General features: G+C 68.6%; 47 protein-coding genes, 1 other RNA gene and 2 pseudogenes (1 of these 50 running past the window's edge). 20 read left to right on the top strand and 30 right to left on the bottom strand.

Annotation, left to right across the window (positions count from 1 at the left end):
- A protein-coding gene (locus ON21_RS08395) for a cysteine hydrolase family protein (protein ID WP_039796930.1) crosses the window boundary here: on the bottom strand, positions 1–317 show its start. The gene continues 331 nt to the left of window position 1, outside the view; the window shows 317 of its 648 coding nt (coding positions 1–317); it begins with the start codon at positions 315–317; the stop codon falls past the left edge of the window.
- Positions 318–319: 2 nt separating this feature from the next.
- Complete coding sequence (locus tag ON21_RS08390; protein ID WP_039796958.1) at positions 320–646, bottom strand: YciI family protein; 327 nt, start codon at positions 644–646, stop codon at positions 320–322.
- A gap of 106 nt (positions 647–752) precedes the next feature.
- On the opposite strand from ON21_RS08390, the gene ON21_RS08385 reads away from it, so the two are divergent.
- Entirely contained in the window at positions 753–1088 is a 336-nt protein-coding gene (locus ON21_RS08385) for a winged helix-turn-helix transcriptional regulator (protein ID WP_039796928.1), read from the top strand.
- Positions 1089–1142: 54 nt separating this feature from the next.
- Here the strand turns inward: ON21_RS08385 and ON21_RS08380 are convergent, their stop codons facing one another.
- The 3 genes from ON21_RS08380 to ON21_RS08370 all read right to left on the bottom strand — a co-directional run bounded on the left by ON21_RS08380 (position 1143) and on the right by ON21_RS08370 (position 7247).
- Positions 1143–4154 (bottom strand): bifunctional [glutamine synthetase] adenylyltransferase/[glutamine synthetase]-adenylyl-L-tyrosine phosphorylase, encoded by a 3012-nt coding sequence (locus tag ON21_RS08380; RefSeq protein ID WP_039796927.1) that lies wholly within the window; start codon positions 4152–4154, stop codon positions 1143–1145.
- A gap of 57 nt (positions 4155–4211) precedes the next feature.
- Positions 4212–5549, bottom strand: a complete 1338-nt coding sequence (locus ON21_RS08375) for a glutamine synthetase family protein (RefSeq protein WP_039796925.1) — start codon at positions 5547–5549, stop codon at positions 4212–4214.
- A 159-nt stretch (positions 5550–5708) separates the two neighbouring features.
- A complete protein-coding gene (locus ON21_RS08370) occupies positions 5709–7247 on the bottom strand; it encodes an alpha/beta hydrolase (RefSeq protein WP_039796957.1) in 1539 nt (512 codons plus the stop codon).
- 186 nt (positions 7248–7433) lie between these two features.
- Between ON21_RS08370 and panB the strand changes: the two genes are divergently transcribed.
- From panB to ON21_RS08355, 3 genes are read left to right on the top strand one after another with little or no spacing between them, the layout of a single operon-like run.
- Positions 7434–8288: a 3-methyl-2-oxobutanoate hydroxymethyltransferase gene (gene panB, locus ON21_RS08365; RefSeq protein ID WP_039796956.1), complete on the top strand. Its 855-nt coding sequence runs from the start codon at positions 7434–7436 to the stop codon at positions 8286–8288.
- Positions 8289–8345: 57 nt separating this feature from the next.
- Entirely contained in the window at positions 8346–8564 is a 219-nt protein-coding gene (locus ON21_RS08360) for a hypothetical protein (protein WP_039796923.1), read from the top strand.
- Entirely contained in the window at positions 8561–8968 is a 408-nt protein-coding gene (locus ON21_RS08355) for a PIN domain nuclease (RefSeq protein ID WP_039796921.1), read from the top strand. Before ON21_RS08360 ends, ON21_RS08355 begins: the two co-directional genes overlap by 4 nt.
- Before the next feature lie 48 nt (positions 8969–9016).
- On the opposite strand, the gene ON21_RS39940 is transcribed toward ON21_RS08355, so the two are convergent.
- The gene (locus ON21_RS39940; RefSeq protein WP_245562510.1) at positions 9017–9265 is read right to left on the bottom strand and encodes a hypothetical protein; all 249 of its coding nucleotides are present in this window, start codon (positions 9263–9265) and stop codon (positions 9017–9019) included.
- On the opposite strand from ON21_RS39940, the gene ON21_RS08350 reads away from it, so the two are divergent.
- The 3 genes and pseudogenes from ON21_RS08350 (at position 9255) to ON21_RS39930 (ending at position 11445) form a co-directional block, all read left to right on the top strand.
- Positions 9255–9578: a hypothetical protein gene (locus ON21_RS08350; protein ID WP_245562509.1), complete on the top strand. Its 324-nt coding sequence runs from the start codon at positions 9255–9257 to the stop codon at positions 9576–9578. The two genes, ON21_RS39940 and ON21_RS08350, sit on opposite strands and share 11 nt — an antisense overlap.
- A 13-nt stretch (positions 9579–9591) precedes the next feature.
- Positions 9592–10539, top strand: a pseudogene (pip, locus tag ON21_RS39935) (prolyl aminopeptidase); the annotation flags it as partial.
- 45 nt (positions 10540–10584) lie between these two features.
- Positions 10585–11445 (top strand): CHAD domain-containing protein, encoded by an 861-nt coding sequence (locus ON21_RS39930; RefSeq protein WP_245562511.1) that lies wholly within the window; start codon positions 10585–10587, stop codon positions 11443–11445.
- 297 nt (positions 11446–11742) lie between these two features.
- On the opposite strand, the gene ON21_RS08340 is transcribed toward ON21_RS39930, so the two are convergent.
- Both ON21_RS08340 and ON21_RS08335 read right to left on the bottom strand, forming a co-directional pair.
- Positions 11743–13194 (bottom strand): RNB domain-containing ribonuclease, encoded by a 1452-nt coding sequence (locus ON21_RS08340; RefSeq protein ID WP_083880473.1) that lies wholly within the window; start codon positions 13192–13194, stop codon positions 11743–11745.
- A 16-nt stretch (positions 13195–13210) separates the two neighbouring features.
- A complete protein-coding gene (locus ON21_RS08335) occupies positions 13211–13525 on the bottom strand; it encodes a hypothetical protein (RefSeq protein ID WP_245562508.1) in 315 nt (104 codons plus the stop codon).
- A gap of 451 nt (positions 13526–13976) precedes the next feature.
- On the opposite strand from ON21_RS08335, the gene ON21_RS08330 reads away from it, so the two are divergent.
- Positions 13977–14348, top strand: coding sequence for a hypothetical protein (locus ON21_RS08330; RefSeq protein WP_039796916.1), 372 nt, complete (start codon positions 13977–13979; stop codon positions 14346–14348).
- A gap of 93 nt (positions 14349–14441) precedes the next feature.
- On the opposite strand, the gene rnpB is transcribed toward ON21_RS08330, so the two are convergent.
- Positions 14442–14856: RNase P RNA component class A (rnpB, locus tag ON21_RS35680), an RNA gene on the bottom strand.
- A 36-nt stretch (positions 14857–14892) separates the two neighbouring features.
- Here rnpB and ON21_RS08325 point away from each other — a divergent pair.
- The 3 genes from ON21_RS08325 (at position 14893) to ON21_RS08315 (ending at position 17013) form a co-directional block, all read left to right on the top strand.
- Positions 14893–15780: an alpha/beta hydrolase gene (locus ON21_RS08325; protein WP_039796953.1), complete on the top strand. Its 888-nt coding sequence runs from the start codon at positions 14893–14895 to the stop codon at positions 15778–15780.
- Positions 15781–15929: 149 nt separating this feature from the next.
- Positions 15930–16502 carry an NUDIX hydrolase gene (locus ON21_RS08320; RefSeq protein ID WP_039796914.1) on the top strand — a complete coding sequence of 191 codons (573 nt, stop codon included), beginning with the start codon at positions 15930–15932 and terminating at the stop codon, positions 16500–16502.
- Between the two features lie 49 nt (positions 16503–16551).
- Positions 16552–17013, top strand: coding sequence for a GNAT family N-acetyltransferase (locus ON21_RS08315; RefSeq protein WP_039796952.1), 462 nt, complete (start codon positions 16552–16554; stop codon positions 17011–17013).
- Between the two features lie 6 nt (positions 17014–17019).
- Here the strand turns inward: ON21_RS08315 and ON21_RS08310 are convergent, their stop codons facing one another.
- From ON21_RS08310 to ON21_RS08300, 3 genes are all read right to left on the bottom strand, one after another.
- Complete coding sequence (locus tag ON21_RS08310; RefSeq protein WP_039796913.1) at positions 17020–17802, bottom strand: RodZ family helix-turn-helix domain-containing protein; 783 nt, start codon at positions 17800–17802, stop codon at positions 17020–17022.
- The gene (locus ON21_RS08305) at positions 17799–18386 is read right to left on the bottom strand and encodes a GNAT family N-acetyltransferase (RefSeq protein ID WP_051020480.1); all 588 of its coding nucleotides are present in this window, start codon (positions 18384–18386) and stop codon (positions 17799–17801) included. Before ON21_RS08305 ends, ON21_RS08310 begins: the two co-directional genes overlap by 4 nt.
- Before the next feature lie 117 nt (positions 18387–18503).
- Positions 18504–18926: a hypothetical protein gene (locus tag ON21_RS08300; RefSeq protein ID WP_039796912.1), complete on the bottom strand. Its 423-nt coding sequence runs from the start codon at positions 18924–18926 to the stop codon at positions 18504–18506.
- Positions 18927–19066: 140 nt separating this feature from the next.
- Here ON21_RS08300 and ON21_RS08295 point away from each other — a divergent pair, with 140 nt between their 5' ends.
- Positions 19067–19876: a helix-turn-helix domain-containing protein gene (locus ON21_RS08295; protein ID WP_373281114.1), complete on the top strand. Its 810-nt coding sequence runs from the start codon at positions 19067–19069 to the stop codon at positions 19874–19876.
- Between the two features lie 7 nt (positions 19877–19883).
- Here the strand turns inward: ON21_RS08295 and ON21_RS08290 are convergent, their stop codons facing one another.
- The 7 genes from ON21_RS08290 to cobC form a co-directional block, all read right to left on the bottom strand.
- The gene (locus tag ON21_RS08290; protein ID WP_063821032.1) at positions 19884–27119 is read right to left on the bottom strand and encodes a non-ribosomal peptide synthetase; all 7236 of its coding nucleotides are present in this window, start codon (positions 27117–27119) and stop codon (positions 19884–19886) included.
- A 178-nt stretch (positions 27120–27297) separates the two neighbouring features.
- Complete coding sequence (locus ON21_RS39220; protein ID WP_039796910.1) at positions 27298–29769, bottom strand: FAD-dependent monooxygenase; 2472 nt, start codon at positions 29767–29769, stop codon at positions 27298–27300.
- A 314-nt stretch (positions 29770–30083) separates the two neighbouring features.
- Complete coding sequence (locus tag ON21_RS08280; RefSeq protein ID WP_039796909.1) at positions 30084–31277, bottom strand: bifunctional RNase H/acid phosphatase; 1194 nt, start codon at positions 31275–31277, stop codon at positions 30084–30086.
- Positions 31278–31308: 31 nt separating this feature from the next.
- Complete coding sequence (locus tag ON21_RS08275; RefSeq protein ID WP_039796949.1) at positions 31309–32046, bottom strand: zinc ribbon domain-containing protein; 738 nt, start codon at positions 32044–32046, stop codon at positions 31309–31311.
- 72 nt (positions 32047–32118) lie between these two features.
- Positions 32119–32763 (bottom strand): hypothetical protein, encoded by a 645-nt coding sequence (locus ON21_RS08270; protein ID WP_039796908.1) that lies wholly within the window; start codon positions 32761–32763, stop codon positions 32119–32121.
- 123 nt (positions 32764–32886) lie between these two features.
- Positions 32887–34008, bottom strand: a complete 1122-nt coding sequence (locus ON21_RS08265) for a Nif3-like dinuclear metal center hexameric protein (protein ID WP_039796906.1) — start codon at positions 34006–34008, stop codon at positions 32887–32889.
- A 343-nt stretch (positions 34009–34351) separates the two neighbouring features.
- Positions 34352–35392: an Rv2231c family histidinol phosphate aminotransferase CobC gene (gene cobC / locus ON21_RS08260; protein WP_039796905.1), complete on the bottom strand. Its 1041-nt coding sequence runs from the start codon at positions 35390–35392 to the stop codon at positions 34352–34354.
- Positions 35393–35436: 44 nt separating this feature from the next.
- Here cobC and ON21_RS08255 point away from each other — a divergent pair, with 44 nt between their 5' ends.
- Both ON21_RS08255 and ON21_RS08250 read left to right on the top strand, forming a co-directional pair.
- A complete protein-coding gene (locus ON21_RS08255; protein WP_051020475.1) occupies positions 35437–35958 on the top strand; it encodes a low molecular weight protein-tyrosine-phosphatase in 522 nt (173 codons plus the stop codon).
- Complete coding sequence (locus tag ON21_RS08250; RefSeq protein WP_039796904.1) at positions 35958–36839, top strand: SURF1 family cytochrome oxidase biogenesis protein; 882 nt, start codon at positions 35958–35960, stop codon at positions 36837–36839. The genes ON21_RS08255 and ON21_RS08250 overlap by 1 nt, the downstream gene beginning before the upstream one ends.
- A gap of 49 nt (positions 36840–36888) precedes the next feature.
- Here the strand turns inward: ON21_RS08250 and ON21_RS08245 are convergent, their stop codons facing one another.
- The 6 genes from ON21_RS08245 to ON21_RS08215 form a co-directional block, all read right to left on the bottom strand.
- On the bottom strand, positions 36889–37179 hold the full coding sequence (locus ON21_RS08245; RefSeq protein WP_039796903.1) for a hypothetical protein: 291 nt from the start codon (positions 37177–37179) through the stop codon (positions 36889–36891).
- A gap of 854 nt (positions 37180–38033) precedes the next feature.
- On the bottom strand, positions 38034–39533 hold the full coding sequence (locus ON21_RS36485; protein WP_063821031.1) for an aromatic amino acid lyase: 1500 nt from the start codon (positions 39531–39533) through the stop codon (positions 38034–38036).
- A gap of 148 nt (positions 39534–39681) precedes the next feature.
- Entirely contained in the window at positions 39682–41565 is a 1884-nt protein-coding gene (locus ON21_RS08235; RefSeq protein WP_039796902.1) for a hypothetical protein, read from the bottom strand.
- Positions 41566–42052: 487 nt separating this feature from the next.
- Positions 42053–42400 (bottom strand): hypothetical protein, encoded by a 348-nt coding sequence (locus tag ON21_RS08230; protein WP_039796901.1) that lies wholly within the window; start codon positions 42398–42400, stop codon positions 42053–42055.
- Between the two features lie 176 nt (positions 42401–42576).
- Positions 42577–44256 carry a hypothetical protein gene (locus ON21_RS38270; RefSeq protein WP_157170758.1) on the bottom strand — a complete coding sequence of 560 codons (1680 nt, stop codon included), beginning with the start codon at positions 44254–44256 and terminating at the stop codon, positions 42577–42579.
- Between the two features lie 835 nt (positions 44257–45091).
- On the bottom strand, positions 45092–46042 hold the full coding sequence (locus ON21_RS08215) for a helix-turn-helix transcriptional regulator (RefSeq protein WP_063821030.1): 951 nt from the start codon (positions 46040–46042) through the stop codon (positions 45092–45094).
- A gap of 183 nt (positions 46043–46225) precedes the next feature.
- Between ON21_RS08215 and ON21_RS38265 the strand changes: the two genes are divergently transcribed.
- From ON21_RS38265 to ON21_RS08200, 3 genes are all read left to right on the top strand, one after another.
- Positions 46226–46489: a hypothetical protein gene (locus tag ON21_RS38265; RefSeq protein ID WP_157170757.1), complete on the top strand. Its 264-nt coding sequence runs from the start codon at positions 46226–46228 to the stop codon at positions 46487–46489.
- Positions 46490–47369: 880 nt separating this feature from the next.
- Positions 47370–48365 carry a polyprenyl synthetase family protein gene (locus ON21_RS08205; protein ID WP_051020468.1) on the top strand — a complete coding sequence of 332 codons (996 nt, stop codon included), beginning with the start codon at positions 47370–47372 and terminating at the stop codon, positions 48363–48365.
- Positions 48365–49561, top strand: coding sequence for a lycopene cyclase family protein (locus tag ON21_RS08200; RefSeq protein WP_039796897.1), 1197 nt, complete (start codon positions 48365–48367; stop codon positions 49559–49561). The genes ON21_RS08205 and ON21_RS08200 overlap by 1 nt, the downstream gene beginning before the upstream one ends.
- 228 nt (positions 49562–49789) lie before the next feature.
- Here the strand turns inward: ON21_RS08200 and ON21_RS08195 are convergent, their stop codons facing one another.
- From ON21_RS08195 to ON21_RS08185, 3 genes and pseudogenes are all read right to left on the bottom strand, one after another.
- Positions 49790–50749, bottom strand: a complete 960-nt coding sequence (locus ON21_RS08195) for a helix-turn-helix transcriptional regulator (RefSeq protein WP_039796895.1) — start codon at positions 50747–50749, stop codon at positions 49790–49792.
- 476 nt (positions 50750–51225) lie between these two features.
- Positions 51226–51814, bottom strand: a pseudogene (locus ON21_RS39925) (MmyB family transcriptional regulator).
- Between the two features lie 234 nt (positions 51815–52048).
- Entirely contained in the window at positions 52049–53014 is a 966-nt protein-coding gene (locus ON21_RS08185) for a cobalamin biosynthesis protein (RefSeq protein WP_051020465.1), read from the bottom strand.
- Positions 53015–53151: 137 nt separating this feature from the next.
- Here ON21_RS08185 and sigJ point away from each other — a divergent pair, with 137 nt between their 5' ends.
- Positions 53152–54102 carry an RNA polymerase sigma factor SigJ gene (gene sigJ, locus ON21_RS08180; protein WP_039796894.1) on the top strand — a complete coding sequence of 317 codons (951 nt, stop codon included), beginning with the start codon at positions 53152–53154 and terminating at the stop codon, positions 54100–54102.
- On the opposite strand, the gene ald is transcribed toward sigJ, so the two are convergent.
- Complete coding sequence (ald, locus tag ON21_RS08175) at positions 54103–55212, bottom strand: alanine dehydrogenase (RefSeq protein ID WP_039796939.1); 1110 nt, start codon at positions 55210–55212, stop codon at positions 54103–54105.
- Between the two features lie 130 nt (positions 55213–55342).
- Positions 55343–56110 carry an MBL fold metallo-hydrolase gene (locus ON21_RS08170; RefSeq protein WP_083880470.1) on the bottom strand — a complete coding sequence of 256 codons (768 nt, stop codon included), beginning with the start codon at positions 56108–56110 and terminating at the stop codon, positions 55343–55345.
- 71 nt (positions 56111–56181) lie between these two features.
- Here ON21_RS08170 and ON21_RS08165 point away from each other — a divergent pair, with 71 nt between their 5' ends.
- Together ON21_RS08165 and ON21_RS08160 are read left to right on the top strand one after the other, a co-directional pair.
- Positions 56182–57129: a GlxA family transcriptional regulator gene (locus ON21_RS08165; protein WP_039796893.1), complete on the top strand. Its 948-nt coding sequence runs from the start codon at positions 56182–56184 to the stop codon at positions 57127–57129.
- Positions 57130–57181: 52 nt separating this feature from the next.
- Positions 57182–57671 (top strand): gamma carbonic anhydrase family protein (locus ON21_RS08160; RefSeq protein ID WP_039796892.1); only part of this gene is annotated, 490 nt, incomplete at its 3' end.

Here is a 57671-nt window from a genome sequence, read left to right as displayed (position 1 = left end):
TGGAATTGCGGCGAACCCTGCGGGAAGCTCGAGCGCACGTCCACCGGGTCGTCCACGCGCTGCCAGGACATGGCGGTGCGCAACTGGGCCACGCCCGACGCCGCGACCGGCAGGGACATGTGCCGGGTGTAGAACACCCGGAAGCCCGCCGCTCGCGCGGCGTCGCGCAGCCGCACGCACGCTCGCACGATCTCCTCGCCGCCGGGTATCTGCCGCACGATGCCGACCTGCATGTCGTAGATGAGCAGCGCCATCCGCGCGGGATCGCAGGCGTCCGAGAGGGTCTGCGGGATGCTCAGGCCGAAGGCGTGCCGCATGCTCACGCGGTCCGGTCGTAGGGCTCGGCGACGTCGACGGCCGGATCCATCAGCGCCTCCAGCGGCAAGGGCGCCTGGACCGGCACGAAGGTCCATTCCAGGTACCCGGCCTTGGTCAGCGGGAAATCCGCGACGTACTTGCGCGCGTCCTCCACGCTGTCGACCTCGAATACGATCACCACGCCCGGCTCGTCGGCGCGGGCGTAGTTCTCCCGCACGATGCCCGCCTTCCACAGCCGCCACACATTGGCGACCTCCTCGGGCAGGTACGGGTTGATCGTCTCCAGCGTGACGCCTGGCTTGAAGCGGTCGAAAACGATGACCTTCACGATGTTTCGCTCCATGTCTGCGGTGGTCGATACGAACGGCATTCATGGAATCGCGATGATTACAGTGTTACAAGAACGCACTTTTCAGTGAGTACCCGGAGGACATGTGCCCGGTAAGGCCTACAACTGCGCCGTGGAGGTGACCGTCGACCTGATCGGCGGTAAGTGGAAGCCGGTGATCCTGGCCCACTTGAAGGAGGGCGTGCACCGGTATGGCGAGTTGCGCAGGCGGATGCCGACCACCAGCGAGAAGATGCTCGTCCAGCAACTGCGCGAGCTGGAGTCCGACGGACTGGTCCGGCGCACCATCTTCGACACGGTGCCGCCGCAGGTCGAATACACCCTCACCGACGAGGGCCGCACTCTGGTCCCGGTCCTCACCGCGCTCTACGACTGGGGTGCACAGCGCGCGGCCCGCACCGGCCTCACCGTCGGTCCCTGAGTCCGGGCCGAGCACGCTCGGGTCCTCCGTAGGGCTTGCGCGCGAGCAGCGGCTTCACGCGCCGAAGACTCGTTCGACGACCGCTTTGGCGCGCCGGGTGACGCGCATGTAGTGGTCGAGGAATTCGCTGCCGTCGTCGTTGGGCCACCCCGCGACGCGGGCGACGGCGGAAAGGAGCCGCCCCGGGCCCGGTAGCTGATCGCTCGGTTTGCCGCGCACCAGGACCAAGGCGTTGCGGGCGTTGGTGGCGGTCAGCCACGCGTCGCGCAGCAGCGCCACGTCCTGCGCGTCCAGTAGCTCGGTCCGCTCGATCACATCCAGCGCCTCGAGCGTGGAGGTGTTGTGCAAGCCGGGCACCTCGTGGGCGTGCCGCAGCTGCACCAGCTGAACCGTCCACTCGATGTCGGCCAGGCCCCCGCGGCCCAGCTTCGTGTGCGTGGCCGGATCGGCGCCGCGGGGCAGCCGCTCCGCGTCCACCCTGGCCTTGATCCGCCGGATCTCGCGTACCGCCTCGGCCGACACGCCGCCCGCCGGGTACCGCACCTTGTCGATGACGTGCAGGAAACGCACCCCCAGTTCCTCGTCGCCCGCCACTTGGTGTGCGCGCAGCAGCGCCTGCACCTCCCAGGGTTGCGCCCACTGCTGGTAGTACGCCGCGTAGGCGGCCAGCGTGCGCACCAGCGCGCCGTTGCGCCCCTCCGGACGCAGCCCGGCGTCCACGTGCAGCGGCGGGTCGGTGCTCGGCGCGCCGAGCAGTCGCTGCACCCGATCGGCCACCCCGATCGCCCACTTCACGGCCTTGGTCTCGTCCTCGCCCGGCCGCGGGTCGCACACGAACAGCACGTCCGCGTCCGAGCCGTAGCCGAGCTCCATGCCGCCGAGCCTGCCCATGCCGATCACCGCGATGTCGGCGGGCGCGCGGCAGCCCATCTCCGCTTCGCTCCCCCGGATCACCGCGCGCAACGATGCCTCGAGCACCGCGACCCACACCGACGACAACGCCCGGCACACCTGCGGCACTTCGAGCATGCCGAGCAGATCGGCCGACGCCACCCGCGCGAGTTCGTGTCTGCGCAGCGAACGAGCCGCGGCCACAGCACGTTTCGGGTCGTCGTACCGAGCGGCGGCGGTGAGGATGCCGCGGGCCACCTCGTCGGGCTGCGGGCCGAGCAGCAGCGGGCCGCTCGGGCCGTCGGCGTACATCCGGATCGTCTCCGGCGCGTTGATCAGCAGATCGGGCAGGTATTCCGAGGATCCGAGCACGATCATCAGCCGTTGTGCGATCGCCCCCTCGTCGCGCAGTTCGCGCAGGAACCAGATCTGGTCGGCGAGCCCCTCCGACACCCGGCGATAGGCCAGCAGGCCCGCGTCGGGATTCGGTGTCTCACCGAGCCATTCGAGCAGCGTCGGCAGCAGCAGGGCTTGGATGCGCCCTTTGCGGGATACACCACCGGTGAGGGCCTTCAGGTGACCGAGAGCGTGTTCCGGCGCCGCGTAGCCGAGCGCGGCCAGCTGCCGGATGGCGGCCTCGGGACTCAGGCGCAGCGCGTCGGGCTCCAGCCGCACCACCGAATCCAGCAGCGGCCGGTAGAACAACTTGGCGTGCAAGCGCCGCACGCGCACCGCGTTCCGGCGGATCTCACTGGCCAGCACACCCACCGCGTCCTGTCTGCCGTCCGGCCGGATGTGCGCCGCGCGGGCCAGCCAGCGCATGCCCTCCTCGTCGTCGGCGGCGGGCAGGGTATGGGTGCGACGCAGCCGCTGCAACTGGAGCCGGTGTTCCAGCAGCCGCAGGAACTCGTAGGAGGCCGTGAGGTTGGCCGCGTCGTCGCGACCGACGTAGCCGCCCGCGGCCAGCGCGGTCAGCGCCTCGACGGTGCCCTGCACGTGCAGCGTCTCGTCCACGCGCCCGTGCACCAATTGCAGCAACTGCACCGCGAATTCGACGTCCCGCAGGCTGCCGCGGCCCAGCTTGAGTTCGCGTTCGCGCAGATCGGCGGGCACCAGATCCTCCACCCGGCGGCGCATCGCCTGCACGTCGGCGACGAAATCGGGACGCTCCGACGCCGACCACACCATCGGCATCAGCGCGGCGCGGTACTGCTCGCCGAGCGCGATGTCACCGGTCGCCGGTCGATTCTTCAACAGCGCCTGGAACTCCCAGGTGCGTGCCCAGCGTTTGTAGTAGGCGACGTGCGAATCCAGCGTCCGCACCAGCGCACCGGCTTTGCCCTCCGGCCGCAGCGCGGCGTCGACCTCGAAGAACGCCTGGCTCGCCACGCTCATCATCTCCGCGGCCAAGCGCGTCGCGGTGGCGTCGGCGGGCTCGGCGACGAACACCACGTCGACGTCGCTGACATAGTTCAGCTCGCGCGCGCCGCACTTGCCCATCGCGATCACGCCCAGCCGCACCGGAACCGGCTCGTCCTTGCAGACCCGCGCCACCGCGACCGCCAGCGCCGCGGTCAGTGCGGCGTCGGCCAGGTCGGTGAGCTGCCTGCCGACCACCTGGTAGGGCAGCACGGGCTCGTTCTCCACGGTGGCCGCCAGATCCAGCGCGGCCAGCAGCATCAGATGATCGCGGTAGCGCTTGCGCAGCGACGCCACCACTTCGGGTCCGCAGATGCCCGCGCGAAACAGCATCGGCGTCGCGTTCGGCCCTTCCTCGGGCACCGCGTCGACCACGGCGAGCAGATCGGCGATCAGATCGTCGCGTCCGGGCAACTCCTTGCGGCGCAACCCTTCCCATGCCTCCGGCGCCGCGACGAGATGATCGCCGAAGGCGCTGGACGAACCGAGCAGCGCGAACAGCCTGCCGCGCAGCGACGTATCGGTACGGACCGCCGAATCGATGGCATCCCAACCGTCCCCGATGCTCTCGCGCAGCCGCATGAGCGTGCTCAACGCGAGATCGGCGTCGGGCGCGCGGGACAGCGACCACAGCACGGGGATACTCTCGACGTTGTCCCAGCCCAGTTCGCGCAGCGACGCGGCGGCGGACGGCTCGAGCAATCCGAGCCGACCGACACCGGGGACAGCGGAACGGGCAGACGGTGGCCGGACCATGGCTCTCAAATTACAGGGCCGGCACCGCGCGCACGCCGCCCCCGCACATCGCCCGGGTTACAACCCCAGATATTCACGGAGTTCGAACGGCGTGACCTGACTGCGGTAGTCCGCCCACTCCCGGCGCTTGTTGCGCAGGAAGAAGTCGAACACGTGCTCGCCCAGGGTCTCTGCGACCAGCTCCGAGCGCTCCATCGCCGCCAGCGCCTCGTCCAGCGTGCCGGGCAGCTCACGGAAGCCCATCGCGCGCCGCTCGGCGACGGTCAGCGACCACACGTCGTCCTCGGCCTCCGGCGGCAGCGTGTAGCCCTTCTCGATGCCCCGCAGACCGGCCGCGAGCAGCACGGCGAACGCCAGGTAGGGGTTGCACGCCGAATCTGGGCTGCGGATCTCGACGCGGCGCGAGGACGACTTGTTCGGCGTGTACATCGGGACGCGCACCAGGGCGGAGCGGTTGGACCGGCCCCACGAGGCCGCGGTCGGTGCCTCGCCGCCGTGGATGAGGCGCTTGTAGGAGTTCACCCACTGGTTGGTGACCGCGCTGATCTCCGGGGCGTGCTCGAGGATGCCCGCGATGAACGCGCGCGCCGTCTCCGACAGGTTGATCGGGTCGTCGGGGTCGTGGAAAGCGTTGGTCTCGCCCTCGAACAGGCTCATGTGCGTGTGCATCGCCGAGCCCGGGTACTCGGCGAAGGGCTTGGGCATGAAGGTGGCGCGCACGCCCTCGTCGATGGCCACTTCCTTGATCAGGTAGCGGAAGGTCATCACGTTGTCGGCCATCGACAGCGCGTCGGCGTAGCGCAGGTCGATCTCCTGCTGGCCGGGAGCGCCCTCGTGGTGGCTGAACTCGACGGAGATGCCCATGGACTCCAGCGCGTCGATGGCGTGGCGGCGGAAGTTCGGCGCCGAGTCGTGCACGGCCTGGTCGAAGAAGCCGCCGGTGTCGGCGGGAACCGGGGCGCCGTCTCTCGCGCCGTTCTCCAGCAGGAAGAACTCGATCTCCGGGTGCACGTAGCAGCTGAAGCCGACATCGCCCGCCTTGTTCAGCTGGCGGCGCAGCACGTGGCGCGGGTCGGCCCAGGACGGGGAGCCGTCCGGCATGGTGATGTCGCAGAACATGCGCGCGGAGTGCTGGTGACCCTTGCTCGTTGCCCACGGCAGCACCTGGAAGGTCGACGGATCCGGCCGGGCGACCATGTCGGCCTCGGAGACACGGGCGAAGCCCTCGATGGCCGAGCCGTCGAAACCGATACCCTCTTCGAACGCGCCCTCGAGCTCGGCGGGCGCGATCGCGACGGATTTCAGGTAACCCAAGACGTCGGTGAACCAGAGACGTACGAAGCGGATGTCCCGCTCTTCGAGCGTCCGCAGCACGAATTCCTTCTGGCGATCCATGCCCGCGAGCGTAAGCATCCGGCGTTAAATCTGTGTTACATACACGCTTAAGATTGCTGACCTGGATTTTTTCGGAAGACTCCGCACAGTCGGATCGTCCGGTTTGTGAGATTTTTCCGGAACGGGCCGGGTCGCGTGACCCATCAGCAACCGAAGGGCTCAGCAGGTGAGACCGGAAGCGGGTTCGGTCAGGTCGACCAGATAGGCGATGACCGCGTCGTCGACGCAGGGGACGCCGCCCGCGAGCGCCACCGTGTGCCGGTTGCCCTGATAGGTGATCAGCGCGGCGCCCAGCTGGTCGGCCAAGTCGACTCCGGCCTGGTACGGGGTCGCCGGGTCCTCGGTGGTCGACACCACCACCGTCTTCGGCAGGCCGGTCACCGAGATGCGATGCGGCGTACTCGAGTTCGGCACCGGCCAGGCGGTGCACAGCTCCAGCGGCGCCGCGCCGGTGCCGCGCCCGTCGTCCAGGAACGGGGCCGCCTTCCGGTATTCCGCGTCCTGACGTGCGGCCACCGCGCGATCGGTGATGCGGGGATCGTCCACGCAGCGGATCGCGTTGAACGCGTCGGTGGTGTTGGCGTAGGTGCCGTCGTCGCGGCGGCCGTCGTACAGGTCGGCCAGCGTGAGCAGCGTGTCGCCGCGCCCGTCGCGCAGTTCGGACAGCCCCAGCGTGAGCACCTGCCAGAACTCGTCGGTGTAGAGGGCTTGACGCACGCCGGTGACCGCGTCGCCGTAGGTCAGCCCGCGCGGATCGGTGGTCGCCGCGGGCTTGTCCCACAGCGGGTTCACCAACGCGCGGAACCGCGGCACCGCCTGCGCCGGATCGGTGCCCAGCGGGCAGTCCGGCTGGCGCGCGCAGTCGGCGGCGTAGGCGTCGAACACCTTCTGGAAGCCCGCCGCCTGGCGCAACGATTCCTGCACCGGATCCTGCGAGGAATCGATGGCGCCGTCGAGCACCATGGCGCGCACGTGGTCGGGGAACCGCTCCGCGTACGCCGAACCGATCTTGGTGCCGTAGGAGTAGCCGACGTAGGTCAGCTTCGCGTCGCCGAACGCGGCGCGCATGATGTCGAGGTCCTGCACCACCTCGCGGGTGCCGACATGGGCGAGGAATTCCTTTCCGGTCCGCTCGGCGCAGCGGCCCGCGTACCGGGTGTTGTCGCCCTCGGCGTCGGCGATGCCCGCGGGCGTGTAGTCCTCCTCCGGCTCCGCGCGCTCGGCGTCCTGCTCCTGGGGCGTCTGGCAGACGATCGAGGGGGTGGAGGAACCGACGCCGCGCGGGTCGAAGCCGATCCGGTCGAAGCGCTCGGCCAACGCCGTCTTGTTGCCGAGCGACGACAGGCCGAGGCCGGACTCCCCCGGCCCGCCGGGGTTCATCACCAGCGAACCGACCCGCCGCCCGGTCGCCCGCATCCGGGACACCGCGATCTGCGCGGTCGGGCCGTCGGGCGCCGCGTAGTCCACCGGCACGGTGATCCGCGCGCACTCGGCGCTCGGCGGCAGCCGGTCGTCGGGCCCGCCGAATCCGGTGCAGTCACCCCACTGCACCACCTGTCCGTAGAACTTCTCCAGCCCGGTGGGCGGCGCGGGCAGCGGCTGTCCCGTTTCGGTGCGCGTGGCGGCACACCCCGACACCAGCACAGCGAGCGACGCCAGCACCGCCACCGGGAGCGCACCGCGCCCACTCCGCACCATCGACATGCTGTCGATCCTGCCATCGGGCAAACGCGGCGACCGCCCCGGGCGAACCCTTCCGGCGCTGTGACCAATCGCACCGGTCATCGGCCTTAATCCGCCTCGGTGGCGGGTGGCACACTGAAATCGTCAGAACTCCCGGGGACCCGGACGGGCCCCGAGGCGACACAGACGAAAGGGACGATGATGTCCGTATCCGATTCGGAAACCCCTGCCTACGGTGCGGCGCCCGCCGAGCCCAAGAAATTGCGCAAGACCCGGGTGCACCACCTGCAGCAGATGAAGGCCGACGGTGAACGGTGGGCGATGCTGACCGCCTACGACTATTCCTCGGCGCGGCTGTTCGAAGAAGCGGGCATTCCCGTGCTGCTGGTCGGCGATTCCGCGGCCAATGTGGTCTACGGCTACGACACCACCGTGCCGATCACCGTCGACGAGCTCATCCCGCTGGTGCGCGGGGTGGTGCGCGGCGCTCCGCACGCGCTGGTGGTGGCCGACCTGCCGTTCGGCACCTACGAGTCCTCCCCGCAGCAGGCGCTGGCGACGGCGACGCGGTTCATGAAGGAGGGCGGGGCACACGCGGTGAAGTTGGAGGGCGGCGAGCGGGTCGCCGATCAGATCGCGCTGATCACCGCGGCGGGCATCCCGGTCATGGCGCACATCGGCTTCACCCCGCAGAGCGTGAACACCCTCGGTGGATTCCGGGTGCAAGGCCGCGGCGACGGCGCCGAGCAACTGATCGCCGACGCCATCGCGGTCCAGGAGGCGGGCGCGTTCTCCGTGGTGATGGAGATGGTCCCGGCCGAACTGGCCGGACAGGTCACCCGCAAACTCACCATTCCGACCGTCGGCATCGGCGCAGGCGCCGACACCGACGCGCAGGTGCTGGTCTGGCAGGACATGGCGGGCTACACCAGCGGCAAGACCGCGAAGTTCGTCAAGCGTTTCGGCCACGTCGGCGACGAACTGCGCACCGCCGCAGCGGCTTACGCCGACGAAGTGCGCCGGGGCACCTTCCCCGGGCCGGAGCACAGCTTCTGATACCGGACCTCCCTTGATATATTGGTGTATATCCGTATATCAAGGGAGGTGCGGAGTATGACGCGGACCATAGTCGATCTCGATGACGCGGCACTGGCGTTCGCTCAGCAGCAACTGGGCACGCGAACCAAACGCGACACGATCAATCGCGCGCTGGCCATCGCGGCGGGCCTGACCGCGGACGATCGCGCGCGCGGTCTGTCCTGGTTGCAGGCCAATGCCGAGGAAATCCTGGACATCGACGCCCTGGCGAGCGGGGAGCAGTCCCAGCGGTGACCTACCTCGCCGACACCTCAGCCGTGTGGCGACTGCTCCGCGGCCAGGTACAGGAGCCCTGGCCGGGCCAGGTTGCGCAAGGACTCGTCGCGCTCTGCCCGCCGGTGGAAGCCGAACTCATGGTTTCCGTTCGATCGGGCAAGGACTTCGAACCGTTCTTCGCGGTTCTCGGTCGCACCTTCGGCTGGTACCCCGCGCTCGACGCTCCCTGGCGCCACGTGTTGGCGGTGCAGCGTGATCTGATCCGCATCGGCCATCATCGCGGGCCGTCGCCGATGGACATCGTCATCGCGCTCACCGCGCTCGAGCACCGTCTGACGCTCTTGCACGCGGACGCGGACTTCGACGCGATCGCGAAGGTAAGACCGGAGCTCCCGATGATCCGCGTCGACCAGTCGACCTGAGGCCCGACGAATTCCGGTTGCGGAGGGTGGAGCCGTGCCGGTCGATCGCTACGCGCGCACTTCGGTTGAACTCTTCCCACCGAAAACGGCCGGTTCGGGCCGGTCGGCGGAATCAATGGCAGACTCGATGCCGACAATCCCGACACGACCAGAGGTATCCATGCCGTACAGCCGTTGGATTTCACGCAGCACCCTGCTGGTGGCGGGCGCTCTCGCCGCCGCGGCGTTGACCGCTTGCGGCAGCGACTCGGGCCCGGCACCCACCGGCAGCTCGAGTTCCACCACCGTGTCGGCCACCGCCGCTCCCGGCACCACCTCCGGCCGCGTCACGCCGACGAGTCCGGAGATCTCCGACGCCGCCGCGACCCAGCTGTGCGACATGATCCGGCCGGAACTGTCCAATTGGCGGATCCAGGGCGGGACCCTGGGCAAGATCGGGCTGAACGCCTTGGTGCACGAGTGGGCGTTGCGCAACGGCGGCATCAACGGCGCGGTGCTGGCCGACAAGCCGATCGTCGACCGCGCCACCGTCAAGGCCTGCCCGGACGTGCGCCAGCAGGCCGTGGAGGCGCTGGGCATCCCCGACCTGGCCTCTGGCCTGGCGTTCTGAGCCGGGCGGCCGGATGCGCACCCTCTACCCCGAGATCGAGCCGCACGACTCCGGCATGCTGGCGGTCGGTGACGGCCAATCGGTCTACTGGGAGGTCAGCGGCAACCCGGCCGGCAAGCCGGTGGTCTTCCTGCACGGTGGGCCCGGCGGCGGCACCGCGCCGTTCCATCGGCGCTTCTTCGATCCGGCCGCCTACCGGATCGTGCTGTTCGACCAGCGTGGTTGCGGTCGCTCCATCCCGCACCTTGCCGACGGCGCGAGCCTGGAGCACAACACCACCGACCACCTGATCTCCGACATCGAGGCGCTGCGCGAACATCTCGGCATCGATCGCTGGCAGGTGTTCGGCGGTTCGTGGGGTTCCACCCTCGCGCTGGCCTACGCGCAGCGGCACCCCGGCCGGGTGACCGAACTGGTGTTGCGCGGCATCTTCCTGTTGCGCCGCAAGGAAATCGACTGGTACTACAACGGCGCCGCGGGCTACGTCTACCCGGACGAGTGGGAGAAGTTCCTCGCGCCGGTGCCCGAGGACGAACGCGATCAGGATCTGGTCGAGGTCTACCACCGCCTGCTGCACTCGCCCGACGAAGAACTCGCCCGCACGGCCGCGATCGCGTGGTCCAGCTGGGAGGCCGCGACGAGTTCGCTGCTGCCTCATCCGGATCGGGTGGCCGAGACCTCCGAGCCGCGATTCGCGCTGGCGTTCGCCAGGATCGAGAACCACTACTTCCGGCACGGCGGGTTCTTCGAAGAGGGTCGGCTGCTACGTGACATCGGCGCCATAGCGCACATCCCGGTGGTGATCGTGCAGGGCCGCCACGACATCGTCTGCCCGGCGGTCAGCGCGTGGGAATTGCACCGAGCATGGCCCGGCTCGGTCCTGCACATCGTGGACGACGCGGGCCACGCGGCGAACGAGCCCGGCATCACACATCACTTGGTCGAGGCCACCGACCGATTCGCGAAGGCGGGAGCGAGCACAGCGATCACGGCGGGGACCGCTTTGGTGGATGCGTTGCGCGAGGACATCGACCGGCTCTTGACCGCCGAGCCCGAGGTCCGCGCGGACGCGGAGGACTCGGTCCACCAAATGCGGGTGGCCACCCGCAGGCTGCGCAGCGTGCTGCGGTCCTACGGCGAACTGCTCGCCAAGAAGCCCGTCGCCACGATGGGCGCGGAACTCAAGTGGCTGGCCGGATTGCTCGGCGAAGCGCGGGACGCGGAGGTGCGCGCCGATCGGTTCGCCACGCTGCTGGCCGATCAGGCCGAGCGGGCCGACCCGGCCGCGCTGGACGCCGTCACCGCGCGTCTGGTGGACGCCGAGCGGGAGCGCTATCGCGCCGCGCACGACGAGGTGCTGACCGCGTTGGACGGCGCACGCTACCGCGAGTTGCGCGACGAACTGTCCGGCTGGCGCACCGATCCCCCGCTGCGCCACGCCCGCGCCGCGGCCGCGGCGGCGGACGTCTTCCGGGAGGTGCTGCGGCGCGACCTCGATCGGGTGGAATCCCTGATCCGCGCCGAACCCACCGTCGATCCGCTCGAACGGGTGGAACTGCTGCACGACATCCGCAAGAGCGCCAAGCGGCTGCGGTACTCGTGCGAGGCGGCACAGCAGATCCTCGGCGACGACGCCGCCGATCGCGGAGTCCGGGCGAAGAAGCTGCAGACCGTGCTCGGCGACCATCGCGACGCGGTGGAGTCGCACGACGCGATCCTGCACCGAGCGGGCGAGGCCGCGGCGGCGGGCGAAGATGCAGGCCTGTACGAGATGCTCGCGGCCGCGGAGGACGCCGCGGCCGGTCGTGAGCTGAGCCGCTATCCGGCGACCGCGGCGGCACTGTTCGGAGCGGCCGTCTCCCGGTGACCGAGCGTCCGCCCGCGCACGGTCGGGACGAGCCACCGCGTTCGGCGACGGGCGAAGACCCGGTCTGCACGAGATGCTCGCGGCCACGGAGCACGCCGCGGCCGTGCGCGAGCTGAGCCGCTATCCGGCGACCGCGACGGCGCTGTTCGCAGCGGCCGTCTCCCCGTGACCCGGCGTCTCCCCGTGACCCGGCGTCCCGCCGTGACCGGGCGTCCCGCCGTGACCCGGCGTCCCGCCGTGAACGGCGAGCTGATGCGACTCAACTGCCGATGGCGGGTCCTCGCGCACCGCACGCGTTCACGCCGGGTAGGTGAAGGACACTTTCCGCTCCTTCGGGTCGGCCGACAGCAGCCGCACCCGCACGGTCTCGCCTTCCGGCGGGCTCCCCGCGCACGGGCCGAGCACCGGCGGGTCGGCGACGAAGACCACGGCAGGCCGGTTGCCGTTGGCCTCGCGCACCACGACGGCGTCGAACGCCGCGCCGGTGCGCCGCGCGAGCAGGGTCGATTCGGTCAGGTCGATGCAGGCGCGTTCGATCTTGCCCGCGACGCTGTCGCTGCGCCGCATGGCGTCGGCGGCGCTCGCCAGCCCCTCCCGCACCCAGCGCGGCACTTCGGCCCCCGCGCACCTGGCCAGGCAGATCTCGGTCGCGAACCGGTCCGACAACCGCCGCAGCGGGGCGGTGACATGCGCGTAGGGCGCGCCGATCGCACTGTGGCGCAGCGCTTCCGGTGCCTGCGGTGCTTCCGCCGCACCGTCGACGACGGTGTAGGAGGCGCCGCGCAGCAAGGTGGTCGCCTCGGACATCAGCACCAATGCCGCGGGACTGCCGATGTCGAGCCGGGCCAGCATCCGCCCGACCGTTTCGCCATCGGGCCAGGCCACGCCCAGCGCCTGCGCGGTCCGGCGCATCGAATCGATCGCGGATTCCTGCGGCGGGGGCATGCTGCGCAACAGCGCCACCCGATGCCCCGCGGGCCCGTCCGCGTCCAGCATGATCCGCGCGGCGCACATGCCGGTCAGCAGCGAGACCTGCTCGTTCCAGTCGTCGGCGGCGGTGCGCGGTTCCACCACCAGTCGCCAGTGCCCGTCGGCGTGCTCGTCCTGGACCACACTTTGCGCGGGCAACCGCAGCCCGACCGCACCGCGCGCCAGCCCCGCCTCGATACGCCGCGTGCCGAACTCCGGCAGGGCGGCGATCGAGGGATGCAGCCGACCGGCGTCCGCGTCGGCCTGCACGCTGAAGTAGTCGAGCCGGGCACGGGAGCGCACCAGGGCGCGGACCACCGAGAATCGCACCGGCTCGGCGTGCTCGTCGAGTTCGATCGTCCACAGCGCGGCCGGACGCGTGCGGTCCGGAAGGAGGCTGGCGGACCCCTCCGACAACGCGGGCGGGTGCAGCGGCACGGCGCCGTCGGGAAGGTAGAAGGTCTGGCCCCTGGCGCCGGACTCCTTGGCGAGCGCGCCGTCGGGGGAGATCACGGCGCCCACGTCGGCGATGGCGTAGTGCACGGTGAAGCCGCCGGGGGTTCGTTCGATATGCAGGGCCTGGTCCAGATCCATGGCCCCGGGTGGGTCGATCGTCACGAACGGGATGTCCGTGCGATCGACCCGGTCGCCCGCGAACGCGTCCACCGCGTCGCGGGCCTCGGCACTGGCCTCGGCAGGGTATGCCGAGGCCAGGCCGAACTCGGACCGGATGGCGCCGAAATCGACCGGTGCCGACACGATCCGCTGGTGAAGTTCCACGCTTCGGCGCCGGGTCCTACTGCAGCGCCAGCATGGTGCCGTTCAACTGGTCGAACGGCCCGTAGACGGTGAACGTGACCCGGCCGTTCGGCACCGAGGACGACACCTGAGCCGCCGCGTCCAGCGCCTCACCGAAAGAGGCGGCGGACGGGTGCGGCAGCCCGGCGATAGCCAGACCGACATGATTCTGGTGCACCCACACCGTGTCGGCGGGACTCAGGTCGACCTGAACCCCACCTGGCAGCGGGGTCACCGCGACAGCGCCGGCCGAACCCGCACCCAGCACCGCGAAAACCGAAGCGGCGCCTGCGACCAATGCGCCGGCGACCATGGAGCGAACTACTCGCATATGTGTTGAGACCTGCTTTCCCGCGATCGAAGTATGAATAGCCCGATGCTGCCCCGCACCGGGCCTTGCCAACGGCGACTACTTTATGACGTCGATCACGATCAGGGCCAGTTCCGCACGAATCGGACAGCGGAAAATCTCACCCCGCGACACGACGGCGGCGGCGCTGCTAACGTGGCCCGCCGTGACGGGCTGGTTCGCCCGCGCGTTTGGAAAATGTCCCGCACGTCGACAATTTGGGAGCTCCATACCTATGTCATCGATTTTGTTCGACTACCTGCTGCCGCTGCTGGGCCCCGAGCAGGCCGCGTACTGGGCGCAGGTTTTCGTGATCAATCCGATCTGACCCGCGCGATTCTTTTCCCGCTACTCGTCGCCTCCCGTTAACCTGACGGGAGGCGGCGGTGGTTGTGGACGGCTAGCATGCCGCTCCGTGACAAGAACTACCGCCGCGATCGCGGCCAGCGCCACCCTCTTGGCCCTGCTCCTCACCGGTTGCGGGGACGACAAGACCAGCACCGCCACCTCGTCCGCCACCACCACCGCGGCACAGGCCACCGCCCAGGTCGACAGCGTGAAGGCGGGCGCGTTCCTCGTCAGCTTCCGCGGGGCATTCCCCAAGCTGGCCGAGGGCAAGGACGACGCGAAGGTCGCCAGCATCCTGACCGAGACCTGCGGCGACATCAAAGCGGGTAAATCCGAGGACGACGTCGTCAAGAACATCACCAAGCGCGCGGGCGGCGCCACCCAGCCCAGCGCCGAGGAAGCCAAGGCGATCTACCAAATGGCCAAACTCATGTGCTGACCCGCTCGCAATCCGGCCGTGCTTCGCACACCCGCCGATTTCGCGCGCGCAACGCGTGTGCGGAATCGAGCCGGTGTGCGAAGCACCCCCGGGCGGACGAGTTGGTCTGTAAGCCGGATCCTGTCCCCGGCACGGGGCCGGGAGGCGGCCATCCATCTGGGCACTCCGTCGCCGGGTGCCTCGAGCGGTCCACCCGCAGGCTCGGGCGAGCAGCCCTCGAGCGCCTGCGCAGCCGCACCGCGTACGGTGCGGCCTTCGACCTTGCTCCGGGCGGGGTTTACCGAGCCGCCCCGGTCACCCGGGGCGCTGGTGCGCTCTTACCGCACCGTTTCACCCTCACCACACGACCGCTGGGCCGTGGGCGGTCTGTTTTCTGTGGCACTTTCCCGCGGGTCACCCCGGGTTGCCGTTAGCAACCGCCCTGCTCTGTGGAGTCCGGACTTTCCTCGGCGCCGGGCGGCGGCACATCCGTGCCCGTTCCCTACGCCGCGGCCGCCCGACCAACTCGTCCGCCAGGACAGGATACTCGGTACGGTTTATGGCCATGGAACGTGTCGAGGTCGGCTTCCCATCCGGAAGCGAACAGTGCGCGGCGTGGCTATACCGCCCGGACGGCGCACCCAAACCCCGCCCGCTAGTGGTGATGGGACACGGCCTGGGGGCCAATCGGGAAATGGGACTGGATCGGTACGCGCGGCGTTTCGCCGCCGCGGGAATGGCGGTCCTGGTATTCGACTATCGGCATTTCGGCGCCAGTCAGGGCATGCCGCGCCAGTTGCTGAACATCGCGCGTCAGCGCGCGGACTGGCACGCCGCCATCGCGTACGCGCGCACGCTGCGCGGCATCGACGCGACCCGGATCGCGTTGTGGGGCACGTCGTTCGGCGGCGGGCACGTGCTCTCGGTCGCACCGGACGATGCCTATATCGCCGCCGTGGTCGCGCAGGTGCCGTTCACCAGCGGCCTGTCCTCGGCGTTGGCCAAGGGGCCGGTCAGCCTGGTCAAGGTCACCGCCATCGCGGCCACCGACCTGCTGCTGGGAACGCTGCGGCGCAAGCCGATCGGCATCCGGCTGGCCGGACGCCGCGGCGCCGCGGCGCTGATGAGCGCGCCCGACGTGCCGGACGGCTTCCGCAGGCTGACCGACGAGAGCGAGACCTACGAGCCGAAAGTAGCCGCGCGAGTGGCGTTCTCGGCGCTGTTGGACGCACCGGGGCGGCGCGCGAAGGCGCTGAAGATGCCGGTGCTGTACGCGCTGTGCGACGACGATTCCGTCGCGCCGGTGAAATCGGCGCTGCGCGCCGCCGAACGCACCAAGCACGCGGTGGTGAAACGTTATCCCGCAGGACATTTCGACATCTATTTCGACGAGTTCTTCGAGAAGACCGTGTACGACCAGACCGAATTCCTGGTGTCGGTGCTGCGGCCATAGGACGTTCACGGCCCGGCCCACGGCCGGGCCACACATCGGTGCCGCACTCGGTAGATTGCGGGACAGCACGCGTCGGCGTACACGGCCCGCCTGAAACCCGTTGTGCTGGACGGCTGAACCTGTCGGCGCCCGGCGCTACCGTCCGTGCCATGGATCCCGCCACCACCGCGGTCGCCGAGACCGTCCGCCGGATCGCGCCGCTCGACGAGCTCGAGCGGCAGCACATCGATACGACGCTGGCCTGGCTGGCGTCGACCGACGACATCTTCCGGCGGGCCAGACCTGCGACGCCGCCACGGCACCTGGTCTCCTATGTCGTGCTGGTCGATCCGGCGGCTCGGGCGGTGCTGCTCGGCAAGCATCGCCTCGCCGGGCTGTGGTTGCCGACCGGAGGGCATGTCGACCCGGGCGAGCATCCGTTCGACACCGCGCGGCGCGAAGCGGCCGAGGAGATCGGCGTGCAGGCCCGTTTCGACTTCGTCGGGCCCGACCCGCTGTTCCTCACCGTCACCACCACCGTCGGTTCGGGCGCCGGTCACGAAGACGTCAGCCTCTGGTATGTCATCCGCGGTGACCGCGCCGACGACCATGCCCTCGATCCGCGCGAGTTCGACGGTGAACGGTGGTGGGGGCTGGACGGATTCGCATGCCACGATACCGATCCGCACTTCGGACGTTTCCGCAGCAAACTCGACATCGCGCTGCGATCCGCCGCCGGCTGAGGGTTCCCTCGAGTCGACGGAGGCGGCCGATGCTGTCACGATGGCCCGGATGATTGTCAGGCTTGCGCGAGAAGACGACCTCGCCGGTTTTCTCGAACTGGCGGGGCAGGTCGAGCACTGGTTCGGCGCGGGCGCCGACGATGCCGGATTTCGTGCCTCGGTGCTGCGGCACGTTCGGCGTGGTACGGCGCTCGTCGCGCGGTCGGCGGGGGCGGAGGTGCTCGGCGGCATCCTGTTCGGCTCGAACCCGCCGATCTACCGGGTGCACTGGCTGGTCGTCGCGGAACAGGCCCGCGGGCACGGGATCGGCCGGGCATTGACCACCGACGCGATCCGCCGGTACGTGCCCGCCCCCGGCACGCTCGAGGTGGTCACCTTCGGGCACGACCATCCCGGCGCGGTCGCCAGCGGTGCGCGCGCGTTCTACGAGAACCTCGGCTTCCATGCCGCGGAGGAGACGGATCCCGGGCCGGAAGGCGGATCTCGGCAGATCTACCGGCGTCGCGTCTGAGGCGCGTCAGCCTCGGCGGAACGCGCGCCAGAAGATGAAAGCCAGGACCGAGGCGGGAATCGCGGCGAGGACGGGCTTGTCGCGCAGCGTCTCCAGGAGCGTGCGGCCCGGACGGGCCACCTGTTCGGGGATTCCCGCTGCGCCGCGTTCGGCGGCGGTGGCGGCGTCCGCCTGAACCTGCTCGGCGCGCTCGGCGGCGCGTCGAACCGACTCCGCTATCGGCGTTTCGCGCCGACTCCCGGCTTCGGCCGCATGCTTCCCGGTCGAAGCCGGCTCCGTGTCCGCGCCCGCCATGTTCTCGATCTGCGCCGAGGTCACCGTCTCCTCCGCCTCAGCCTCACCGCCAGCCTGCGGGACCGCGCCGATCGGAGTCTCCGTCGACGACACCGTGTCTCCCGTACCGGGCGCACTGCCCGCCTGCGGAGCCGTACCGGTGTTCACCGCCTCCGCCGCACCGGGCTCGCTGCTCTCCTGCGGACCCGTACCGGTATTCACGGTCGCCGCCGCATCGGGCGTGCTGCCCGCCTGCGGGGCTGTACCGGTCGGAACCTCCCCCGAAGTCACCGTCTCCGCCGCATCAGCGGTGCCGCCGGCCTGCACAGACGCGTCTTCCGAGACCTGCACCCCGCTTCGCGTGTCCGCCGCGCGCTCGGTGGCGCCCTGCTTCCCGGCGGCCCCGTGCGCCGCGCCCTCGGCCGGTCGCCCGGTTCCGGCCGACCGGCCGCCGGAGATCTCGGCGGTGCCCGGTACGTCGTCGGTCCCCTTGTCCGTGGGTTTGCGCTCGTTCATGGCTGTCTCCTGTGCTGGGCCTCGCGGTGCGGAACGGGTGTCTCGGATGCCGTCGCGGCCCGGATACCCGGCGGATCGGCGGACAAACCGGGCCCCGTCGGCCGCCACTCCATCTCGAATTCCCGTCGCGGGTCGCCCGGAGCCATCGGCCCGCTCACCCCGGTCCGCACGAAGCCGTTGCGCAGATACAGCCGCTCCGCGAAGGCATTGTGTTCGGCGAACTCCAAACGGACGACGTCGTGTCCGCCCTCGACCGCCCAGTCGAGCACGGCGCGGACCAGCCGGTCCGACACGCCGGTCCCCCGCGCCCGCGCCGCCACCCACATCGAGATCAAGTGCACGCCACCGCGTTCCGGGTCGGGCATGCCCGCGACGGTACCCACTTCGGTCCCGCCCCACTCGGCCACGAACTGAGCCCGATCCGACAACGCGCGCCGCCAGTCTCTTTCGGTGCGGCCCTGCGCCTCGGCCAGTGTCGTACCGAAGAATTGCGGCGCGTCGGTCAGCGCGGCGAGCCGGACCCGCCGGAATACCGCCCAGTCGGCGGGCACGAGCAGTCTGATCGCGGGTATCGAGGCGTCCACCCGGTCTTCTCTACTCGATCTCCGGCATCGCGCACAGTGAATATCGGTGGTCGCTGGAACGCGAGGGCGCTGACCACTCGGCAGCCTCTGTCCCGCTGCCGCACGGCGGACCGGTGGTCATCGTGCACGATAGTCACCGAACCTGCGCAGCCCGGCGAACTCCAGTCCGGCGAAGGCCGCGACCGCCGCGGCGCCGGAGAGCAGGAAGGCGACGCCCGGCCCGGTCAACGCGAACACACCCGAACCGGCCAGCCCGATCATCCCGGCCGCCGAGAGCGCGTTGGCGACGACCACCACACCCGCGTACCGCGCGGCGACCGCGGCACGCCGGGCGATCGACAGCAACACGAGCGCGCCTCCGAGCATGACGACGCCGAACGCGACGCTCCAACCCGCCGGCAGCCCCAGCGGCTCGCGCAGCGATCGGGCTCCGGCGAGCAGCACCGCGCCGAAGACGCCGGTACTCCAACCGTCCACGCGCAACGCGGCACGCAGAAACGCGGCGTTGGCCTCACGACGGTCCGGCGTGGTGGATCTCATGTCGTACTCCCAGTGGTCGATCCGGCGGAGCCGATCGGCTCCCTGGCACCAACCCTCCTGGCCGGAGGTGGGCGTCTCAATAACCTCGGAAGTCATGGCCGTACCGCGCGGCCGGGTGCTTAGCTGATCGCGTGACATCGGTGCGGACACAGTCGAGAGCGGGCATCCTGCTGCGGGAATGGCGGCAACGGCGCAGGCTCAGCCAGCTCGACCTGGCGCTGGCCGCGGACACCTCGGCGCGGCACCTGTCCTATGTGGAGACCGGCCGCGCCGCGCCCAGCCGGGCGATGGTGCTGCGGCTGTGCGACACGCTCGAGGTGCCGCTGCGCGACCGCAACACTCTGCTGGTCGCCGCGGGTTTCGCGCCCGCCTACCGGGAGAGCGGCCTCGACGACGCCCATCTCGCGTCGGTCCGCACCGCGTTGGACACCATGCTGACCGCGCACGAACCGTACCCGGCGGTGGTCATCGATCGGCTGTGGAACGTGGTGGTGGGCAACGCGGCGATGACCGTGCTGATGGACGGCGTCCCCGAGCACGTGCGCGCGCCTCGGCCCAATGTCTACCGGCTGGTGCTGCACCCGGAAGGGCTCTCGGCCAGGTTGGCCAACCGCACTCAGGTGCGCGACCTGTTCCTGGAGCGACTGGCCAGGCAGGTCGGTGCGACCGGCGACGCGGAACTGGCCGCGCTGTACGACGAGGTCTCCGGCTACCCCGAGCCAGCGGAGGCGCGCGGCGCGGAGGCGGAAACCGGCACGCCGGCGAGCCCCTTCGAGGTGCCGATCCGGATCCGCACCCCGGTGGGCGAACTGTCGATGTTCAGCACGATGGCCACCTTCGGCGCACCGGCCGACGTGACGCTGTCGGAGCTGGCCATCGAATTGTTCTATCCCCTCGACGAGTTCACCGCGGCCGCGCTGCGCGGGGCGGCGGCCGCGGCGAAGGCGTGAGCGGATCTCAGGCGTCCAGCATGGATTCGTCCCATTCCCGGTCCAGGTCGGGGTCGGCGGCCGACAGCACCTCGTCCAGCCGCAGCCCCAGCTCGCCGATGTTCGGCTCGGTCATCATGTTCAGGTGATCGCCCGGCACGTCGATCACCGTGAACCGGCGCGCCGCGTACTGCTTCCAGCCGTTGTCGGCGCTGTCGAACATGCTGCCCACGGTCTGGTGCGCCAGGTCGACGCCCGGCGGCAGGCCCTCGGTGGCCCGCAGCAGCGTGATGTCGCGCTCGTACGGCTCGAGCTTGTAGTCCAGCATGGCCGAGTAGTTGGCGAAGAACACCTCGTAGAGCCGCCGGATCGCCTGCGGCGAACTATCGGCGGGCAGGATGCCCGACCGCACCGACTCCGCCAGCATCGCCGCGAACAAGTCCTCGGAACTGTGCACGTCGGGCTCGAAATCGACCAGGGCCGCGCGGCTTCCTCGCGCGTACCACAGCAACTCGAGGAAGAACCACCGGATGAGTTTCTCCTCCGGAATCGGCGTCCGGGTCCGCGCGCGCAGCGCCATCGTGTCCAGCAGCGTCACACTGCAGACCTCGTGCTCGGGCAGCTGACGGGCCATCTCCAAGGCGACGTAGCCGCCGAACGACCACCCCGCCAAGTGATACGGCCCCTTCGGATGCACCCGCCGCACCGCCTGCAGATACGACTCCGTCATCGCGGGAATGGTCTTCTCCGGAGCGCTGCCGGAATCCGCGCCCGCCGCCTGCAACCCGTAGATCGGGCGATCCGGATCCAGATGACGCCCGAGGGCCAAGTAGCAGAGCACGTTTCCGCCGATCGGGTGCACCAGGAACAACGGCGGCTTGCCGCCGCCGACGCTGATCGGCACCAGCGGATCGAACGTGCGCTGCACCTCACCCGAGCGCACCAGCGTGGCGATCCCGGCGGCGGTCGGCGCGCCGATGAACGCGTCCAGCGGCACCTCGACACCCCATCGGCGCGACAGCGCCATCACCACGCGCATCGCCCCGATGGACGTGCCGCCCGCCGCGAAGAAGTCGTCGTCCACGCCGATCGTGCGCAGTCCCGCGTACTCGGCCAGCAGTTCGACCGCCGACCGCTCGTACTCGTCGGCGGGCTCCCGCCGAGCCGACACCGATTCGGTGGCATCCTCCCCGTAGGCGCGCAGCGTCGCGTCGTCGCGCTTGCCGCTGGGCGTGCGGGGCAGTTCGTCGAGCCAGGCGAACCGCGACGGCACCATGTGCGCGGGCAGCATCGAGCGCAGGTCGTGCCGCAGCGCGGCGAGGTCGGTCTGCTCGGGCGCTCCGACCAGGAACGCGATCAGCGAGCCGTCGATGCCGCCGAATCCCCGGGCCACCACGGCGGCCTCGGTGATGCCGGGGAACTTCTCGACCAGGCTCAGGATGCACAGTTCGACTTCGGCGGGCTCCACCCGGAACCCCCGGATCTTGACCTGGCTGTCGCTGCGACCCAGGCAGACGATGTCGCCGGAGAACAGCCGGACACCGAGGTCGCCGGTGCGGTACCGGATTCCGCCCGCATGCGTGGCGACGAACCGCTGGGCGGTGAGCGCGGGCCTGCCCTCGTAGCCGCGGGCGATGCTGCGGCCGCCGAGATAGATTTCGCCGATCACGCCGTCCGGCACCGGCCGCAGGGCGCTGTCGAGCAGCTCGACGGTGTCACCGTCGACGGCGCGGCCGATGGGCGGCAGCGCGGGGAACTCGTCGGCCGGACCCGTGAGCGTGAACTTGGTCGCGACGTGGGACTCGGTGGGACCGTACTGGTTCTCCAGCACCAAGCCGGGAACCACCTTGCACAGGGCGCGAATTTCGTCGGTGATGCGCAGCTGCTCGCCGGAGGAGATCAGCACCTTCAACTCGGTCGGGAACATCCGGTGCCCTACGGCCGCCTCGGCGAACGCCTGCAACGCGACGTATGGCAGGAAGAGCCGCTCGATGCCCTCCTCCACCACCGTGTTGAGCAGTTGCTCGACGTTCGATCGCAGATCGGCCGAACTCACCCGCAGCGTGGAACCGGCCGCGAGGGTGGTGAAGATCTCCTGGAACGACACGTCGAAACTCAACGGCGCCAACTGCAGGGTGCTCCGCAGGCCGATGCCGGTGGCCGCGCGGTTCTGCCAGTCCACCAGGGAGGTCAGGCCGCGGTGCGGCATTGCGACACCCTTGGGCTCACCGGTCGACCCCGAGGTGAACAGCACGTAGGCCACCGCGTCGGGCGAGACGTGATCGGGCAGTGCGACTTCCGCGTCGGGCGCGGAGTCGTCGAAGAGCGTGGCGGTGTCCAGCACCAAGGCGGCGTCGTCGACGATGTCGCGATAGGCGGCGTCGGCGATCACCCGGTGCGGGCGGGCGCGGTCGATCATCAGATTCAGCCTGGCCCGCGGGTAACTGACATCCAGCGGAACACACGCGGCCCCGATCCTGGTCAGGGCGAGCACGAGCAGCACCAGTCGCGGACGGCGACCCATCAGGATGCCGACCCGGTCGCCCGGCGACACCCCGAGTCCGACCAGGCGCCGGGCCAGCCGGTCGGAGCGTTCGATCAGCTGGTCGTAGGTGACGGATTCGTCGTCACCCGCCAGGGCGATACCGGCGGGGTTGAGCGCGGCCGCCTCGGCCACCAGCGTGCCCACGTCGCGTGCGGTCGCGGGGCCGACGCCACGGTCGATCGCCGCGTCGGGCTCGGCGACGATACCGGCCAGCATGCGCAACTGGGTGAGCGCCACGGTCTCGCACTGCTCGGCGGTCAGCGTGTGGTCGCCGTCCACCCGCAACCACATCCGGCCGTCGCGCGGATCGGTGGCCGCGGTGACCAGCAGTTGGAAGTTGGTCTCCTCGCGGGCGTCGAAGTCCAGCAGGCGCACGCCGTCCAGCACGAGCATGGGCTGGAAGACGTGGTAGTTGACGAAGTTGAACGCCGTCTCGAAGACCGGCCCGCCGTCGGCGAGGATCGACCGCAGCGGGTAGCGGCGGAACGGGTAGGCCTCGCGTTCGCGTCGCGCGAGCTGCTCCACCGCGGCGCGCCACGTGGTCGCGGTGGCGTCCAACCGGATCGGCAGCGTGTTGAGGAACAGCCCCGCCACTCGTTCGGCGCCGGCCCGGTCCGGGCGACCGTGGCTCACCACGCCGGTGGTGACGTCCGTGCGGCCGGTGAGCGCCCGCAACGCCAGGCAGTGCGCGGCCAGATACACCGATTTCTCGGGCACCTGGTGGCGCGTGGCGAACGCCGAGACCCGTTCGGCCAGCCTGCGGGGCACCAGCGCCCGCGCTCGCGGCACACCCGCTACCACCGGCTGGTGCGCCCCGAGCGCGGTGAGCGCGGTGGGTTCGGCGCCTTCCAGAGCGGTCAGCCAGTACTCGCGGGCCGCGGCGTCGCGCGCCGCGCCCTGCTCGGCCCGGGCGTACTCGGCGAGCACGGTGGCCGGATGCGCGGTGGCCTCGACCCGGTTGTGGGTCATGCCGAGGTGGTTCAGGTAGTCCAGCAGCAGTTCCAGCACCGACGTGGCGACGCTCCAGCCGTCCAGGATGGCGTGGTGGAAGCTCAGCACCAGGTCCACCGCGCCGACCGGCTCCTGCGGACCGGGGCGGACGAAGACCCGGATGGCGAACAGCGGAGCGACCGAGATGTCGTAGTGGGCGTGGGCGCGTTCCTGGAGATAGATCTCGATCAGATCCTCGCCGTCCGCCTCGTCCATATCGCCGAGGTCGACGATCTGGAGTTCGTAGGGCGGCGCGGTGTGCACGATCTGCAGCGGGACCGAATACCTGCTCAACTCGAACGACGAGCGCAGGGCGGGTTGACGCCGCACCAGGCGATCCACCGCCTCGGTGAATTGCGCTGCGTCCCAAGGCACTTCGAGCCGGTAGCGGAACACGTCCTTGTAGGTGATCGAGTCGGCGCGCTCGATGCTGTGATACAGCATGCCCAGTTGCAGGGCCGTGGCCGGGAACGCGTCCTCGGCCTGGTGCAGTGCGGCGCGGTCGATCAGCGGCACCGTCTCCAAGGGCGCGGCGACCCGGCCGCGCTCGTCGCGGCGGTCGTCGCGCACGACGCGGGCCAGCTCCGCGATGGTCGGCGCCTGGTAGAAGGCGTCCACGTCGAAGTAGAGCCCGGCGCGTTCGGCGGCGGTCCGCACGGCCAGCGCGAGGATGGAATCGCCGCCGTGGGTGAAGAAGTTGTCGTGCACGCCGATCGACTCGACGCCGAGCACGGTGCGCCAGACCTGCGCGAGCCTGGTCTCGACATCGGTGCGCGGCTCGGCGCCCGCGACCGGATCGGCGCCGTGGCCGAGAACGAGTTGCTCGGCCAAGGCGCGCCGGTCCAGTTTCCCGTTGCGGGTCAGCGGGATCCGGTCCACCCGGATCAGCCGGGACGGCACCATGTAGCGGGGCAGCCTGTCGGCGAGTTGCTCGGCGATCTCCTCCCCGGAGACCTCGGCGCCGACGAAGTAGCCGACCAGTTGCACTCCGTGCGCCTCCGAGACCTCGTCCACCACGGCCGCCGCGCGCACCCCGGCGCAGCCGAGCATGGCGTTCTGCACCTCGCCGAGGGTGATCCGGTTGCCGCGGATCTTCACCTGATCGTCGAAGCGGCCCAGGTATTCGAGGTTGCCGTCCGGCAGCCAGCGCGCCAGGTCACCGGTGCGGTACCGGCGGCGCCCCGGCACCGCGCGATCATCGACGAATGCCGCGGCGGTCAGCTCGGGCCTGCCGCGATAGCCGCGGGCCACACCGACGCCGGCGATGTTCAGCTCGCCGGGCACGCCGACCGGCACCCGGCGGCCGATGTGATCGAGCACGAGCAGGTCTATGTTGTCGATGGGGCGGCCGATCGGCACCACATCGAGCGGCTCCTCGACGGGGCAGTCGAAGTAGGAGACGTCGACGGTGGCCTCCGTGGGGCCGTAGAGATTCACCAGCTGCGGCGCCTCGGCCCCGGCCGCGGTGAAGACCGCGTGGAACCGGCGCACCAGCGCCGGGGGTAGCGCCTCGCCGCTGGAGAAGACCCGCCGCACGCTGCCGATCCGCGTGACCGCCGCCGGATCGGCCGCGAGCTCGTCGACGAACGCCGCGAGCATGGAGGGCACGAAGTGCAGCACCGTCACGCCGTGCGCGGCGATCGCGTCGGCGATGCGGCGCGGATCGCGCTCCCCGCCCGGTTCCAGCAGCGCCACTCGGGCGCCGTTGATCGCCCACCAGAACAGTTCCCACACCGACACGTCGAAGGTGACCGGCGTCTTCTGCAAGATCACGTCCGACTCGTGCAGGGGGTAGCGCCGCTGCATCCAGGTCAGGCGGTTCACCACCGAGCGGTGCTCGATCATCACCCCCTTGGGCACGCCCGTGGAGCCCGAGGTGTAGATCAGGTAGCTGAGATCGGCTGGATGCGAGACGTTTTCCACACCGCGCGCCGGGACGGTGTCGGCCACCATGATCCTCGTGACGCCCAACCTGTCGAAGACCGCCCGATGCTCCGGCCCCGCCACGACGAAGCGCGCCCCACAGTCGGCCAGCACGGCCTCGATCCGAGCGGCCGGGAAGTCGGGATCGAGCGGCACATAGGCGCAACCGGCCCGCAACACGCCGAAGATCGCGACGAGCATCTCCGTCGAACGGGGCAGTACCACCGGGACGCACTCGTTGCCGTTAGCGCCGAGCGCGTGCAACCTGGCGGCGAATCCATCCGCCAGCGCGGACAATTCGGCGTAGCGCAGCGGCTGCTCCCCGGACCCGGCGACCGGTTCGATCGCGATCCGGTCCGGATGCCGCGCGGCCACGTCGGCGACCAGCCGGTCGATCGTCGTGTACGGGAATTCCTCGCGCGGACCGGCTTCGAACGCGGCGACGGTTGCCTGCTCCCGCCGCGACATCAGCGGCAAGGCCGAGATCGGCGCCTCTGGCCGGTCCAGCGCCGCCACCACCAGCGCACCGACGCCGCGCACGACCGATTCGAACGGGAAGTTCTCGTCGAAGACGTCCTTGTCGTAGTAGAGCTGGAGATTCAGCGAGCCGTCGCGCGCGTGCTCGACGCCGAGGATGTTCAGCGCCTCGAGCACCGTGCCCGGATTGACGATGTCGAGGGTGCCGAGGATCTTGTCGAGATGATCCGACGGCGGCATCTTGATGTAGGAGTACGCCACGTCGAACAGCGGCGGCGCCGTCGGATCGCTGCTGAGGGCACGCGCCAGGTCGCCGTACGGAAAGCGTTCGTAGCGCTTGAGTTCCCGGATCTGCGCGGCCACCTCGGTGGCGACCGCCGACAGCGGCTGCGCGGGATCGACCCGGATGCGCAGGGGGACGACGTTCGTCCGGTGCCCGGCGGTGCGGAAGGTCTCCGCGCTGTGCCGGTTGAGCATCGGGACGCCGATCACCACCTCCTCGGAGCGGTGAATGGTGGTCAGGTAGGCGGCCAGCGCCGAAACGGTGAACGCGAAGACGGAGAAGCCGGTGGCTCGGATGCGGTCGAGGAACGCGGGTTCCACCACCACGCGCCGCCTCCCCCGGTTGACGTCGGGGGTGCTCGCACGTCCGGAGAACAGCGCGGGAACCACTCCCTCGAAGCGGCGCACCAGCGCGTCCCGATCCGCCGCCCACTGCGGCGAGGACAGATACTCCTCGTGTTCGGCGGCGATCCTGCGATAGGTCGCCGCACTGCGGTCGGTCTGCTCGGTGAACGGATCCGGCTCGGCGAGCTGCTCGAGCGAGAGGTCGGTGCGGCTGTAGTTGTCCACCAGAGCGCTCCACAGCGCGTTCACGCCCCAGCCGTCGATCATCGCGTGGTGCATCGCGACGTAGAGATGGAAGTGATCGGGCCCGTCGACCAGCGCGGCGATCCGGAACGGCTGCCGCGGCGGGGACGGCGTCACGTTGGCCCGGTTCACCCAGTCGCGGCGTGCCGCGGCCGGGTCCGACGCCCAACTGAGATCGACGAACTCGACCTCGGGTAGCTCGTCGGACACCCACTGCCAGAAGCGGCCCTCGGAGAACTCGAACCGCAGGCGCAACGCCTCGTCGGCGAGCAACGCCCGGCGCACCACGGCCCGCAACCGGTCCATGTCGAACGGCTCGTCGATGAACGCGCAGTAGGCGTTTCGGGTGACCGGCGCCGGAGCATACCGGTAGGCGACCGACAACACATCACGCTGGTACGCGCTGACCGGCCAGGCTTCGGGGGGTCTCTCGGAAGTAGCACTCGGTTCGAATGTCACAGTCACTCCTATCGCGACAGTCGCGGCACCGGCCGTGCGCGGATCTACCCCAGCCCACCCTGATCGCTGACACGCAAAGCTGCTACCACACTTATCCAGTTATCGATATCGCGAATCACGGCATCGGCACTGCCGATGCCGCGACTCTGCTGTTGTTATCGCGGTGTATGCGGGCCGGTCAGCAAGCCGACAGCAGCGCGCGCACGCTTTCGTCGGCCAGACGATCGGCTCGGTCCCGCGATACCGCGGGCTCGACGTAGCCGATGTTGAGGGACAGCTCGTTGTGCGTCGCGTTGGCGGTGGCCATGATGAAGCCGCTGACGGACATGCCGGAGACGAACTGCGCGCCCTCCAGCTGCCAGGAGCCGATCTTGTCCGGGAAGGGGTAGTCGCCCAGGTACGTCATACAGAGATGACCCGGGCCGCGGGTGTCCATGAGCTTCACCGTGGACGCGCTGGCGGCCACCGACTTCGGCGCGGCCACCTTCAGCAGGTTCAACGCGGACAGGTGATCGCGCCGGTCCGTCCGCGCGCCGTACTCGCGCTCGATCTCGGCGGCGATCTCCCACAGCGAGGCCCACGGCGCGTACTTCGCCGGGGTGGCGATCATGCCCTGATAGGTGCCGACCTCGGTGTCGCCCGCGGCGCCGTCGAGATGGTCACGGAAGTTGACCGAGCTGCCGACGGTGTACCAGGCGGCCTTCTCGGTGCCCGCCTCCCTGGCCGCCGCGATCAGCAGCGCCGCGGAGAGGGCGGCCTGCAGGCCTACGCCGTGGCGGGCGCAGCCTGCTTTGAGCGCGTCCAACCGGTCGCCGTCGAGGCTGCGGTGCACCACCCGGCTGCGCCGCTGCGCGGGCGGCGCCAGCCTGGTCGGCTCCAGCCTGCGCGGCCGGCGCAGCTGCGACTTCTGGTCGCGCAGGAACGAACCCGCGGTGCGCAGCGCACCGCCCGCACCTTGGAAGCGCGGCGGGAACAATTCCTCCGGACCCGGCCGGACCGGCGCGGGCGAGAACTCGCCCCCTTCCCCGGCGGCCGCTCGGAGCACCTGCTCGGCCACCGACAGCGCGCTCTCGCCGTCGGCGATGGCGTAGTGCAGCGTGACGATCAGCTCGTTGGTGCCGTCGGTCTCCTTGATCAGCACCGCCCTGGCCAGCGGGCCGGTGCGCCAGTCGAACGGCTCGCGCAGCTCCACCTCGTCGGCCTCGGTCAGCCAGTTCGTGCTGTCCTCGGATTCGATCACGCGCAGCGGGATCGGGGCCTGCACCGGCACGAAACGCGGTGCGGTGCCGTCCGGTTCGGCGGCGACGGCGACCCGCAGGAGCGGATGTCGGCGCTGCACCTCGTCCAGGCCCGCGCGGATCTGCTCGGCCTCGACGTGGCCGCGGATCCGCACCCGCGACAGGATGTGCAGCGGCGCCAGCTGATCGGCGATCCAGTGCCAGCGCTCGACCGGTGAGAGCGGGCGCGGCAGCCGCGCGGTCGGCCCGTCCGGCGCCGGGAACGACATCGGCTTGCCGAGGTTGCTCAGGAAGAATTCGGTGGGCGCGTGCCGGAAGTAGGTGTCGCGCACCCGCACCAGGCGCGGATCGGTGGTCTGCTCGATCTTGGCCAGCGAAGCCGATCCGTTGACGAACATGGCGGTGCGGTCGGCGCGCAACTTCTCGTAACGACGCAGGCCCGCGACCGGATCCAAAGAGTTCCGCAGCACGCCGGCCAGCACCACCGCGTCCTCGATCGCGGCGTTGGCGCCCTGGCCGAGGCTGGGCAGCATCGGGTGCGCCGCGTCGCCGAGCAGCGTCACCCGGCCGCGGCCCCACTGCGCCAGCGGCGGGCGATCCTGCGCGGGCACGGCCAGGATCGCCGCTTCGTCGGTCTGCTCGATGCAGGCGCGCACCTCCGGCGCCCAGTCGGCGTACATGCGCAGCAGGTCTTCCTTGCCGCCCTGCCAGTTCGCGGCCTCGTCGGCGGGCAGCGTCTTGGTGCCCCACCAGTACACCCGGCCGTGCCCGATGTCGTGGATGCCGAAACGCATTCCGGTGCCCCAGAAGTGCGCCGACAACCCGCGCGCGACATTGGGGTGCTCGAACGGGACGCAGGCCAGCCAGCACACGAAATTGCCGGGACGCGGCTCGGCGCGGCCGTGCAGCTGGGCGCGCACCACCGAGTGGATGCCGTCGGCGCCGACGAGCAGATCGCCCTCGGCGACCCGGCCGTCGGCGAACTCGACGCGCACGTGCTCACCGTCGTCGACGAACCGAGTCGCTTGCGCGCCGGTGAAAGTCGGTGTGTCGCCGATCGCGCTGAGCAGCACGTCGTGCAGGTCGGTGCGGTGCAGCGCCACGGCCGGAGCGCCGAGCCGGGCGTCGAGCCGATGGACCGGGAGCACCCGGATCGGGCTGCCGTCGGGATTGCAGAAGCGGAAGGTCTCGACCCGGCCGCCGCGTTCGAGCAGCTGCTCGTCGAGGCCGAGGCCGAGGGTGCGCAGTGCGTTGATTCCGTTGGCCTGCACGGAAAGTCCGAAGCCCTGGGCCCGCAGTTCCGGGCCCGCTTCGTATAGTTCGACGCCGAATCCCGCATGCCGCAGGGCGGCCGCGGTGGTGAGTCCTCCGATCCCTGCCCCGAGAACGACAACCTTGATCGGACTGCTCATCGAACCTGCACTCTCATCGAACCACTCGACGGCACAGGTGCTTCCCACCGCTACGCGGCCCGCGGGCCACGCTGCCCGCGCGAAAACCGTCCCGCTGAGCAGCACTGACCGAGGCCACTGCGTCGACCCCGACCAGGCAGGCAGCTGGACGCCTGTGCCTGACCGTCCGGAAGCCTACCGCTACTCGCCGCGCAAGGCCGAGTTGAAGTGAGATTCACCGCATCGCGCGATTGTGAAACGCAAATGTGTTGCAATGGTGCATAATTCGCCCTCCGCGCACCGCGTTCGCCCTCGATTCCGGCGCGTCGTCCGCCTCAGAGGTAGGACGTATCGTTCACCAGACGCACCGAAGAGCCGCCGTCGAGATAGAACTCCGCTATCGAGAGCGACGCCAGATCCAGGTGCAATCGATACAGCAGCGACGGGCCGGCATCGAGGGCCAGCCGCAGCAGCGTCTTGATCGGAGTCACATGACTGACCACGACCACATTGGCGCCGGGATACCGCTCGAGCAGGTCGTGCAGAGCCGCGTCCACGCGCGCGCGGACCTCCTCGAAGTTCTCCCCGCCGGGCGCGGCGACGGTGGGGTCGCCGATCCAGCGGGCGTGCAGGTCGGGGTCACGCTGCGCGGCCTCCGCGAAGGTCAGCCCCTCCCACGCGCCGAAGTCGGTCTCGATCAACCCTTCGTGGATCTCGACCGGCACCCCGAGCGCCGCGGCGGCCGCCTCGGCGGTTTCCCTGGCCCGGCCGAGCGGAGAGCTCACCACAGCGGCGATGCCGCCTTTGGCGGCCAGCATCTTCGCCGCCCGCGCGGCCTGCTCACGACCCAGCGGGGTGAGCGGCGGGTTGCCGCGACCGGAATACCGGCGTTGCAGCGACAACTCGGTTTGACCGTGGCGAAGTAACAGCAAACGCGTGGGCCGACCACTGGCGCGCGTCCAGCCGGGGCCGTGCTCCGCGGGCTTCGATTGCTCGGCGTTCGCGTCCCTGGCCTCGTCGATCCAACTCGGCAGATCACGCTCGGTGGCCGCGAGGGCCGGATCGGCGGCCTCGGCCTGCCGGGTGTCCGCCGCCGTGGCACGGCTCTCGCCGCCCTCGGCTCCGGCGTCCATGGCGTCGTTCGCGAGCCGGTCGGCATGCGCGTTCTGCGCGCGCGGGATCCAGGCGTAGCTCACCCGGCGGAACCCGGCCGCGATCCGGCGAGCCTGGTCGGCGAGCGGAATCAAGGCCGCGTGCTTGATCTTCCAGCGACCGGACATCTGCTCGACGACCAGCTTGGAATCCATGCGCACCACGACCGACTCGGCGCCCAGTTCCGAGGCCGCGGCCAACCCGGCGATCAATCCGCGATATTCGGCGACGTTGTTGGTGGCGATGCCGAGGAACTCCCAGCGCTCGGCGAGCACCCGGACGTGATCGGCGTCGTAGACGACCGCGCCGTACCCGGCCGGACCGGGATTGCCCCGCGAGCCGCCGTCGGCTTCGACGATCACCTCCGGGAAACTCATCGCACTTCCCGGTCAGTCGGTCGCGGCGAGCTCACAGCCCCGATTCCTTGGTCCGGACCAGCACCGCGCCGCACTCCGGGCAGCGCACGACCACGTCGGGGGCGGTCTTGGCGATGCGGGCGATCTCGCCACGATCGAGTTCGATGCGGCACGCGCCGCAGCGACGCGCCTGCAACAAGGCGGCGCCGACGCCGTGCTGTTCCCGCTGACGGTCGTAGATGGCCAGCAGTTCGCCGGGCAGCTTCGCGACCACGCCCGCGCGATCGGTCTCGCAGCGCGTCTGCGCCACGTCCAGGTCCGCGAGCGCCTCGTCCCGCTGTCGCCTGGCATCGGCGAGTTCCTCGTCGGTCTTGCTCAACCGCGCGCCCGCGTGCTCGTGATCGGCGGCCGAGGCCTCGCGCCGCTCCATCACCTCGAGCAGTTCGTCCTCCAGCACGGAGCGGCGGCGCTCCAGACTACCGAGCTCGTGCTGGATCTCCGAAAGCTGTTTCGCGTTCACCGATCCCGCGCTGAGCAGGCCCTTGTCGCGCTCCTCGCGCTTGCGCACCGCCTCGACCTCGCCCTCCAGCTTGCGGATGTCGCGATCGAGGTCGTCCAGCACGATCTCGACGGCCACCGCGGCATCGGAGTGCGCGTTGCGCTCGGCCTCCAGCCGCGTCACCTCCTGCTGCTCGGGCAGCACCGTGCGCCGGTGCGCGATCCGGGTCAGCTCGGCGTCGACGGCGGCGAGCCGCAGCAGCTCGGCCTGGATCGGGGGTTCGACATTCAACGCGGACAAACTCCTGGACGGGGTGGACGGGACTGGTGTTCAACCGTACCCCGCCGGATCGGCGGACCGGCGTCAGCCGCCGACGGCGCGAGTTTTGATGGCGTCGCGGGAGATGTAGACGTCGTATTCGCCGGGCACCGCGATCACCGCGTTGCCGTAGGCGGAGCGCACGAACGGCTGGGTCCACCACCGGCCCTCGCGCATGTCGGCGAAGAAGTCGCGGTCGCCGTCGTTGAGGAAGATCTGGTTCTGTTTGGTCGCGACGCCGTCGAGGCGCTGGCCGTACAGGCGGCTGATCCGGTAGCCGGAGTGGAAGCCCAGCGCGTTCACCCACGGCTCCAACTCGACGATGCCCGCTTGCAGCACCCACATGTCGCCTTCGACCCGGTGGGTGAGACGCTGCTCGGGGTGGTCGTCGTCGCCGTACAGGGTGACATCCACGTCGAGCAGGTGTTCCTGTCCCGCCACCGGCTTGGCCACCACGTGCGCCGCCTTGATCTCGCCGGTCAATCCGAGATAGGTCTGCAGCAGCGTCGCGATCCACAGCAGCACCGCGGCGACCAGCAGCAACGCGAGCCCGCCCGTTCCGCGCGCGAGCAGCGGCCGCATTCCCACCCGGCGCGCGGCGATCAGACCGGAGATGATCAGCGCTACACCGACGACCAGCAGCAGGATCAGCCCGATCTGCACGAGACCGAAATCCACCGGGAAGTTCATGCGGTAGTTGTACCCCGCGCGAACTACTCGATTCACCCGAAACGCCCAACCCGTTCCGGCTCGGCGCGGACACGCCCCGACACGCCGTCGCCAGTTCCGCGCCAGGGCAACGGCTTCGAACGCTCAGCCGGGCGCGCGCACCGTCCACGGGTCGGTACGCAGCGTGGACACCCTGGTCTCCAAGCCGGGCAGGGCGGTGCGCACGACCGCTTCGGCCTGCGCGCACCAAGGGAATTCGGTCGCCCAGTGCGCGGCGTCGACCAAGGCGGGACCGCCCTTGCGCAGGTGTTCGTCGACCGGGTGGTGGCGCAGGTCCGAAGTGAGATATACGTCGACGCCCAGCCCGGCGGCCCTGCTCAGGTAGGAGTCGCCCGCGCCGCCGCACACCGCGACCGTATAGACGGTGCGGTCCGGGTCACCCGCGGCGCGCACGCCCCACACGGTGGGCGGGAGGGCGCGGGCCACCCGATCGGTGAAGGAGCGCAACGATTCCGGTTGCGGCAGGGTACCGACCCGGCCGATGCCGAGCGACGACGGCAGCTGGGCGCGTTCGCCGATGTGGTAGGCCGGGTCGTCGCCGGGATGCGCGGCCCGCAGCGCGGCGAGCACGGCCGAGCGGGCGGCGGACGGGGCGGCCACCTCGATGAGGTCCTCCTCGACGTACCGCAGTTCGGTGAGGGAGCCTTGATCCGGAGCGGCTTCGGCGATCGGACGGAATTGTCCTGTCGCAGGCACTCGCAGCGCACGGTCGCAACAGTGCCCGCCCGCGCCGGCACCGGCGGCGAAAAGCGCGGCGAGTACCGCGTCGGTGTGCGTGCGCGGCACCGGGATCGCCCAGTTGTCCACGGCTGCCTCGGGTTTCGCGTCCAGGGGGCCGGTCACCGTGAGACCGATGGCCGCGGCGAGCGCGTCGGAGACGCCCGGATCGGCGGAGTCGGCGTTCGTATGCGCGGTGAACAGCGCGCAGCCGGAGCGGATCAGCCGGTGCAGCAGCGCGCCTTTCGGCGTGCTCGCCGCGACGGTGTCGACCCCGCGCAGCAGCAGCGGGTGGTGCACCACCAGCGCCTGCGCACGCCAGTCGATCGCCTCCTCGACGACCGCGGCGGTCGCGTCGACCGCGAACAGCACCCGGGTCAGCTCTTCGGCCGGGTCACCGCAGACCAGGCCGACCGAGTCCCACGGCTCGGCCAGCGCGGGCGGGTAGGCCGCGTCGAGCGCCCCGATGAGATCCGCGAGCGTGGTCATCGTCCACCTTCCTTCGCTTCGGTCCTGCACTGTGCAGCACCGGGTTCACCGCCGGGCGTGCCTGAGCTCGCCTCTCTCGGGCACGCGATATGCGCGGTCGGGCGCAGTTCAGCGCCACGAGCACCGCTGGGGCGGCTATCGGGGTGAGCGGGGCCTGCCCCATTGTTCGTCCGGATGCCCGATGGGGCGATCACCATGCGGCGGAATTCCGACCGACTCCACAGCAGGTTCTCGCCGAGTCGTGGAGATCGGCCGCCGGCCGCGAGACTTCCGACGCGCGAGATACCCGTCCGTCCGGCCGGCCTGCGCGCGGGATCGACGTGGCGCGGCCGGAGCCTCGCACTCACCGGACATCCGCCGATCGGATCGCCGCGACCAGCCGATCGACCTCCGCGGGCCCGCGGACCGCGACGCGCAGATGATCCGGGCCCAGGCCGGGGAAGGTGTCCGCGCGCCGGACCGCGATCCCCTCCGCGGCCAAGTGTTTGCGCAGCAATTCGCCTTCCGCCACGCGCAGCAGCAGGAACGGGCCTTCCGCCGGAGTGTGGACCGCCACGCCGAGGTTGCTCAGGCGCTCGATCATCGCGGCACGGTGCACGGCGAGCGTCTCGGCACGGCGCTCGGACTCGGCCACGGCGGCCGGGCTCGCGGTGGCCGTGATCGCCTCCAGTTGCAGCGTGCCCAGCGGCCAGTGCGGACGCCCGTGGCCCAGACGCGCCAGCACCTCGGGCGCGCCGAGGAAGTAGCCGCAGCGCAGCCCCGCCAGCGCCCACGTCTTGGTGAGGCTGCGCAGGACGAGCAGGTCGGGCGCGGGGTCGGCGGCGAGGGATTCCGGCTCACCGGCCACCGCGTCGGCGAAGGCCTCGTCTACCACGACGACGCGCCCCGGCCCGCGCAGGGCGCGGATGGCAGCGGCCGGGTGGAGTACCGAGGTGGGGTTGGTGGGGTTGCCGAGCACCACCAGATCGGCCCCGGCGGGCACCGCGGCGGGATCGAGCCGGTAGGGCGGTTCCAGCACCACCCTGGTGACGGGGACGCCCGCCTCCCGCAGCGCGAGTTCCGGCTCGGTGAACGACGGATGCACCACCGCGGCCGACCGCGGCGCGAGGCGGGGCAGCATGGCGAAGCCTTCCGCGGCGCCGGCCAGCAGCAACACCTCCTCGGGAGCGCGGCCGTGCCGAGCCGCCACCGCGCGGCGAGCCGCCTCGGCGTCCTCGGCGCTCGGATAACGCCCCAGATCGGACAGGCGCGCGGCCAAGCGCCGCCGCAGCCATTCCGGCGGTGCGGCGCCCTGGACGTTCACCGCGAAATCGAGCATGCCAGGCCGGGCGTCCACGTCGCCGTGGTGACGCAGTTTCGCGCGATCGACGGTGTCCTCGGCCACGAGACCACACCCTACGTGGCGCTCGCGCGGCCGGACCGGCCAGAATGGCAGGCGTGGGCCAGCTGCACGTCTCGTTCGTCTGTACCGGCAACATCTGCCGCTCTCCGATGGCGGAGAAGATCTTCGCCTCGCACCTCTACCGGGCCGGGTTGGCCAACCGGGTGCGGGTGAGCAGCGCGGGCACCGGTTCCTGGCACGTGGGCGACGACGCGGACCCGCGCACCAGCGCCACCCTGCGCAAATACGGCTACCCGACCGGGCACGTCGCCGCCGTGTTCGGCGCCGAGCACAGCGACGCCGACCTGGTGATCGCCTTGGACCGCTCCCACCAGCGGGACTTGGCCCGCCTCGGCGTCCCGGCCGAGCGGACGCGGTTGCTGCGCGCCTTCGACCCGGATGCCGACGGTCAGGACGTGGCCGACCCCTACTACGGCGACGCGGCGGACTTCGAACTCGTGCGCGCCCAGATCGAGGCCGCCGTCCCCGGCCTGCTCGACTGGGTGCGCGACGAACTGGCCGCCGCCGAACCGCCCGACCCGCGCCTCGTCGCCGACGAGCGACCGTGATGCGCAGGCTCGCCTTCCTGTTGCGCCCCAGCTGGCTGATCCTGGCGGTGCTGGTCGCCGCGTTCGCCTACCTGTGCTTCACCGTGCTCGCGCCGTGGCAGCTCGGCAAGAACACCGCGACCTCGCACCGCAACCAGTTGATCGCCGATTCGGTGAAGGCCGAGCCCGTCGACGTCGGCACCGTGCTCGCCGGCGCGGGGAGCGAGCACACCGAGTGGCGGCGGGTCACCGCTTCCGGCAGTTATGTGCCGGACTCGACGGTGCTGGTGCGGCTGCGCCACCTCGACGGCGCCCCGGGATACGCGGTGCTCACGACCTTCCGCTTGGACGACGGACGCGTGCTGCTCGTCGACCGCGGGCTCGTGTCCGCGGTGGACGGGACGCGCCCGCCGCAGATCCCCGAGCCCCCGGCCGGGCCGCAGCGCATCGAGGCGAGGGTCCGGATGTCCGAGGGCGTCACGCCCGGCAAGGACCCGAGCGTCCAGGACGGCTATCGCCAGGTGTACTCCATCGACACCACACAGGAGACGGCAGTCCTGCGACAGTCGCTGACTCCCGTGCCCACCGGGGGCGAGCGCGGCGGCTACCTGCAGTTGAGCGAGAACCAGCCGGGCGCGTTCACTCCCACGCCGCTCCCCCAACTCGATGCGGGCCCCTACCTGTCCTACGGCCTGCAATGGCTGGCATTCGGCATCATGGCCCCCCTCGGCCTCGGCTATTTCATCTACGCCGAGATCCGGGAGAGGCGGAAGGAAAAAGCGTCGCCCGCGACAACTCCTGCTGAAGTGGCTTTGCCCGGACCGAACTCTGTGCCTCAGCCGAGCCCACCCACTGCGCCAACCACCGAGGCCCGCCTCGCCGACCGCTACGGCCGCGACTGACTCTGGTCTGCTCGCGAGCGAGCGGATCCCGCAGAGCCTCCTGGTGGAACTACAGCCGTTCGCGAGCAGAGATCCCTTTCTCGAGTTCGGCCACGTTCGGGTTCGGCTGGTCCAGACGGCGATGGTTGATATGTAGGTACGGGGCCCCGCCAGGGATCGGGCCGTCCACATGGGCCTGCAATGTTTCGATCCATTGCTTGTTGGGGCTATTGATGTAGCCTCTGCCGAGCGCGGCCAGGTCATCCGAAATCCGGACACCGCCGGGATAGTCGCCCCCATACCAGGCCGCGGCGAACACCCCGAGCGGGGACATCGAGTTGTTCGCATTCGCGTTACCCATTCCCAGTGCCCTCCCGCCGCCTCCGATACCACGGTGCGAGCATTATCAACACCAGCGATGAAAGCGGGGACAGGAACATGACCACCAAACCGGAGCCGACCTGTCCCCAGGTCGTTTCGGAAGCCCTCTCATAAGCAGCCGAGTCGCCGCAGTCACGCATTGCTTCCCCGACATCCTCGCCCGAAAGAACCGCGGTCGACCAGGCATCACGGCAAGCCGGCGACCGATCGACGACATGACCCTAGCTCCACACCTGCAGCGGATGCCGCAGGAGCAGGAGACCGTCCGGAGCCAGCACTTCCGCCAGAGGCTCCGCAAGAATACCGGCCCAACGCTGCCACCAACAGCATGAAACATATCTGCGACACAGCTCGAGCAAAATAGCCCCACGCAACGAACAGTGCAACAATAAAAGAGCCTATCGCTGCGGAAGTGAAAACCACCGGCGCCGTGGCGATCTGACCGGTAAGACTGTCCGCGACACCGGTCAAGGCGCGATGAAAAGGGTCCAGCCATTCACAGCCCGCCGAAAATCCCACGAACTTGCACGCGGGAACCTGCAAGCACAACCAGATTTGCCAGCAACGCAACGACGGCAATCGAGATCCAGACCACCCGACGCCGATGCCGACCGGAAGTGATCCATCGGAAGCAGCGTCCTGTAACGGCACTCGGCTGCCACCGCTCCGGATCCCAGAACTCCTCCGGCTCCAGTATCGATAAGGGCCTACGCCCGCCCCGAAGGTCTCTCGCCGTCTGGACGATCGTCCGACCACATCCTCTCCGCGGCACAGCGGCGATGGACCGCCGAAACCGACCTCGCCGTATCCAGATCGCCATCGCCGCACGCGTCCTTATATGCCGGCCGACGCCGCCGGGCTCACCGGCGCTTCGGCGTCGAGAAGGTGTGCGGCGGTGTGGATATCGTCGAGCAGGGGTCGATGGGGGTCGCGCGGGGGTATGCGCTCGATGAGCTGGTAGAGGATCGCTGTGCACGCAGGCGCTGTCGGTCGCCGACCGCTGATATGCACTGCTTGTCGGAGGGTCACCGCGAGCATTCCGTGCAGCAGGCGTAGCGACGCGGCGTGATCGAGTGCGCTCAGCCAAGCGTGGACGTCGAACGGGCTGGCATCTGGCTCGTGTGTGTTGCTCGAGGACCTGTGCGGAGGCCCGGTGACCGCGCGGCGTAGTGCCGCGGTAGTTGATGTGGCCAGCGTTTTCAGCTCGACCACTCGGTGCTGTTGTTCGGGTGTCGCTGCTGGTTGGGACAGCGAGTTGTCGGCACGGTGCTCGATCAACAGGTCGAGCTGCAGTTGGGCCAGGCTGCCCAGCATCGCGGTGCTGGAGTTGAGTAGATCGGTAACGGGGACTACCTGCTGTCCGCGTACGGGACCGTCGTGAACTGTTTCAGGCCGCCCGGGCAAGCGCATCGGGTTGTGGCCGACATCGTTGAGATCGTCGTCGACGACAGCACTGGCCGCGCGGATTGTTTCACCGGCCGCACCCAACAGGTCCGGCGAACAGCACAAGGCGTACGGCATCGGCGAAGGGCCGATTTCGGTTGGCGATGCGCCGGCGAGCAGGTCGCGCATGCGCAGGATCACCGCGGCGACCTGCGGATGGCCGGACAGGCCGAGCATCTCGGGTGCCGGGAAGTCCCGGCTGTAGCCGAGGACATCCAGCAACAATGCGGTGAGACTCACCGCGATCGAGTGCGATCGACGAACCGATGCCAGCGAGAGTGCGGCCGCCGCCACCGTTAACGAGGTTCCGCCTACCAGAAGGTATTCGTCCCGCACATCGAATTTCGCCGCGGTCAGACCCACCGCGTGTAACGCTTCGGCCGCAGGCATCCTCTTACCACCGACGAAGGCGTGCCCTTCCCCGCGCAAGGCGCGAACAATGTGAGTGAATGAAAAGCGGTCGTAGTCGGCGCCGAGCAGCCCCGCTCTCGGCATCGGGACCGCTGGCGCAAAGCCGGTGCCCAGCATCGCTGTCAGCGCGGACAAGGCCCCAATTGATGCGCCCGAGTCCGCGTCGGCAAGAGTCCACAGGCGGGCCAGTACCGCTGCGCGCACAACATTCGCGGGCAAGTCGTCGTGATGCCCGACGATGCGGTGGGATGCGTGCTCACCCTGGGCAGCGGCAGCAGCCCAGCGATCGATGACAGCGCCCTGATCACCGCGCACCTCGACCGCTTGCTTCCCCAGGACCGACCGAGATTGCGCAACCCACGAACGGGCGGTGTCCGGCATTCGAACATCGATGGGAACTTCGGCCTTCGCCAGAATTTCGGGTGTCAGTCGCCCGGATATCCGGATGGCTGCTGAATCGGTGAACCGTTCCTCGAGCATCGGTGATCAGATCCTTCACTTCGAACGCTGCGGCTGGACGCAGTAGATGTGTCGGGGTCGAGCGTTGGCAAAGAAAACGGCCCCATACGAATTCGGATAAATCGGCAACACCGTGCGCACGGATACCACCAGGTTGGAACAGGACGGACTAGCGGATGACAGGTGGTGTAACCAGGGGCGGCGGCTGCGCCGTAGCCGCAACCTGGGGTGCAGCCGTCTGGACTGGTTCGACGGGGGCGCTGTGGATATCGATACCGCTGGGGCGAAAGTAACCTTCAAAATCTCCGTAGGCACCATGGTTGTCGGCTTGCGGGTTGTGCGGATCGAGCGGGACGAGCTGCCCGCTTGTGATGTAGTGCAGCCCGTTGTCGGTGACCACGACCAGTGCGGTGCGATTGGTCCACTGCACCACATCTCCCGTCCGCAGCTCCGAGGACCCGATCCGCTGGTTCGCCGTATCGACCATCGACCACGGATGCCCAGGGGTAGGCGCCGCGGTCGTACCCATATACGCGGCTCGGGCATCGCTGCCGTTCGGGTTGCTCAACTCCTTCTGAACCGCCTGTGCCACAACCGACGGCACCTTCTGGGTCGAACCGTCCGGCAGTACCAGATCCACCATCGAACCCGGCACGACCACCGGCGGTATTCCCGGGTCGAGCGCCGTGACAACAGGCATGATGTCCGTTGCGGCCGGATCACCAGCGTCTGGCGCCCGCGCGGCTTCCGGCGGGCGCCGGTCGCGCAGATCCTGCCGAGAGTCGTCCGAACCAGAGCTGGCACCGTCCTGTCGGTTGTTGCGCAGCAACGCCTGCGACAATGTCAGCAGCATCAATGGCATCGCCCGTGCCCACGGATCACCACCGGAGCTGCCCGTAACCCCTTGCCCGGCAATGACGTGGGCGTTCGCTCCATCCGCGACAGCACTGACCGGCGAGTCCGGCCCGGTTACACCGCCTCCGCCCCGTACCGCCGGCGATAGATCCGGCTCCATGACCGAATCGCCGGTGTCATCCAGAAGGCCCTCGAAATCGCCAGTGCCGTCGACATCGTCGTAAAGGTCGACGAAGTCGTCGTCGGCCGCCCGTTCGCCGGAATCGTCACCGAAGTAGTCGTCATAGTCTCCGGATGCCGCAGCGGCCTGAGCAGCAGCGGCGGCTGACTCAGCGTCCCTCGCGGCGGCCTCAGCGCCTCCCGCGGCGGCCTCAGCAGCAGAGTCAGCCTCAGCGGCTTCATGCTCAGGGGATCGACCGTCGATCTCCTCGCGTTGTCGTTCAACTTCGGACGATACGTCCTGGATCAGGTTCTCGACCTCGGTGACGGCCTCGAAGAGGACGTCCAAAACCTCCAGCTTCCTAGCGCGCGTCATCTCATTGAAATAGCTGTCCCCCGGACCGATCATTTCTTGGTCGGCAGCCTGCAGAGTCTCATTCAAATCATCGACGACGGCCTCGATACGACGCCTGGCTTCCCGCACCAGGGGCGAAATTTCTTCTCTTGGAATTATCTCCACATCATGGTTTCTGTTCCGCAAATCGGATTGCACATCTTCCAAGTCATCGACGTTGGCCCTGTAGTTGGTGAACATTTCGGATGTCGTGGCGTCCCCCGGGTCAACCAAGCCGTTGCTCGTCAACAATTCCGCAAGGTCGACCGCCTCGTAATCTCCGGAACCCAGCAGGTCGACCGAAGTCTGCATCCACTGCTCAATGGTGTCGATTATCGCGTCCATCGCATCCCGGCCTGGGTAATCTCCCTCTGGATGATGAAGTTCTACGGAAAAATCCCGCCCTGCCCCATGGGTCGGGCTGTCCGGATCCTGACGGTACTCAGCCGCGTTGGCGCCTCCGGTATACGGCGCGATACTTCCCATTCCACTCTGTGCTGCAGCGATTTCCCGCCGACGCAGTTCGGATGCATCCTGATCCTCGCCGCTCCGACGCGCCGCGTCTGCCTCATAGGCGTCGGCATACCACGACGGCGGCGGCTGAGAGTCGATCGCCGGGACGGTATAGGTGTCGTCGTCGCTCATTCGGCCATCGAGCCTTCGGACGTTCGGCACGAGTTTTCATCACTCGATTCGTTGGTGACTCGAATCCCGAGGTTCATACTCGAACTCCCCTGAGCGGAAACACTCGACGGAACATTCCTCTCCCGCACACGCCACGACCTGCCATAAATAGTGTTCAGCTGTTCCGAATATGTCCGATCGGCCGGTTTGCCTTCCCTGACTTCAGCTATTTCGAATGATGGTAGGCCGCAAGCGCATGGCCGCGGTTGCACCAATACGCTCGTCTGTTGTTCCCCAGCGCGTGATTCACAGCATCAGGCGGAATCACAGCAAGACGCAGAGCCGGCTCGCACGACGACCCTCGCCGACACGCACGACAGCATGTCGTCCCCGGCCGTGTGGAAAGTTCCGTTGGCGTTACCGCCGAGTGTGCGCGAAAACGGTGAACTTCTAGAAACCGCCCCAGATGTCAGTGTGGGTTTCGGCCCAGGCAAAAACCGGCACGCCGTCACCAGTCCCATTCCGCACCGACAACCGAGCGACCCGACCCGCTCTTCGCAGCCCCGGCGGAGTCGGCGAAGCCGATTGGAGGTGCGGGCCAGGGCACCGTCGTGGCTGCCGCGGCGCCGACCGGGTCGCGGTCCGGGCCGTGGTGGCCGAACGCCGCGCGCCGCCGGTTCAGGTCCTGGTCGGCGAGACGACGAGTCTCGGCTTGCCGTGCGATCAGCGGCAGCGCCGCCCCCAGCGGCGAGTCCGAATCCGGTCCTGTGGACGGCCCCGGATCAGGCGCAACAGCGCCCGCGTCTCCAGCGAAACGATCGCGCTCCCGCGCACCGGGACCGTGGCCGATCGGCATTGCCGCATTTACCCGACCGACCGCGTTGCTTCCAGCACGCTGCGCCTGATCAGGCCTCGCCCTACTTGCTCGTGTCACTGGTTCCACCTTCTTGTTCGTCGCGGAGCGGATCCGATTCCGGGGACCCGCACCACTTCTCGTGTTCTCCGAAATCGACCAGCTCTGATCCGCGAGCTTTATATGGCGGGCGCAGCGGCTACCGGCGTCGCGGGTACGGCGGATGGATCCCCGAGCGAGGGGGCAGGCGCGGCCGTGTCCGACCCGGGAGCGGTGATCTCGATGCCACGCGGGTGCCAGAAGCCGGTGAAACTCCCGAAATCGCCTTGACCGTCGCTCATCTCGTGTATCGACTCACTTACCAATGGCCGCATTCGACCGTCGACGATGGTCCGGAGCTCCTCGCCGCCGTCTGGGCCGCGCGCGATGACCAGCGCCGTGCGGTGCTCCCACACGGCGACATCGCCGGTCACCAACTCGTACGGATCGACCCGAATTCCGATCTGCTTGTCGTCCGACCATTTCGCCGGCGTTTTCGCGTACGCGGCTTTCGCGTCGGTGCCACTCGTGTTGCCGAATGCCGCGTCCAGGGCTTGTGCGACGATCTCGGACACCTGCTGGGTGTCTCCATCCGGGAACGTGTACTCGACGACGTCTCCGTTGCGGGCTGTTGTCCGCGTGGGCTGCCCGTTGGCGGCTGGAGGTGGTGTAGGGCCGATGGGTGAGCCTGGCTGGGGATTCTGGCTGGGGGCAGCGCTGGCCGCGGGCTGGTTCCCGACCGCGGGCTGGCCCCCAGGCGAAGGCCCGGGCGGTGGCTGCGCCGTGACCAGCGGTGGTATGACTTGTTCGTGGTCACGAGGGAGACCATCCAGATCCGGCTCGTTGCGCAGGCCGGGTTGCATGCTGTTGGCCAGGGTCCCCAGCATCATCGCCTCTGCCGGGCCGAATCCGGAAGCTGGTTCCGAAACGGGGTCAGCTGGCGTCGGCGGCGAGACGCTGCCGGACTCCGGCTGATCTGGGTAGATCTCGCTCGGGTCTCGAGGTGCGCCCACATCGTTAGATGCACCCGGATTCTGCGACGGTCCGGCATCCTCTGGCAGCAGTCCGGCATCCCCTGGCAGCAGTCCAGAATCGCCCGGCAGCAGTCCAGAATCGCCCGGCAGCAGTCCAGAATCGCCCGGCAGCAGTCCAGAATCGCCCGGCAGCAGTCCAGAATCCCATGGCGGCAGCCCAGAATCCCCAGGCGACCCGAGATCCTCCAGATTGGCGAGTTCTTCCTGTACCGCTGCCAGAGCGGCTTCTTGTTCCTCCTGTCGCTGCGCTAGTTCTTCTCTCAGTGCCTCCAGCTCATCAGTCCGCTCGTCGATGTCGTTGGCGGCATCTTCCTGCGCTTCTGCCATACTGGCAATAATCACTTCGGCACGATTGACAGCCTCTCCCGTATAGCTGAGAATGTGGTCGTCCTGACTCATGCCGGGCGCGGGGATGGTCGGAGCATTGTAGTTGATATAGTTAACGGCGTCGTTGATACCGTGCTGCGCTTGCTCGGACTGCGTCCGAATTTCGCGAGTTTTCGGCAGAATATTCATACTCGATTCATAGAGGCGAGTCCAATATTCGTCGAGTCCCAAAGCCGTTTCCACATAGTTGTCGATGTTCGCCAGATCGGCGCCGCTGACTTGCAGCACTGGGCCCGGTCGCGGAGGGTCGGCGCGGTCACCGACCCCGAAACTGTCGTAGAATTGACGAAATTTTTGCGGTAAACTCAGGTATAACTCTTCCACCGCTGGGAGGAACCTGTATTCATTCGGATACTCTCCTTCCGACATGTCCGGCATCAACATGTTATCCATCGCCATCGAGACCTCCGGTTACGAACCGTTGCCGATGTACTTACATGGAAGTCCGCCACCGGGCGGCTCACCAGATCGCCGAAACCCTGCCGAACTGCTGCCGTAGACAAGGTTCGCCAGCGCGGCAGATCCACCGGCCGCCAAAGCCCCTCTAGTCATGTGCGGCATCGCATCCCGAGCGGCCTGCAGATGCGTACGAAAAGTCCCCTTACCGAGGCCGATCAAGTTATTTGCACTATTTAGCGTATTTCGTGCAGCGCTTCCGAGCAGGCCACCGGGGGCTCCACGGACAGCGCCTCCCAAAAGACCTCCTCCAACCGCCCCCGACAACCCATTTACCACACCATTTTTAAGCCCTGAATGGACCGCCTCTTGGAAACCACCGCCCTGGATCATTGTCTCGGTACCCGCCCAGATGCCTCCTGCTGCACCCCCTACTAGCGCGGCGCCGACCGGGCCGGCGACGGCGAACCCTACTGTACCGGCGGTAAAGGTAACTGCCTCCTCGAGGACATCTTCTATATCGAAACCGAACACGGGCGGAATCCTTCTCTCAAAATCAGCGACCATCTCAAATATTAGGCCGCAATGCACAGTTACCGTTGCATCAGCACGCACCGCTTCTTGTCATCCAGCGTATGAATCACACCGCCCAGGGGCGAATCGCCGCACCCATAAAATGGCCACAAGTGACTTGCGCATGAGGCCGAGATCGCCCATCCCATTGCTGCGAGCCACAATCGCAGAACTCGCGTCGCCGCCTTCGACACTTTCGAGTAACGTGATAGCCGAGCGTTCACAGAACAGACGACGCGGTTCCCGTCGTTGGCATGGCGAGCGTTCAACGTCGCCGGAAATCACTCGGAGGGTGGCCGAATTGTTCGCGGAATGCATTGCTGAATGCACTCACCGACGAGAATCCGAGTTGGTATGCCAGCTGAGTGATGGTGTAGTCTCGGTAAACCGGACTTTGCAGGCGTTCTTTCGCCAGACGGAGGCGTTCCTCTTTGATCAGCTGGCGCGGCGTCGTCCCGGTTTGTTGCAGGGCCAGCTGGATCTGGCGCAGCGACCAACCGAGCGCGCCGGCGATAGCGCGGCCGTCGAGCGTCGGGTCGGCGGCGTGCCGGCGAACGTAACGGCGAACCATCGCCGCGACCTCGGAGAGATGGGAAGGGGCCGTCGGCCGATCATCACCCACGGCCAGCATGCACAACAGCTCGACGAGGGTCTCGCATACGGCGTCGAAATGAGCTTGGGTAAGGGTCTCGCGCTCCTGGAAGAGTGCGCGAGAAAGGTCGCCGACCACCCGTCCCAAACCGACGGTGAAATCTATTCGGACGATCTGCGGGGGCGTGGGACCCAGCCTCCGTTCGATGTCCCGGTACGGAACTGTGAAGGCGAAGCCGGCCATTCCTGGTTGCGGTGACATCTTGAACGGTTCGGCGACCGTGGTCAGCAGGGCGGTATTGGGTTCGAGGCACGCGTGGCTTTCTCGAACTTGCAAGTGCAGCTGGCCACTGTCGGAGAACAGGAAACGATAGTCCGGATCCGCGGCAACACGGATATCCCGATCGGTGCGGGCGTACACTATCGCATCCGTTTTCCACCCTGTCAATTGATAGTTGGAGGAGCGCTGCCGAACGATCGAGCCGCGAAAGTCGTCGCGGTGGCGGAAACCATAGCTCATACGCCCCTGATAGGCATCGATCGTTGCGGCCCAATAGTCGGCTCCCTGGCCGGGCTCCACTTCCCGAGTATCTGCCGAGTCGATGATGTAGGACGCGGACGTCACGTCTGATCAGCTCCTGTTGCACTCGTGCGATATTCGCGAGACTTTATGGAGTCCTGCAGGACCGGGCAAGACGGCCACCCATTTTCTGCGTGTAGCAATAAAGCATGTGCGCGTTGTTGCAAGGGAACCCGCCGCCCTGGGGCAGCGGCCACGGCTCGGCAACGCGGGCCCGGTGTCGCCGGCGTGACCAGTCCGAATGTGGTCGGCGGGATCGAGTCGGCACGAAGGCGACGAGCGGACTGGAATGATGGCGGGCAGTGCGGTGATGTCGTCGACATACCGTCTCCGCTCGGGGAGGATGCGGACGCGCAGTTCTGGCTCGCCGGCGACGAGGCGTTCATGCCTGCGGTACGCATCGGGCTTCTCGGCCAGAGAGGCGACGAATCCGACCACCAGTACACGAGCCGACCTGTTGCGCCGCTTCTCCAAGCACTACGCCACCGGTGATCCGATCCCCTCCGAACTGATAGCGAAGATAGAGGCCGCCCACCGCTTCAGGCAGGGCCATTTCCTCACCGTAGCTATCGCACTAGAGGACCAAGCATGGCATGGGCTGACGCCCGAGCAGGTTCCGATGCCCGGACCGGGTGAGCACGCGGCAACGGTGGTGCAACGGTTCGTAGACGACGTGATGGCCGCGCACGGAACATTCTTCGCCCGTATCGAACTCCCATGGAAGCCGCCCGACCTGGAACCTGCTGGAGTGGGAGAACAGCTCGACACCACGATCGGTGCCCGGGCGTCGGTGGGGTCGACAATGTACGTCCCGATTCTCACTTCCGCCCCGCTACTGGTCCGCTCTTGTCAAATGGAGCCGAACTCTAGAGGGTTTTAAGATGCTCCGATTTGTTGACCCGCGACAAGGACATCGGGTACGCAGAATCTGCGCACGATCGAAATAGGTCTGCGCGCCTATGCAAGAACGCCCGTCCAGTCGGCCTTATCATTTTCAATACCAAGCATTCGGCGCCGGACGTCACCGAAATGGACCAGTCGGTCTGAACAACCGTAAGCCTTTGATTCGTGCCAAAGCGCGCACAGTGGCTGCAGACGAAGTTCATCTCGCGACCCTGGCAGATGCGCACTGGGGCGCGCTCGGGGCCGGACAGCGAGACGGGGTGATAGGCGGATACGCAAATGAGCGACGGGCAGAAGGGGCTGAGTGTGGGTCCACGGGTCCTATGCGCTTCGGCAGATCGATATGGACAGGCTGCGGGCTATGTCCGCGAGTGGTCGGAGCCACCATCCGACTGGCCCGTGCAAGCCTGGCAGGTGGCAGGTGGCAGGTGGCAGGTGTGGATGTGATCGACATAAAGGCAGGGAAATAATGGGTTCGGCTGCGGGTGCGATGTTCTCTGGATTCGATCTCGATGATTCCGAGTTCGCCAATGCGGTGTATAGCACTCTGGAGGAGGTCGACGAACGATTGGCGCGTGAGCTGGCGTATCTGGAGATCTCCTTGGGTTGGCCCGCGCTGGTGCAATACCAAGGCCGCGGCATACGGATTCTTCCGCTGCTGACCATCCTGACCGGGCAGATGGGTCCATGTCCGGCCAGCCCGGCGCTCACCACCGCGGCCACGGCTGTCGAGCTAGTCCATCTCGCCACGGTGTGTCACGGCAATGTGCAGGACGAGACATCTGTGCGGCGCGATCTTTCAGGCATGAATTCCGGCTGGTGCAACAACGTTGTCATCCTGGCCGGTGACTATCTGTCTGCGTGCGCCTCCCGGCTGGTGTCGACGCTCGGGCCGGAGGCGGCGCGAATCATCGCGGAAACGTTTGCCAGCGTGGTGACAGGGCAGGTGCGCGAGAAACTCGCCGTGCAGCCCACCGAGGATCCGGTCGAGCGCTGGCTGCAGTTGGCGCGGGAGAGGGCAGGATCGTTGCTCGGCGCGTCCGCCCGCTTCGGTGGCTTGTGCTCCGGAATGGATCCTCACCATGTCGAGCGGCTGGCCAGGTTCGGCACCACTCTCGGCACCGCATTGCAGATCTCTGACAACCTGGTCTCGGACACGCAGCGGAACAGGAGCTCCGACGTCGGTTCCGGCTCTGCATGCTCTACCGATGCCGCTCGCCGCCGCCAGGCGAAGTGCACTGCGGATGGTGGGACACAGGCCATGTCGGCCGGACCGATGGCCGCGGCGGGAGAGGTGCCGCAACCGTTGCCGCACCTTGACAGTGTGGTGCTGGCGAAGGAGATGCTGCGCGGCTACACCGATCTCGCGGAGGCCGAACTGTTCGCGCTGCCTGACGGCCCCGCCAACGATGCTCTGCAGCGATTTGTGCGCCACCTTGCCGACCGCGTCGTATTGGCCCGATAGTGGTTGCCAAGCGGTCCCAGGGATCCGGGAATATCGATGTGTGTGTGGTAGGACTCGGCCCGGCCGGCAGGGCTCTTGCCCACCGGGCGGAACAGGCCGGGCTCAGGGTCACCGCGGTGGACCGACGTCCGGACCGGTTGTGGTCGCCCACCTACGCCTGCTGGGTCGACGAGCTGCCGGAATGGCTACCCGACACAGTGATCGCCACCACGGTACTGAAACCGGCCGCCTGGACCAGGGTGCTGCACCATATCGACAGGCCTTACTGCGTTCTGTCCAAACCCGGACTGCGCGCGGCTCTGCCGCTCGACGATGCCACTGTCATCACCGGCCGCGCAGTACGGGTCGAGCCGCATCGAGTGGAGTTGGCCGATCGAACGGTCATCACTGCCTCGAAAGTCTTCGACGCTCGTGGACCGGCCGCCACTGGCCGCCGCCGCACGGCCAGTGCGTATGGCGTCTTCGTCGGTGCCGATACCGCTGCGCCGATGATCGCCGGCGGCGACGGGTTGCTGATGGACTGGCGTGAGGGCAACCGAGCTGTGCCCGACAGCCCACCCTCGTTTCTCTACGCGATGCCAGTCGGTGACGGCACAGTGATTTTCGAGGAAACCAGCCTCGGTCTACTCGGAGGTATGCCGCAACACGAGCTCCGTCGGCGATTGCTGAATCGGCTCGCCGCACACGGCATACGGCTCACCGGCACCGAGCAGCACGAGGCCGCCCACTATCCGCTGGACCAGAGGCCACCCAAGAAGGGTCTCGCACAGATAATTCCGTACGGTTCCCGCGGCGGCATGATGAACCCCAGTACCGGATACAGCGTGGCCGATTCACTCGCCCGGGCCGACACCGCCGTCACCGCGCTGTTGCAGGGCGATGACCCCATCGCCCGACTATGGCCGTCGCGGGCCAGACTGGTGCACTGGCTGCGGATGCGAGGACTGCGGGGACTGGGCAGGCTGACCAGCAAACAGTCGATCGCCGCATTCGACTCCTTCTTCACCGCCTCGCCTCGCGGCCAACGCGCCGTCCTGTCAACCCGTGACGATTACCCTGCGATGTGCGCCGTCCTTGTCGACACCGTGGCTCACACATGGCCGTTCCATTGGCGATTCGACTACATTGGCTGGACCAACCGGAACCGCTGGGTCGATCACCAGTTCGATCTACCCCCGGCATCCGTGGACACCTGACCTGACGGCAACATGTGCGGCGCGAACATCGCAATCCGCCGGGACGCATGGTTGCAGGTCCGCGAAAGCATCCAGTTGCATGCCGATGTCGGCGAGGATGTGGACTTGGCGCCGTGCCTGTCCAAGCGCGGACTGCGGATCGATCAGTTGAGGTCCGAACCGCCTCTTCGGTGAGCGACACCTTGCGGGTTCTGGCTCTTCAAAATGGCAGCCGAATACGCTGTGGCGTCACGGGCATTCGACGTCGCGGGCTTCGCTGGGGCGATGGCCGAAATGTTCTCGGTAGGCGTTGCTGAATGCGCCGACCGAGGAGAAACCCAGTTGGTAGGCAAGCTCGGTGATGGTGATGTGCTGGTATTCGGGGCTTCGAAGGCGCTGGCGGGCAAGATTCAGGCGTTCTGCTTTGATCAGTTGACGCGGCGTCGTTCCGACCTGTTGCAGGACGTGTTGTATTTGACGTAGCGACCAGCCGAGCGCATTGGCGACGGCGTGGCCGTCCAAAGTGGGGTCGGCGGCATGCCGGCGGACATAGCGGCGGATGGTGTCTGCGACCTCCACCAGGTGTGGCTGAGAAGTTGGCCGGTCGTCGCCGAGGATGAGCATGCACAGTAATTCGGTCAGGCCGTCGGCGGCGGTGTCGAACTCGGTTCGGCTGAGGCGATCTCGTTCGTCGAAGACTCCGCAAGCCATTTCTCTGACCACACGGCCCAGTCCTGTGGTGAAGTTCAGTACGGTGGCGGATCTGGGTATCGGACCCAGGCGATGATGGATTACATGGTGCGGGATCCTCATCACCAGGCTCGTGGTTGTCGACGGGTGCCGGAGCTCGAATGGATCGCTGGCCGTGGCCAGCACGGCCGATCCCGGATTCAGATGGGCGTCGCCGGCCTCTGTGATCAACCGCAGGTCGCCTTGTAGAGGGAATACCAATCGACAAGCATCATCGGTGGTAGCGCGAATCTCGCTATGTGTACGCCGGTAACGCGCCTCGTCGGCCTCCCACACCACCAGAGCGTAGTCGGCCGACCGTTGCCGCAGCGCCCTGCCGTGGAAATCAGCGCGATCGTGGTAGTCACATCGGATAAGTCCCTGATAGGCCACGACGCGTTCGGTCCAGTAATCAGCTCGCTCACCGCGAGCCACGTCCCGGGTGTCGGTGGAGTCGACAATGTAAGTCCCAGCTGTCACTGCTATCCGCTCCTGCCGCGCTCTAGTCAAATCGAGGCAGATTCTAAGGGTGCTCGAGTTTGTTGCACTGCGACGGAAATACCGGATACGCAGAATCTGCGCACCGCAGTAACGGACATGCGCGCCTGCGCAAAACCGTCCGGCCGGTCGGCCATATCGTTGACAAATGCCGGCGTATCGCGGCCGGACGGCGAGAGGGTGGTGATGGGTGGATATGCAAATGGGTGAAGAGCTGAGTGTCGACCCCAATGATCTAGGCCTGCCGACTGATCGACGAGACCAGGTCGCGGAGCATGTCCGCGAGTGGGCGCCACCATACGACTGGCTGTGCGCCGTCGAGAAGAATTCAGACCCCATAGCAGCGCCGGTATTACGGGCCATGACAAAGTTCTGTGCGGATAGGTTGGCCATTGCCGAATCCTTGGCACGTGAGTATCGTCAGATGGCAATCCTCCTCCGCGCCTCTGCGGATGCCGCTAAGTCAGCAACAGGAGGCTTCGGCGGCAGGCCCGATGACACGCCGTCTTCGACAATGCTGCCCCACGACGGGAACGGCGCGGAGGCGTCCCCATCGGGTCCGTCATCGTGAGGGTCATCGCGAGGAGTTCGAGTTTGGCCTTGGCGATCGAACCCGGGTCAGCGGTGTAGACGATGACCACCTGGTCTGGTTCACCAGGTTCCTGCAACGACTCGTAGGCGAGCTCGAACTCGCCGGCGAGCGGATGATCGAACTACTTGATGCCGTGCCGTTTCCGGCCGACTGTATGCCGCGCCCACTGCTGGCGGAATTCTTCGCTGCCCGTGGACAGATCGGCGATCAAGGTTGCCAATTCCGGATCATCCGGATAGCGCCCCGCGTCCCGGCGCAGAAACCGCACCGCGTTGCGGACAGCGAGTTCACGATTCGGATAGAGCCGACGGACTTTTTCATCGAGCAGGATCAAGCGCGAGGTTCCGCTCGTGCGGTTCCGGTGTGGCGAAGTCGGTGATCAGGACGGCAGCGAGCGGATTCCAGGCCAGAATGTCCATCCGCCTGCCCAGGATGAATGCCGGGGTGGCGCCCACCGCATGGAGTAACTGCAGCAAACCGGGCCGGACGTCCTGAGCGACCGGGTACGGTCTGCGTTTCCTTTTGCCCCTCCGGGCGAGCTGGGATAAGTGTTCGCGCAGGGGCTATGGATTCTGCGCTACACCGGACCACTTCCCCGACATTGATACCCCGCAGTGCCGACCGCGGTCGCACGTACTCTGCGCCGCCGAACGCAGATTGTATGCCTCGACGCGAAAGCGGATTCACGGTCACCGGGCCGGGCGAGTGAGGAGTAGGCCCTTCCAGAAACCGGATTCAAAAGGCTTGGCGGCGGCGAAGGCGGCGGCAAGGACGGTAGCGGTGAACTGCACGGCTTCGGAGAGGCGCACAGCACGGCGTAGGTCCTCGACCGTGGGGGCGGAGCCGTCGCCGAGCAGTGGACGCATTTCGGTGCCGTGCGGGTACTGGGTGCGCCCGCCCAACCGGACGCCGAGTGCGCCGGCCATCGATGCCTCGACCAGCCCCGCGTTGGGGCTGGGATGCCCGGCGGCGTCGCTGCGCCAAGCCCGCAGTGCCGCCGCGGGTCTTCCACCGACCAGCGGCGCCAGCGCGGCGGTGAGCAGGCCGGTGAGCCGGGCTGGGAGCAGATTGACCACGTCGTCGGTGCGCGCGGCGGCCCAGCCGAAGCGGTGGTAGCGCTCGTTGCGGTAGCCGACCATCGCATCGAGGGTGTTGATCGCGCGATACCCCAGCAATCCCGGCACACCAGCCACGGCCCCCCAGAACACTGGAGCAACGGCCGCATCCGAGGTGTTCTCGGCGATGGATTCGAGCGCAGCGCGCGTGAGGCCGTCCGCGTCGAGAACGTCCGGGTCGCGACCGCACAGCGCAGGCAGCAGCGCGCGAGCGCCGTCCAGATCGCCGGCCGCCAGCCGATCGGCCATGGCCCGACCGGCGTCCGCAAGGCTGTGGCCGCCGAGGACAGTCCAGGTCGCGACCGCGACCGCGATCATCCCGCCACGCCGAGCCGCCGAACCGAGTCCGACCACCGCGCCGACGGCCACCGCCTCGTGCGCCAGCCCGGCCGCGCGCCGGTCGGCATAGGTCACCGACTCCAAAGCCGCCACCGCCGTACCGAATCCGGCCACCGGGTGCCACCGCCGCGGATCGCCGAACGCACGATCGAGCGCGAATCCGAGCAGCAACCCGAGCGCGGTGGAGGTCCCCTTCTGCACCCGGCGACACTATCGGGCGAGCGCAGGCCTGCCGGCACGGCCCGCCCGTGTCACACTCCGCGCCCCTACGTCGTCGACCTGGTGACGCATCCATAGACTCGCCCCCGCAGGGGCCGAACGACGAACGGCGAGCAGACGTGACTTCCGAACAGCCTTCCCCCGAGCCACTCGACCAGGCCGAGCTGGCTCGGCGGTTCGAGGAGCACCGCCCGTATCTGCGCAGGCTGGCCTACAGCACCCTGGGCAGTCTCAGCGACGCCGACGACGTCGTGCAGGAGGCCTGGCTGCGGTTGCAGCGGCAGTACGAGACCGGCGCCGCCGGCGAGATCGACAACCTGCGGGCATGGCTGTCCACCGTCACCGGCAGGCTCGCCCTCGACCACCTCGGCTCCGCCCGCATGCGCCGCGAGCAGTACGTGGGCGAATGGCTGCCGGAGCCGGAGGTGACCAGCTGGGACGATCCCGCCGACCGGATCACCCAGGACGAGCGGGTCACCACCGCGCTGCTGGTCGTGCTCGAGTCGCTCTCGCCTGCCGAACGCACCGCGTTCGTGCTCCAGGACGTCTTCGGCATGAGCGGCCCCGAGGTCGCCGAAGTGGTCGGCCGCACCCCGGCCGCCGTCCGCCAGCTGGCTTCCCGGGCACGCAAACACGTCGAGCAGGGCACCCCGCGCTTCCCCGCGTCCCCCGACGAGCAGAAGAAGGTGGTGTCGGCCTTCGCGCTGGCCTGGCGTTCCGGCGACATCAGTGCCCTGCTCGGCGTCCTCGACACGAACGTCAGCCTCACCGCCGACGGCGGCGGCAAGGTGCCCGCGATCCGGCAGCCCGTGCACGGCGCCGAGCTCGTGGCCAAGTTGCTGCTCGGCTGGTACCAAGTGGCGGGTGGCTGGGGCCGCACCGTGCTGGTCAACGGCCAGCCAGGACTGGTGGTCTTCGACGGCACCCACACGGGCGTTTTCTCCTTCACCGTCGACGACGGTCGCATCGTCGCGATCGACGTGGTCCGCAACCCCGACAAGTTGCGCGACCTGCCCACCACCGGGGAGCCCGACTGGTACCTGGGCGGGAACCGCACCAAGCGGCAGTGATCAGCCCGCGACGCCGAGCGGCCGCGAATACCCGTGCGCGGCGGCGACTTCCGCTGACAGCAGCCGCCCGGCGTCCGCGGTGAGCCCGTGCGCGAGGTCGGGATGCCTCGCGCACGCCTCCTGCCAGCCCAGTTCGGCGATCGCCCGCACGTAGGGCAGGGTCGCGTTGGTGAGCGCGATCGTCGAGGTGTGCGGCACCGCGCCCGGCATGTTGGCGACGCAGTAGAACAGTGCGTCCGCCACCCGGAAGGTCGGATTCGCGTGCGTGGTCGGGTGCGCCGAGGCGAAGCAGCCACCCTGGTCGATGGAGATGTCCACCAGCACCGCGCCGGGGCGCATACCGCCGACGAGTTCGTCGGAGACCAGCTCCGGCGCACGCGCGCCGGGCACCAGCACCGCGCCGATCACCAGATCGGCCGACAGCACCGCGCGCCTGACCTCCGTGGCGTTCGACGCGACGGTGGCGATCCGCCCGTCGAAGCGGGCGTCGAGTGCCCGCAGCCGATCGAGGTTGGTGTCCAGCACGCTGACGCGCGCGCCCATGCCGACCGCGACCGCGGCCGCGTTCGATCCCGCGACGCCGCCGCCGAGCACCACGACCTCCGCCGGGCGCACACCGGGGACGCCGCCGGGCAGCAGTCCGGCGCCACCGAGCGGCGCCATCAGGTGATACGCGCCGACCTGTGCGCCGAGCTTGCCCGCGATCTCGCTCATCGGAGCCAGCAGGGGCAGCGACCCGTCCGCGGCGCGCACCATCTCGTAGGCGATGGCCGTGATGCCCGAGCGCAGCACGGCGTCGGTGCATTCGCGCGACGCGGCCAAGTGCAGAAAGGTGAACAGCACCTGCCCACGGCGCATGCGCGAATACTCCTGCGCGATCGGTTCCTTCACCTTCAACACCAGTTCGGCTTCCCGCCACACCTGGTCGGCGTCGGGGATCAGGCGGGCCCCCACCGCGGCGTAGTCGGCGTCGGGAAAACCCGATCCGACGCCCGCACCCGCCTGCACCAGCACGTCGTGTCCGTGCCCGGCCAGTTCCCCGGCGCCCGCAGGCGTCAGGGCTACCCGGAACTCTTGGTCCTTTACCTCCCGTGGAACTCCGATCCTCATACCGTCATCGTCGCCCCGGGCCGGGGTCGGCGCCACGACCGACGCGCCGAGCGCGCACGGCGACCACCCGGCCGCCGTGCTACCGGCGAGTTTCTCGGCACGTTGTCCAGTTACGCGCGGACGGCCCGTCTCACACGGTGGTGGCGCGTCCCAGCGGCGGTATCCGCAACTGCTCGGCGCGGCCGCCGTAACGGAAGACATGGCCCAGATAGTCGAGCGTCTCGCTGAAGTGCGCCCAGCCTTCGGCGTGGACCGGGACGATCACCGCGTCACCGAGCGCTTCGGCCGCCTGCAGCGCGGTGCGCGCGTTCAGGGTGACGTCGGTGTCGCCGAAGCGGCCGACGTTCGCGGCGCCCACGTTGAGTACGGCGATGTCGATGCGGCCGATCCGCTCGGCGATCTGCCGCACCAGGTCGACGGAGGCGTTGTCCCCCGAGACGTACACCGTCGGCTCGCCTTCGGCGCGCAGCACGAACCCGGTGACGACGCCGCTGAACGGCTCGCAACCCTCGGGACCGTGCAGGGCGGGCACGCCGGTCACCCGCACGCCGTGCACCGTCACCGTCTCCCAGTTCGCCAGCCCGCGCACTCCTTCGATGCGGGTCGCGGCGCCTGGCGTCGACAACACGGTCGGCACCGTGGTGAGCAACTTCCGGCCGGAGTCGTCGAGGTTGTCGGCGTGTTCGTCGTGCGAGAGCAGCACGACGTCCACAGGGCCGACTTCCTCTTGCGACACCGCGGGCCCGATGAGTTTGTGCAGGGTGACGGGCCCGGGGTAATCGCCCGGCTCGTCGAAGGTCGGGTCGGTCAGCCAGGTGCGGCCCGCGTAGCGGAACCGCACCGTGGGACCGCCGATATGCAGAACTTCCAGGCCGTTGCGTTCGATCGTGTCGCTCATGCCGTTGATCTTGTCCCGCCCGTGGGCCCGCGGACAGTGGCCCGTGAGCCGCTTACCGTTAAGATCGGGCCATGCGTACGGTGGCCGTCTTGGCGTTCGACGGGGTCAGCCCCTTCCATCTGTCGGTGCCCAGCCTCGTTTTCGGCCGGATCGGCGTCGAGGGGCCCGCGCCGTATCAGGTGGACGTGTGCGCCGCGCGGCCGGGAACACTGCGCACCCCCGCCGGATTCGACATCCATGTCCGGCACGGACTCGAGACGCTGGCGCGGGCCGACACCGTCGTGATCCCGAGCTGGCGACTCGGCCAACCGCTGTCCGCCGACGTGCGCGCGGCTCTGCGCGCCGCCCACGCGGGCGGCGCCAGGATCGTCGGGCTGTGCCTGGGTTCGTGGGCGGTGGCCGCCAGCGGACTGGCCGACGGACGCGAGGTCACCACCCACTGGGCCTCCGCCGCCGAACTCGCCCGCGCGTTCCCCGCGGTCCGGGTCCGCGCCGACACGCTGTGGTCGGATCTGGGCGACGTGGTGACCTCCGCGGGCGTGGCCGCGGCGCTGGACTGCTGCCTGCATCTGGTCCGCAGCGATCTCGGCAGCAGAGAGGCCACCGAACTGGCCAGGGCGCTGGTCACCGCGCCGCATCGCAGCGGCTCCCAGGCGCAGTACATTCCGGTCGCGGTGCCCGACGCCGCCGACGACGATCCGATCGAACGCGCCATGGTCTGGGCGCGCATGCACCTCGGCGACCCGGTCGACCTGGACAGCTGGGCCCGCGTCGCGCTCATGTCGCGGCGCACCTTCACCCGCCGCTTCCGCGACCGCACCGGCACCAGCCCGCAACAGTGGCTGCTGCTCCAGCGCACCGACCGCGCACGGCTACTGCTGGAATCCACCACCGACACCGTGGAACGCATCGCCGTCGATACCGGCTTCGGCACGGCGGTGAGCCTGCGCCATCACTTCCACCGCATCCTCGGCACCAGCCCCGCCGCCCACCGCACCAGCTTCCAGGGGCAGAACTGATCCAGACGGGCCGTGGGTGAACCGCCCAGCCCAGCCAGCTAAGTTCGTCGCCATGCGGATTCAGCTGGGCGAACATGCGCCGGAGATCGATGAGAGCGCGTGGATCGCGCCGAACGCCACCGTGATCGGCCGCGTGCGGCTCGGCGCCGAGGTCAGCGTCTGGTACAGCGCGGTGCTGCGCGGCGACCTGGAGACCATCGAGGTCGGCGCGCGCAGCAATATCCAGGACGGCTGCGTGCTGCACGCCGATCCGGGCTTCCCGCTGACCGTCGGCGCGGGGGTCTCGGTAGGGCACAACGCGATCCTGCACGGGTGCACGATCGGCGATGACGTGCTGGTCGGCATGGGCGCGACCGTCCTCAACGGCGCCGTGGTCGGGCCGGGCAGCCTGATCGCGGCCAACGCGCTGATCCCGGAAGGCGCGCAGATCCCGCCCGGCTCGCTCGTGGCGGGCGTACCGGGCAAGGTGCGCCGGGAACTCGGCGCCGAGGAGCAAGATCGCATTCGCCTGAATGCGACTGTCTACCTAGCAAATTCAGCCC

The sequence above is a fragment of the Nocardia araoensis NBRC 100135 genome (assembly GCF_000308435.1).
Classification (GTDB): Bacteria; Actinomycetota; Actinomycetes; order Mycobacteriales; family Mycobacteriaceae; genus Nocardia; species Nocardia araoensis.
Note: the sequence above shows the minus strand (reverse complement) of the source record. Positions and strands in the feature narration are given on the sequence as shown.

Bases quoted from the DNA above. Each gene is read 5' to 3' on its own strand.
- ON21_RS08380 (WP_039796927.1), bottom strand. From the start codon at position 4,154: ATGGTCCGGCCACCGTCTGCCCGTTCCGCTGTCCCCGGTGTCGGTCGG.
- ON21_RS08375 (WP_039796925.1), bottom strand. From the start codon at position 5,549: ATGGATCGCCAGAAGGAATTCGTGCTGCGGACGCTCGAAGAGCGGGAC.
- ON21_RS08370 (WP_039796957.1), bottom strand. From the start codon at position 7,247: ATGGTGCGGAGTGGGCGCGGTGCGCTCCCGGTGGCGGTGCTGGCGTCG.
- panB (WP_039796956.1), top strand. From the start codon at position 7,434: ATGTCCGTATCCGATTCGGAAACCCCTGCCTACGGTGCGGCGCCCGCC.
- ON21_RS08360 (WP_039796923.1), top strand. From the start codon at position 8,346: ATGACGCGGACCATAGTCGATCTCGATGACGCGGCACTGGCGTTCGCT.
- ON21_RS08335 (WP_245562508.1), bottom strand. From the start codon at position 13,525: ATGGTCGCCGGCGCATTGGTCGCAGGCGCCGCTTCGGTTTTCGCGGTG.
- ON21_RS08325 (WP_039796953.1), top strand. From the start codon at position 14,893: ATGGAACGTGTCGAGGTCGGCTTCCCATCCGGAAGCGAACAGTGCGCG.
- ON21_RS08320 (WP_039796914.1), top strand. From the start codon at position 15,930: ATGGATCCCGCCACCACCGCGGTCGCCGAGACCGTCCGCCGGATCGCG.
- ON21_RS08315 (WP_039796952.1), top strand. From the start codon at position 16,552: ATGATTGTCAGGCTTGCGCGAGAAGACGACCTCGCCGGTTTTCTCGAA.
- ON21_RS08310 (WP_039796913.1), bottom strand. From the start codon at position 17,802: ATGAACGAGCGCAAACCCACGGACAAGGGGACCGACGACGTACCGGGC.
- ON21_RS08300 (WP_039796912.1), bottom strand. From the start codon at position 18,926: ATGAGATCCACCACGCCGGACCGTCGTGAGGCCAACGCCGCGTTTCTG.
- ON21_RS39220 (WP_039796910.1), bottom strand. From the start codon at position 29,769: ATGAGCAGTCCGATCAAGGTTGTCGTTCTCGGGGCAGGGATCGGAGGA.
- ON21_RS08280 (WP_039796909.1), bottom strand. From the start codon at position 31,277: ATGAGTTTCCCGGAGGTGATCGTCGAAGCCGACGGCGGCTCGCGGGGC.
- ON21_RS08270 (WP_039796908.1), bottom strand. From the start codon at position 32,763: ATGAACTTCCCGGTGGATTTCGGTCTCGTGCAGATCGGGCTGATCCTG.
- ON21_RS08265 (WP_039796906.1), bottom strand. From the start codon at position 34,008: ATGACCACGCTCGCGGATCTCATCGGGGCGCTCGACGCGGCCTACCCG.
- ON21_RS08255 (WP_051020475.1), top strand. From the start codon at position 35,437: ATGGCAGGCGTGGGCCAGCTGCACGTCTCGTTCGTCTGTACCGGCAAC.
- ON21_RS08250 (WP_039796904.1), top strand. From the start codon at position 35,958: ATGCGCAGGCTCGCCTTCCTGTTGCGCCCCAGCTGGCTGATCCTGGCG.
- ON21_RS08245 (WP_039796903.1), bottom strand. From the start codon at position 37,179: ATGGGTAACGCGAATGCGAACAACTCGATGTCCCCGCTCGGGGTGTTC.
- ON21_RS36485 (WP_063821031.1), bottom strand. From the start codon at position 39,533: ATGCTCGAGGAACGGTTCACCGATTCAGCAGCCATCCGGATATCCGGG.
- ON21_RS08235 (WP_039796902.1), bottom strand. From the start codon at position 41,565: ATGAGCGACGACGACACCTATACCGTCCCGGCGATCGACTCTCAGCCG.
- ON21_RS08230 (WP_039796901.1), bottom strand. From the start codon at position 42,400: ATGCCGATCGGCCACGGTCCCGGTGCGCGGGAGCGCGATCGTTTCGCT.
- ON21_RS38270 (WP_157170758.1), bottom strand. From the start codon at position 44,256: ATGGCGATGGATAACATGTTGATGCCGGACATGTCGGAAGGAGAGTAT.
- ON21_RS08205 (WP_051020468.1), top strand. From the start codon at position 47,370: ATGGGTTCGGCTGCGGGTGCGATGTTCTCTGGATTCGATCTCGATGAT.
- ald (WP_039796939.1), bottom strand. From the start codon at position 55,212: ATGAGGATCGGAGTTCCACGGGAGGTAAAGGACCAAGAGTTCCGGGTA.
- ON21_RS08170 (WP_083880470.1), bottom strand. From the start codon at position 56,110: ATGAGCGACACGATCGAACGCAACGGCCTGGAAGTTCTGCATATCGGC.
- ON21_RS08165 (WP_039796893.1), top strand. From the start codon at position 56,182: ATGCGTACGGTGGCCGTCTTGGCGTTCGACGGGGTCAGCCCCTTCCAT.